The sequence below is a fragment of the Pseudomonas sp. AC193 genome, assembly GCF_979258075.1.
In genome coordinates this window covers 6,023,988-6,081,658 of the sequence record NZ_OZ409832.1, presented here as the reverse complement: position 1 = coordinate 6,081,658, position 57,671 = coordinate 6,023,988, and the positions used below count along the sequence as shown (strand labels likewise).

Here is a 57,671-nt window from a genome sequence, read left to right as displayed (position 1 = left end):
GGCGGCGTACAGCGCGGCACCGGCGTTGAGCACAATCATTTCGGCGGCTTTCTGGCCGTTCTCGGTTTTGCGCTTGCCGAGGGCATCGCGGATCAGCGCCAGCGACGCTTCCGGGCCGTCGACCGACAGACCGTGCAGGCTCTGGCTCTTCATGCCGAGATCTTCCGGCTCGACCCAATATTCGCTGATTTCGTTATTCTTCAGCTCGGCGACAAAAGTCGGCGCGGCGAGGCTGAACTCGTCCAGACCGTCCTTCGAGTGCACCACCAGCACGTGCTTGCTGCCCAGACGCTGCAACACTTCGGCCAATGGCCGGCACAGTGCCTTGTTGAACACGCCCACTACCTGATGCTTAACACCGGCCGGATTCGTAAGCGGGCCGAGCATGTTGAACAACGTACGCAGGCCGAGATCGCGGCGCGGGCCGGCGGCGTACTTCATGGCTTTGTGGTGAGTCTGAGCGAACATGAAACCGATGCCGACGTTGTCGATGCATCGTGCGACTTGTACCGGAGTCAGGTTCAGATAAATGCCGGCGGCTTCGAGCAAGTCGGCGCTGCCGCTTTTACCCGAGACCGCGCGGTTGCCGTGTTTGGCCACAGTGCAACCGGCTGCCGCGACGACGAACGAAGAAGCCGTCGACACGTTAAAGATGTTCGCACCGTCACCGCCGGTGCCGACCACATCGACCACGCCGTCGAGGGTTTTCAGTTCGACCTGATCGGCCAACTCGCGCATCACCGACACGGCGCCGACGATTTCGTCGATGCTCTCGCTCTTCATGCGCATGGCCATCATGAACGCGCCGATCTGCGCGTCGGTGCATTGGCCGGTCATGATTTCGCGCATCACATCGCGCATTTCATCGGTGCTGAGATCGAGGTGCTCGACGATACGGCTCAGGGCTGTCTTGATATTCATGGGAAGTCCTTAGCGCGTGCCGCCGGTTTGTTTGAGGAAGTTGGCAAACAGTTCATGACCCTGCTCGGTCAGGATCGACTCGGGGTGGAACTGTACGCCCTCAATGTTCAGGGTCTTGTGACGCAGGCCCATGATTTCGTCGACCGAACCGTCGTCGTGTTGCGTCCACGCGGTCAGTTCCAGGCAATCGGGCAAAGTATCGTGCTTGACGATCAGCGAGTGGTAGCGGGTAACCGTCAGCGGATGATTCAGGCCTTGGAAAACGCCCTTGTCCTCGTGGAATACCGGGCTAGTCTTACCGTGCATCACTTGGCGGGCGCGGACTACATCGCCGCCAAACGCCTGGCCGATCGATTGGTGGCCAAGGCAGACACCGAGGATCGGCAGTTTGCCGGCGAAGTGCTTGATGGCTTCGATGGAGATGCCGGCTTCGGTCGGGGTGCAAGGGCCTGGGGAGACGACGATGCGCTCGGGTTTCAGCGCTTCGATTTCGGCGACGGTCAATTCGTCATTGCGCACGACTTTGACCTCGGCACCCAGCTCACCGAGGTACTGCACAACGTTGTAAGTAAAGGAGTCGTAGTTGTCGATCATCAGCAACATGGCGATTCGAACCTCTTGAATTCTGACTTGGAGACAGCCTTCAGATGACTTGCCCGCAGGGCGCTGCACGATGTCGGACGCAGGTGGACGCGTCGGCACAGCGGCATTTCAAACAGGCAAGGAAGGCAAAGCGATACAGATCCGGCGGGGCCGGCAGAAAAGATTCAGGCGCGCCAACGCCAGCGGGCGTGTGCCTTGATGACTTGATCCAGAAGTTTGCTGGTGATCAACACGGGGAAGGTCTCGTTCATACGTTCCGGCACAGTAACTTAGCTGGGCGGAGCGTGCAATATGGCCGGGGCTTTGGGGGTTAAATCTATAAGAGGGTTCGCGACCGATGGCAAAAGGCCGGAAGTTTTTGGTACTGTCGTTTCGTTCACCTACAACAATAAATAAACGGACTTGCTCATGATCAAACAGACGTTGTTTGTACCGCTGGCTGGATGCTTGCTCGCACTGGCCTGCGCCCAGGCGAATGCCGCCCCCAATCCTTACTCGAATTTCGTGGTGTTTGGCGACAGCCTCAACGATGCCGGCACCTTCCGCGACACCGGCGGCCCGGCCGGCGCTACCCAGCGCTACACCAACCGAACCGGGCCAATCTATCTGGATGGCAGCGGCGAATCCCGTGATCTGAACTCCACACAATTGCTCGGTGGCCGACTCGGCTTCACCCCGGATCAGACCGCCTCCTCCAGCTCGCAAGTGCGCGTCGAAAACGGCCAGGTCGATGGCAACAACTGGGCGGTCGGCGGTTATCGCACCGACCAGATTCTCGATTCGATCACCTCGCAATCGGCCACCGGTGAACGCACTCGCACTGGTTATCTGCCCTCGAACGGCTTCCGCGCTGACCCGAATGCGCTGTATTACATTTCCGGCGGCGGTAACGACTTCCTCCAGGGCCGCATCCTCAGCCTGCCGCAAGCCAACGCCGGCGCCGATCGACTGGCTGACAGCGTGCAAGCGTTGCAATCGGCCGGTGCCAAATACGTGATGGTCTGGCTGTTGCCTGACGTCGGTCTGACCCCGGCCATCAACGGCACGCCGCTGCAAGCGTTCAGCAGCCAGCTCGCCGCGCAATTCAACAGCCAGTTGGTCAGTCGTCTGCAAGGCATCAACGCGGAAATCATTCCGCTGAACATTCCTGTATTGCTGTCGGAAGTGTTCGCCGATCCGGGCCGTTTTGGTCTGGCCACTGATCAGAACCTCACAGCGACGTGCTTCAGCGGCAGCGGTTGCCCGGAAAACGCCCGTTACGGCATCAACAGTGCGACGCCGGATCCGACCAAGCTGATTTACAACGACGGCGTGCACCCGACCGAAGCCGGGCAAAAACTGATCTCCGACTACGCCTATTCCCTGCTGGCCGCGCCGTGGGAACTGACACTGCTGCCGGAAATGGCCCACGCCACCGTGCGTGCGCATCAGGATGAACTGCGCAGCCAATGGCAGGCGGATTGGGAAAACTGGCAAGCGGTCGGCCAATGGCGCGCGATCGTTTCCGCCGGTGGCCAGCATCTGGATGTCGACAGCCAAAGCAGCGGCGCCAGTGCCGACGGCAGCGGTTACAACCTCAATGTCGGGGGCAGCTATCGTCTGAATGACGCGTGGCGTGTCGGTGTGGCGGGTGGTTTCTACCGGCAGAACCTTGAGGCCGGGCATAACGATTCGGACTACAAACTCAACAGCTACATGGCCACCGCATTTGCCCAGTTCCAGCAGAATCGCTGGTGGGCTGACGCGGCGTTGACCGGCGGCAAACTCGACTACGACAACCTCAAGCGCAAGTTTGATCTGGGCGCCAGCGAAGGTGCGGAGAAAGGTGATACCGACGGCAGCCTCTGGGCGTTCAGTACGCGCATCGGTTATGACATTGCCCAGCCGGGCAGCGAATGGCATCTGTCGCCGTTCGTCAGCGCTGATTACGCCAGTGTTGATGTCGATGGTTATTCAGAGAAGAGCAACCGCGCCACCGCGCTGACTTTCGATGATCAGAGTCGCGATTCGAAACGTCTGGGTGTCGGTATTCAGGGCAAGTACAACTTCACGCCGCAAACGCAGGTGTTTGGTGAGTATGCGCATGAACGCGAGTACGAGGATGACGTGCAGAAGGTCAATATCGCGCTGAATACCTTGCCGGCGAATGACTTCAAACTTGAGGGCTATACGCCGCAGAGTCATTTGAACCGCTTGAGTTTGGGTGTTAGCCATAAGCTGACGGCGGATCTGGCGTTGCGTGGCGGGTATTCGTTCCGCAAGGATGATGACTTTACCCAGCAGGGTGTGAATGTTGGGGTGGTGTTGGATTTTTAAGCGGTAGATCGAAAGATCGCAGCCTGCGGCAGCTCCTACAGGGGGTTGTTGCAGGGCATGAAAAAAGCGGCGCCCTCACAGGCGCCGCTTTTTTTATGACTGAACACAATCACCTGTAGGAGTGAGCCTGCTCACGATTGCGGTGGTTCAGTCAACAAATCTGTTGAATGTTAATCCGCTATCGCGAGCAGGCTCACTCCTACAAGGGTTTTGCGTGGGTCAGCTTTGCGGGGTTTGTTCGGCCAGGGCCACGGCGCGGAACATGGCGCGGCGTTTGTTCAGGGTTTCTTCCCATTCCAGTGCCGGCACCGAGTCGGCGACGATGCCGCCACCGGCCTGCACGTGCAGTTCGCCGTTTTTGATCACTGCGGTGCGGATGGCAATCGCGGTGTCCATGTTGCCGTTCCAGGCGAAGTAACCGACCGCACCGCCATACACACCACGCTTGACCGGCTCCAGTTCGTCGATGATTTCCATCGCACGAATCTTCGGTGCGCCAGACAACGTGCCCGCCGGCAGGATCGCCCGCAGTGCGTCCATCGCCGTCAGGCCTTCTTTCAACTGGCCGGTGACGTTGGACACAATGTGCATCACGTTGGAATAACGCTCGATAACCATCTTCTCGGTGAGTTTCACCGAACCAATCTCGGAAACGCGCCCCGTATCGTTACGACCCAAATCGATGAGCATCAAGTGCTCGGCAATCTCTTTATCGTCCGACAGCAGGTCTTCTTCCAGCGCCAGATCGGCTTCTTCGGTCGCGCCACGTGGGCGGGTGCCGGCAATCGGGCGCACGGTGATCAGGTTGTCTTCAACGCGCACCAGCACTTCCGGCGAACTGCCGACGACGTGGAAGTCGCCAAAGTTGAAGAAGTACATGTACGGCGTCGGGTTGAAGCAACGCAGCGCGCGGTACAAATCAATCGGCGCAGCCTTGAAGTCGATCGACATACGCTGCGACGGCACGACCTGCATGCAGTCACCGGCGAGGATGTATTCCTTGATGGTGTCGACGGCTTTTTCGTAATCGTCCTGAGTGAAACTCGAACGGAACACCGGATCAGCCGATTGCTGCTTGCTGAAATCCAGGCCACGGCGCGGGGTGATTGGCTGACGCAGTTGCTCGAGCAATTCCTGCAAACGTGCCTGACCTTGTTCGAAGGCATCGGCCTGCGCAGGGTCGGCAAGGACGATCGCGTGCATCTTGCCGGCAAGGTTGTCGAACACCACGACGGCGTCGGACACCATCAGCAGAATGTCCGGCACGCCCAGTGGATCCGGGTTCGGGCACTTGCCCAAGCGCTTCTCGACATAACGCACGCAGTCGTAACCGAAGTAACCGACCAGACCACCGTTGAAACGCGGCAGACCGGCAATGGTCGGCACGTTGTAGCGCGCCTTGAAGGTTTCGACGAAGGCCAGCGGGTCTTCAACGTCGTGGCTTTCGGTCTCGACGCCATCAACAGTGATGCTGACGTGATGGTCGTGAACGCGCATGACCGTGCGGCACGGCAGGCCGATGATCGAGTAACGGCCCCACTTCTCACCGCCCTGCACCGACTCGAGCAGGTAGGAGTTGGGCTGGTCGGCCAGTTTCAGGTAGATCGACAGCGGCGTGTCGAAGTCGGCCAAGGTTTCGCAGGCCAACGGAATGCGGTTGTAGCCGTCAGCGGCCAAGCGCAGGAATTCTTCGCGGATCATAAGGTGCCTCGTGGTGTGAGGTGCTATCAGTCAGGTATGCAAACACGCCGGCAGGCCGGCCAGAAAAAAGTCAGGCGCGCCAACGCCAGCGGGCCAGGGCCTTGATGACTTTCATCCAGAGTTTGCGAGTGACCACCACGATGGCGTTTCCAGAATGGGATTGAGAAGCGTCGGGCAACGTTATCTCAGCGGCCGAACCGAGGCAACCGGGAATTAGCTTGCGCAGATCGTCGATCACCAGCGCCGGCGATTCTTCGGCAATCGGTCGGCCATGGTTGTAGCCATAACTCAGCGCCACGCACTTGACCCCCGCCGCTTTCGCCGCCAGCACATCGCTGCGCGAATCGCCGACGAACAACGATTGCGAGGCCGGGATGTTGGCCATTTTCATCACGAAAAACAGCGCTGCTGGGTCAGGCTTCTTCTGCGGCAAGGTATCGCCGCCGATGATCCACTTGAAGTAGCGGCCGATCTTCATCTGATCCAGCAACGGCGCGACAAAGCGCTCGGGCTTGTTGGTGATCAGCGCCATGGCCACGCCTTGCTTGTGCAGCCACTTGAGGGTGTCGCGCACGCCGGGATAGACCACGGTCAGCTCATGGCTGGCGCCGTAAGCCTCCATGAACACTTCCAGCGCATGCTCGGCCTCGACGTCATCCACCGCCGAATGATCGATGCCACCGGCCAAAGCACGGCGCACCAGAACCGGCGCGCCGTTGCCAACCCACTCGCGCACCGCTTCGATGCCGGCAGGCTGGCGGCCGAGGGAGAGCAGCATGGTGTCCACCGCCGCTGCCAGGTCTGGAACCGAGTCGATCAGCGTGCCATCCAGATCGAACATCACCAGCCGTGGCAGTTTCCCCGGGAACAGCTGCTCAAATCCGCTCATGGGCGCGCCAGCGCCAGTTCGGAACGCATCTTGTCGATGACTTCCTGATAGTTCGGCGCGTTGAAGATTGCCGAGCCGGCAACAAAGGTGTCAGCGCCAGCCGCGGCGATTTCGCGGATGTTGTTGACGTTGACGCCGCCGTCGATTTCCAGACGGATGTCACGGCCCGAGGCATCGATGATCGCTCGCGCTTCGCGCAGTTTGTCGAGGGTGCCGGGAATGAATTTCTGCCCGCCGAAGCCGGGGTTGACGCTCATCAGCAAGACCATGTCGACCTTGTCGATCACGTACTTGAGCACGTCCAGCGGGGTTGCCGGATTGAACACCAGACCGGATTTGCAGCCGCCTTCACGGATCAGCTGCAGCGAGCGATCAACGTGCAGCGTGGCTTCCGGGTGGAAGGTGATGTAGGTCGCGCCGGCTTCGATGAAATCGCCAACGATGCGATCCACCGGGCTGACCATCAAGTGCGCGTCGATCGGCGCGGTAACGCCGTACTTGCGCAACGCCGCGCAGACCATCGGGCCGATGGTCAGGTTGGGTACGTAGTGGTTGTCCATGACGTCGAAGTGAACGAAGTCGGCGCCAGCGGCGAGAACATTGTCTACTTCCTCGCCGAGGCGGGCGAAGTCGGCGGAGAGAATCGACGGAGCAATTACGAAGGGCTGCATGACGCACCTTTTCTGAGCTAAATCACGATGGCGCGCATTGTAGCCTCATGCATTGCTGCGCGCACCGTGACCGCGATGATCAGTACGCCGCTCGGTAAATCTTCTCGATATCGACGGCGCTGAGTTTGCGCGGGTTGTTGCGCATCAAGCGCTCGATGCCCGCGGCTTCTGCGGCCATGGCCGGGATCGCGTCTTCCGGGACGCCGAAACTGCGCAGGCCGGCGGGAATTTCCACCGCCGCGCACAAATCGGTCATCGCCTGCACGGCTTTGTCCGCCGCCTCGGCTGCACTCAGATGAGCAGTCTTCACGCCCATGGCTTCGGCAATATCCTGCATGCGTTCGACGCAGGCCATCTTGTTCCAGGTCATGACATACGGCAGCAGCAAGGCATTACTCACGCCGTGGGCGATGTTGAAACGCCCGCCCAGCGGATACGCCAGCGCATGCACCGCGCCGACCCCGGCATTGCCAAACGCCATGCCGGCCATCAGGCTGGCGGTGGCCATGTCTTCGCGGGCTTGCAGATTGGCGCCGTTGGCGTAGGCCTTGGGCAGGGCTTTGGCGATCAGCTTGATCGCGCCGATCGCCAGTGAGTCGGTGATCGGCGAGGCGTTGACCGACAGATAGGATTCGATGGCGTGCACCAATGCGTCGACGCCACTGGCGGCGGTGACGCTACGTGGGCAGGTCAGGGTCATTTGCGGGCTGACCAGCGCGACGTCGGGTAACAGATAGTCGCTGACGATGCCTTTCTTCAGTTGCGCGACTTTGTCCGAAAGGATGGCGACGTTGGTCACTTCGGAACCGGTGCCGGCGGTGGTCGGGATGGCGATCAGCGGCGGGCCTTTGCGCGGCACCTGATCGACGCCGAACAGATCTTCCAGCGCGCCGTGGTAACCGGCGTACGCGGCGACGCTTTTGGCGATGTCGATGGCACTGCCGCCACCGAGGCCGATCAAGCCGTCATGCCCGCCCTCGCGGTACACGCGCATGCAGTCTTCGACGATGGCGATTTCCGGGTCTGGCAGCACGCGGTCGAAAATCTCGTACTCGCGCCCGCCCAATTGGCATAGCGCCAACTCGACGGTGCCGGATTTGACCAGCGCGGCGTCGGTGACGATCAGCGGGTTGTCGATGTCGAGGCGCGTGAGTTCGGCGGCCAGTTGCTCGATGGCGGCGGCGCCGGTGATCAGTTTGTGAGCGATTTTGAACTGGGACAGACTCATCGTGCGCAGCCTCTTATAGATGTGGGAGCTGGGCACAAGATTAGCTGGGGATTTGGGGTTGTCTGCTATTCAGGTGGTGAATGACCAACCCGAGAGCAACACCATCCATTGTGGGAGCGGGCTTGCTCGCGAATGCGGTGTGCCAGTCGGTGAAAATGTTGACTGACACTCCGTATTCGCGAGCAAGCCCGCTCCCACATTTTTGACCGCGTGCGGATTTAGACCTGAGCAGTACGCAGTTTTTCGCTGCGGCCACGTAGCCATTCCAGCGTCAGCAACAGGATGACGGAGAACGCAATCAGCAACGTCGCAGCAGCGGCAATCGTCGGACTGAGGTTTTCGCGAATCCCGCTGAACATCTGCCGAGGCAACGTCGCCTGCTCAGGCCCGGCAAGAAACAACGTCACCACCACCTCATCAAACGAAGTCGCAAAGGCAAACAACGCCCCGGAAATTACCCCCGGCGCAATCAGCGGCAACGTCACCCGACGAAACGCGGTCAGCGGTGATGCACCGAGACTCGCCGCCGCCCGCACCAGATTATGGTTAAAGCCCTGCAACGTCGCCGACACCGTGATGATCACAAACGGCACGCCCAGCACCGCATGCACGACGATCAATGAGAAAAAGCTGTTACCCAACCCCAACGGCGCAAAAAACAGATAACTCGCCACACCAATAATCACCACCGGCACCACCATCGGCGAAATCACCAGCGCCATCACCAGCGCTTTACCGGGGAAGTCACCGCGAGTCAGGCCAATCGCAGCCAGCGTACCGAAGATCATCGCCAGCACCGTCGCCGCCGGAGCAACGATGATGCTGTTCTTCAGCGCGCGCATCCATTCCGCCGAGGCGAAGAAGTCGTGATACCACTGCAGCGAGAACCCCTGCAGCGGATAGACCAGAAAACTGCCCGAGTTGAACGACAGCGGAATGATCACCAGCACCGGCAGAATCAGGAACAACAGAATCAGGCCGCAGAGGATCCGCAGGCTGTAGAACCACACCCGTTCAATGGGCGACATGTAAGGACTCAGCATCTCGAATTCCCCTTAGCTCAGGCGCAGGCGACTGGCGCCGACCAGCCAGCTGTAAATCAGATAAAGCACCACGGTCGCCAGCAGCAACAACCCGCCGAGGGCGGTGGCCATGCCCCAGTTGATGCTGGTGTTGGTGTAGAAGGCGACGAAGTAGCTGACCATTTGATCGTTCGGGCTGCCGAGTAGCGCCGGGGTGATGTAGTAGCCGATGGCGAGGATGAACACCAACAGACAGCCAGCGCCGACACCGGCGTAGGTCTGCGGGAAATACACGCGCCAGAAACTGGCGAACGGGTGGCAGCCGAGGGAAATTGCTGCGCGCATGTAGGTCGGCGAGATGCCTTTCATCACGCTGTAGATCGGCAGGATCATGAACGGCAGCAGGATGTGCACCATCGAGATGTACACACCAGTGCGGTTGAACACCAATTCCAGCGGTTTATCGATGATGCCCATGGCCATCAGGCCGCTGTTGATCAGCCCGCCCGATTGCAGCAGTACGATCCATGCGGCGACGCGCACCAGAATCGACGTCCAGAACGGCAGCAGCACCAGAATCATCAGCAGGTTGCTTTGCCGCGATGGCAGGTTCGCCAGCAGGTAGGCCAGTGGATAGGCGAGCAGCAGGCAGATCACGGTGATCACCAGGCCCATCCAGAACGTGCGGGCGAAGATGTCGAGGTAGATCGCCTGATCCGGGGTGGCCGGGGCGATTTCGCCGAGGTCGTCGATGCGGTGGTCGACGGACGCCAGCAAGTAATACGGAGTGATGCTGCTGGTGTTGCGTTTGACCGCTTGCCAGTAGGCCGGGTCGCCCCAACGTTCGTCGAGACCTTCCAGCGCTTCTTTATAAGAGGCCGGTTCGCTGGCGAACGGCAGCGCCCGAGCGGTTTTGGTCAGCAGGCTGCGATAGCCGGCCAACTCCATGTTCAAGCGCTTGGACAGATCGCCCAGCGTCTGGTTTTTACGTGCTTCGGCGAGGTCTTCGCCGGCGGCTTTGTAGACCGGTTCAGCGGGCAGGCCGCGGCCGTCCCAACTGGCGATGGCCGCCACGGTGCGCGGCATGCCGCCGACCACTTCGGGGTTGCCGACGCTTTTGTAGAGCAGCGCCACGATCGGCACCAGAAACACCAGCAACAGAAACAGCACCAGCGGCGCAATCAGCGCTTGAGCCTTCCAGCGGTTGACCCGCTCGGCGCGCTTGAGCTTCTGCTTCAAGGTGGGGCTGTTGCCCTCGTTCAGGGGAACGGCGATGGCCATGACGTACTCCGCAAATCTTTGGATGGGCGGCATCACACATAGCGATACCGCATTACATCAACACACAAGAAACACATCGCACCTGTAGGAGCTGTCGAGTGCAACGAGGCTGCGATCTCTTGATCTTGAAAGGCAAAGTCAAAAGATCGCAGCCTGCGGCAGCTCCTACCGGGCGAAGGATTACTTCGCAGCCCAGGAGTTGAAGCGCTGCTCCAGTTGCTCGCCGTTGTCAGCCCAGAAGCTGACGTCGATCTGCACCTGGTTGGCGATGTTTTCCGGGGTGGTCGGCATGTCTTTCAGGACGTCCTTGGCCAGCAGCGGCACGGCTTGGGTGTTGGCCGGGCCGTAGGCGATGTTTTCCGAGTAGGTCTTCTGCTGCTGCGGCTGTACGGAGTAGGCAATGAATTTCTTCGCCGCTTCGGCACGCTTGGCGTCCAGACCTTTCGGGATCGCCCAGGCGTCGAAGTCGTAGATACCGCCGTTCCACACCACTTTCAGGTTGGATTCTTTTTGCACGGCAGCGATGCGCCCGTTGTAAGCCGAGCTCATCACCACGTCACCGGAAGCGAGGTATTGCGGCGGTTGCGCGCCGGCTTCCCACCACTGGATGCTCGGTTTCAGCTCATCGAGTTTCTTGAACGCACGATCCTGACCGTCCTTGCTCGCCAGCACTTTGTAGACGTCTTTCGGCGCCACGCCATCGGCCATCAAGGCGAATTCGAGGGTGTACTTGGCACCTTTACGCAGGCCACGTTTGCCCGGGAACTGCTTGGTGTCCCAGAAATCCGCCCAGCTGGTCGGCGCGGTTTTCAGCTTGTCGGCGTTGTAAGCCAGTACTGTCGACCACACAAAGAAACCTACGCCGCACGGCTGAATCGCGCCTTTGACGTAGTCTTCGGATTTGCCGAACAGCGCCGGATCGAGTTGTTCGAACATGTCTTCGTCACAACCACGGGACAGTTCTGGCGATTCAACTTCGACCAGGTCCCACGACACGCTCTTGGTGTCGACCATGGCTTTGACCTTGGCCATTTCGCCGTTGTATTCGCCAGCGACGATCTTGCCGTTGCCCGCCGCTTCCCACGGTGCATAGAAGGCTTTGACTTGCGCCGCCTTGTTCGCCCCGCCAAACGACACCACGGTCAAATCCGGGCCAGCGGCCATTGCGCTGGTCGCACCCATCAGGCCCAGGGTCAGGGCGGTGAACTTCAGGGATCTCAACATTTATTGTTCTCTCCACGTGCAGGGTTGGTGTTGGTATTGCCGGGGCGATCAGTTCGCCTCTAAAAGCGGATCAAGCGCGCGAACGTGCTCGACCTGCCAGCCAAGCGGTACCACGTCACCGACGGCGAGCGCGGGATCGAGCTCGGCAATCGGTTGTTTCACGAAGAAGTCGGTCTTGCCGCAGACTTCCAGGCGCACCCGGACGTGGTCGCCCAGATAGATGAATTCCGCCACCCTCCCTGAGAAGCGGTTAACGCATTGATCGCTCGAACCGTTGAGGCTGACGCGCTCCGGACGGATCGACAGGGTCACCGGTTCGCCGGTCTTGCCGACATTGACCGCCAGTGCCTCGACCTTTTCGCCACGGCCCAACTCGACCACGCAACGTTCGCCGGTCTGGCTAAGCAGACGGCCGTTGAGGCGGTTGTTCTCGCCAATGAAGTTGGCGACGAAGGTGTTTTTCGGTTCTTCGTAGAGGCTGCGCGGCGGAGCAATCTGCTGGATTTCGCCCTGATGAAATACCGCGACGCGGTCAGACATGGTCAGCGCTTCACCCTGATCATGGGTCACGTAGACCACGGTCACGCCGAGGCGCTGGTGCAGGTGTTTGATTTCCATCTGCATGTGTTCGCGCAATTGTTTGTCGAGGGCGCCGAGGGGTTCGTCCATCAACACCAGTTGCGGTTCGAACACCAGCGCGCGGGCCAGCGCCACACGTTGCTGCTGACCACCGGACAATTGCGCCGGGTAGCGTGAGGCGAAAGCATCGAGCTGCACCATGCTCAGGACTTTCTTCACGCGGTCACTGACGTCGCTTTTGTTCAAACCACGCACGGTCAGCGGGAACGCGAGGTTTTCCGCCACGGTCATGTGCGGGAACAGCGCGTAGTTCTGAAACACCATGCCGATGTCGCGCTTGTGCGGCGGCACGTTATTGATCGAGCGTCCGGCCAGCAGAATTTCGCCGGCGGTCGGCGTTTCGAAACCGGCGAGCATCATCAGGCTGGTGGTTTTCCCGGAACCGGACGGCCCGAGCAGGGTAAGAAATTCGCCTTTGCGAATGTCCAGGTTGAGGTCTTTGACGATCAGGTTCTCGCCGTCGTAGCTCTTCTGCACTCCACGAAAGCTGACCAGCACATCACTGGCCCCTGCGTTTGTATCGACCTGGCTCATACCCACACCTTTGTTGTTGATGACTGCTTGTGGATTAAGCCTAGTGGTTGCTGACAGGCACGCAAATCGGGGCGCAGGAGAGAATCGCCTCAGCCGGATGGAAGCTTGGGGGTAGGGATTGCCCTATAAGGATGGCGCTAACGGATACGGCAGTGGCGAGTGACAAGCTGCGAGCCGCAAGCAAGGGCAAAAAGCGTGTGTCGCTAATGGACATGCCCAAGATGCCAGCCTCAAAGCACATCCCTTGTGGGAGCGGGCTTGCTCGCGAATGCGGTGGGTCATTCAACTCATTCGGCGACTGGTACACCGCTTTCGCGAGCAAGCCCGCTCCCACAGTTTTGACCGCGGTGTTTTTAGAGGAGTTTGTGTTCCATCGCGTATTTGACCAGTTCGGCGAGGGAGGTGATGTTGAGCTTCTGCATCAGCCGCGCCTTGTGGGTGCTGATGGTTTTGCTGCTCAGCGCCAGTTGCTGGGCGATGTCGTTGACGTTGGCGCCTTGGGCCAGGCGCTCGAACACTGAAAATTCACGTTCGGACAGCAGCGAATGCAGCGGCCGCGCATCGGTCAGGCCGACTTCAAAAACCATACGATCCGCCAGATCCGGGTCGATATAACGCCCACCCGCCGCGACCTTGCGGATCGCCGTGAGCAACAGCGCCGGGTCGCTGTCCTTGGTCGCATAGCCGGCGGCGCCGACCTTTAGCGCGCGAGCTGCCATTTGCGCTTCGTCATGCATCGACAGCACAAGAATCGCTGGCGGATTGTTCAGTGCACGAATCCGTGGGATCGCCTCCAGGCCATTGACCCCGGGCATGGAGATATCGAGCAGCACCACTTCGCACGGCACATGGCGCAGGGTTTCCAGCAGTTGTTCGCCATTGCTCGCCTCGCCCACCACTTGCAGATCCTTGGCCAGGCCGATCAATTGCTTGATGCCCTCACGGACGATGGTGTGGTCTTCGGCTACCAGTACACGGATCAAATTTTTCTCCTCATTACTTCCGAGCCAAGATCATTCGCGAGCAAGCCCGCTCCCACAGGGGAATGCATTCCAAAGTGGGAGCGGGCTTGCTCGCGAAAGCGTCAGCCCAAACACCACAAATCCTCAGACTTCATTCACCGGCACCCAAACATTCAGGCTAGTACCCTCCCCCGGTTCACTCTCCAGCACCAATCGCCCACCCATGATTAGCACCCGCTCGCGCATGCCGACCAAACCAAACGAAGTCGGCCTACCCGTAGCGGCGACAAATCCTACGCCATCATCGGCAACCGTCAGGCACAACTCATCGCCCTCCAGCGCCAGCGTCAGCTCCACAGTATGCGCCTGAGCATGACGCATCACGTTGGTCAGCGCTTCCTGCAAAATCCGGAACAACCCGATGGCCTTGGCATCACTCAGCGCCGGCAGATTCTCCGGCACCTGCACCAGACAGGGAATCTGCGTCCGCGCTTCAAATCGTCGCGCCTGCCATTCGATCGCCGACGCGATCCCGGCATCCAGAATTGGTGGCCGCAGCGCCGTCGCCACATCGCGCACCAACTGGAATAACTGGGCGATCAGGCGCTTCATGCTGTTGAGCCGTTCGTTCAGGCCCGGGTCGAGTTGCGCGTAGGCCAATTCGCACATCGATGTCTCCAGTTTCAGCACCGTGAGCATCTGCCCCAGCTCATCGTGCACTTCGCGGGCAATGCGCGCCTTCTCTTCTTCGCGCACGCTTTCAAGGTGCGCCGACAGTTCGCGCAGCTGTTCACGAGAATCGGCCAGTTCCAGTTCAATGCGTTTGCTCTCGGTGATGTCCCAGACGATGCCGTCCCAGACGTACGCGCCATCCTCCAGTTGCCGAGTGATCGCCTTGATTTCGGCCCAGCGCTGCTGGCCCTGTCGCGTGACAATTCTGCCCTGCCACGACCAGTCGCTGTCGGTATCCAGCGCTTGATCCTGGGTGCGGTGATAACTGGCCTTGTCGTCCGGGTGCACCAGACTGCGCAGGCCCATGTCGCGATGGGCGATGGCGGCCGGCGCGTAGCCGACCAGACTTTCGCTGCCCTCACTGATGTAGGCAAAGTCGATCTGCCCGGTCACCGGCGCGCGCTCCAGCCGGAATACCAATCCCGGCACGTTGGCGGCGATGCCTTGCAGGCGCGCCTCACTTTCCTGCAACGCGGCCAGTGCGCGACGGCGGTCGGTGACGTCGGTGAGGTAGACCACCAGGTATTCACTGTCGCGAAAACGCAGAAAACTCAGCGACACATCCGCTGGCAAAATACTGCCGTCAGCACGCACGCAACTGGTTTCAAAACTCAACGGCCCTTCCTCGCTGGCCCGCGCACGCTTCCAGAGATTGAGCCAGCGATCCATGTGCAGACCCGGTTCGAAGTCGATCAGCGGCCGCTCGATCAACCCGCCCGAGGGATAACCGAGCATGTTTTCCGCCGCGCGATTGGCGTAGCGCACATGGCTGTCCCAGTTGACCCAGAGGATGCCGACGGTGCTTTGATCGATGGAAAACTGCGTCAGCCGCAGCGCTTCTTCGCTGGCGGCGCGCAAGGCAATGTCTTCCCGGGCGGCGAGCAAACGTTGTTCGAGGCTGTGCTGTTGGCGCCGTTGCCAGAACACAATCGCCACGCAACTGAGCAACATCACTGCGAACAACAGCGCGAGGTTTTGCCAGAAGCCCGGTGATTCCGAGAGTCGCGGGTATTTCGGTTGCAGCCATTGATTGTGCAGACGCTCCAGATCTTTCGCCGGGATCGCGCGCAAGGCGCTTTGGACGATGCTGGCCAGTTCCGGCCAATCCCGTCGCGAAGCAACCCGCAACAATTGCGGTAGACCGATATCGCCAACCACTACCAGTTCGGCAAATTCCGGCTCTACCGACAGTCGCCCCAGTTGCGCTTCATCGACCACCGCGTAGGACGCCTGCTGACTCAACAGCAACTGCAACGCCTGACGCTCGAGCGGCACGCCTTGCAGGTTGAGATGGGGATAGTTGCCGCGCAGATAATCGGCAGTCGCGCTGGGCATGCGCACGGCGACGCGGGTCTGGCTGTCGAGTTTTTCCAGATCGATCGTGGCGCTGGCTTTCTGATCGCTGACCACCAGTTGCGGCACGCGCATGTAGGGGTCGGAAAACTGCCAGAGACGCAGCGCGCTCGGGGTTTGCATCAGGCCGGGGGCGATGTCGATTTCACCTTCGCGCACCGCGGCTTCCAGTTGCGCGAGGTCTTGAAAATTGCGCCAGCTCAGTTCGACACTGAGCACCTTGGCCAACGACTTCATCAACTCGACATTGGCTCCGGACAGCTTCTGCAAACGCCGGTCGTATTGTGCAAACGGCGCCTGCAACACCAGACCGACGCGCAGCTCATGGTGTTGCGCCAGCCATTGCTGCTGGCTCGCCGTCAATTGCGCAGCGTGCGCCGACGGCTCAGGCACCGCCCAGGCAATCAAGGGAAAGCACAACCAGCCGATAAACCAGAGGCAGCAAAATCGCTTCATTGAAGTCTCTTACACTGACAAATTCTGACCAACCCATTAGGCTGCCGGGATACATTTCTGGCCTGGAATAACCGATGCCCTCTGTCTACCGCCTGGCAATGCCAGCATTGTGCCTGTCGCTGATCCTGCCTTGTGCGTTTTCCGTCGAAGCCGCCGATCCGGCGCCTGCCGCCTCGGCGGAAAAACCTGCCGAAGCGAAACCCGTCGAACGCCAGCCACTGCTTGAGCGTAGTCAGGAAGAAGCCGCCGCACTCGGCCGTACGGTTCCGGCGCAAGAGCAGCAACAGTTGCAGGCCGGCAGCGACACCTTCCTCGCCCTGTGGAAAACCGCCAACACCGCCGAACCCAAGGGCGCGGTGATTATCATCCCCGGCGCCGGCGAAACCGCTGACTGGCCGCAAGCAATCGGCCCGTTGCGGCAGAAATTGCCCGACGCCAAGTGGAGCAGCCTGAGTATCACCCTGCCCGATCTGCAAAGCGATGCCATCGCACCGCGCGTCGTCGAGCCCGCCGCCGCGCCGAAAGCGCCGGAAACCGGCAGCAAGGATGCCACCACCGCGCAGCCGATTGAGCAGGCCGCCGGCGGTGAAGCCGAGGTCGCCGATCAAGTTGCGGCCGACACCGTGGAAGAACAGGAAAAGGCTGACGGCGAGCGCATCTTCGCCCGCATCGACGCGGCCATTGCCTACGCCGAACAGCAGAGCGCGCGCAGCATTGTCGTGCTCGGTCATGGCACCGGGGCTTATTGGGCGGCGCGTTATCTCAGCGAGAAGCAGACTGCGCAGGTGGAGAAGTTTGTAATGGTCGATGCGCAGACACCGGCCAAAGCCAAACCGGCATTGGCGGAACTGACACCGACATTGAAATTACCGACCGCAGATATTTTCTACATGGACAAGGCGCTGGATCGCAATGCGGCGCTGGAGCGTATGCAGGCGAGCAAGCGGTTGAAGACTTCGGCGTTTAGCCAGGTGGCTTTGCAGGCGTTGCCGGACAAGAAGGCCGAGCAGGAACAGTTGGTTCGTCGAGTGCGCGGCTGGTTGAATCCGCAGAACACCGACTGATCGATAGACCGAGTTGTCTCATTCGCGAGCAGGCTCGCTCCCACAATGGATTGGGTACCCTGATCCAATGTGGGAGCGAGCCTGCTCGCGAAGGGGCCATCACTGGCCATACACCTCTAACGGCTAACGAAAATCCCGCCGCTCACGAATCAATGTGTAGGCATTGTGCAACTCACGCGTACGCTCGGTTGCCTCACGCACCTGCGCCGTCGTCGCGCCCGTGCCGGCAATCTTGTCCGGGTGATGCCGACTCAACAGCCGTCGGTACGCCCGTTTGATCTGCGCCGGTTCGCTATTGGCCGACACCCCGAGCAAACGCATCGCCTCCTGATAACTCACCGCCGCACTGACGATTGGCCGTTTGCCGGGCTCGTAATCACTGGCCAGTGCCTGCACCTGCTGCACTGTCCAGCCCAGCCACTTGCCCCACTGCGCCAACAATTCACGCTCGCTGACACCGGCGCGACCATCGGCCCAGACCATCCGCCAACAGGCGCGCAAGACACCTTCGGCAGCATGGGGCTGGCCGCTGAGCCGACGCAGATACCCGCGCAGACTGTCGTTACCCGACTTGCCGCGATTGAACGCGGCAATCGCCCGACGCATTGCCGGATCACTCATTTCCAGCGCACGCATTTCATTGCGCGCCTGCTGGATATGCCCGTCAGTGACGCGCCCGTCACTTTTGGCCAGACGCCCGAGCAGCACAAACAACAATTCGTCGTTGCGCAACATCGGTCGACCGCCGAGCTTTTCACGCAAATGCCCCCAGCTCTGCAAGTGCAGACGCCGATCCAGCGCCTGCCCCAACAAAGCACCAAGCATGGCCCCCGGAATGCTGGCAATCGCAAATCCCGCTCCGGCTCCAATCAGAGTCCCTGGCCACAACATGTCAGCGACTCGCTTCTATCAAGGTTTCCGCTTCCGCGAGACGCTCGTGGGTGCCGACATCCACCCAGTGACCTTTGAGACGTTCGCCAGTGACTTCGCCTTCGGCCATGGCTTTACGCAGCAGCGGCGCGAGTTTGAAGGCGCCGTCCGTGCAGCCGTCGAACAGTTGCGGATGCAGTACCGCGATACCGCTGTAGGTCAAAGTCGCAGCATCGGCCTGGCCGTCGATCACCTGCCCATCGACCAGAGAAAAGTCGCCAGTCGGGTGATGCGCCGGGTTGTCCGCCAGCACCAGATGCGCCAGACCGTTGATCGGTTGATGCAGCACGCTGAAGTCGTAATCCGTCCAGATATCACCGTTGACCACCAGAAACGCATCGTCACCGAGCAACGGCAGCGCACGGAAAATCCCGCCGCCGGTTTCCAGCGGCTCACCTTCCGGCGAGTACTGGATGCTCAGACCGAATTGCGAACCGTCACCGAGGTAATCCTCGATCTGCTGACCGAGCCAGGCGTGGTTGATCACGATCTCGTTGAAACCGGCGGCGGCGAGGGCGCGCAGGTGATATTCGATCAAGGGCACGCCACCGGCGCGCACCAGCGGTTTTGGAGTGGTCAGGGTCAGCGGGCGCATGCGCTCGCCTTTGCCTGCCGCCAGAATCATTGCCTTCATGCTGTCGCTCCACCCCGCAGGCTGGTGAACAGCGCTTGCAACTCGGCCAGTTCCGGGCGACGCGCGATCACTGCTTCTATATAGGAGAAGAAGCGCGGCACGTCGGCCAGGTAACGCGGCTTGCCATCGCGATGACAGATGCGCGCGAAGATACCGATGACTTTCAGGTGACGTTGCACGCCCATCAGGTCGCTCGCGCGCAGGAAGTCTTCGAAGTTCGACTGCACCGGGATATTCAATGCCGAGGCTTGCTGCCAGTAATTTTCCAGCCAGCCGCGCACACGTTCTTCAGGCCAGCTGAGGAACGCATCCTTGAACAGGCAGGTGACGTCGTAGGTGACCGGGCCGTAGACCGCGTCCTGGAAATCCAGCACGCCGGGATTCGGCTCGCTGAGCATCAGGTTGCGCGGCATGTAGTCGCGGTGTACCAGCACTTTCGGCTGGGCCAGGGCGCTGTCGATCAACAGATCGCTGATCTGCTGCCACTGCTGTTGCTGGGCCGAATCGAATTCGACGCCGAGTTCACGCTTCACATACCACTCGGGGAACAGTTCCAGCTCACGGCGCAGCAAGGCGACGTCATAACTCGGCAGTGGCGCGACCATCGGCAACTGCTGAAATGCCAGCAGTGCTTGCAGGGCATCGCTGAATAATGCGTCGGCATTTTCGCCATCGATCACGTCGAGATAGGTCTTGTTACCCAGGTCATTGAGCAAAAGAAAACCGCGCTCGAGGTCTTCTGCGTAAATTTTCGGCACATTTATTCCGGATTTCGCCAGCAAAAAAGCGATATCCACGAACGGTTTGCAGTTTTCCTGGGGTGGCGGAGCGTCCATGACGACAAAGCTTTTGCCCTCGCCTTCCCAACGGAAGTAGCGGCGGAAACTCGCGTCGCTGCTGGCCGCAGTCAACGTGGCCGGGGGCACAGCGCCCCAACCCTGATCTGCAAAGAGGATTGCCAGCTGTTCATCGAGCCAAACTTTCAGGTGTTGCAAGCGTACATCTTGGTCAGGCATTGCAAGGGTCTCCGACGGCGCTAGCCGTCAAGCGGGTCATGCTTTATTATCCAGCATCTTTTTCAGACCATCGAGAGGCGTGCGGCCCACACCGCGGGCAGATGGCACGCAGGAAGCCCGGACTAATAAGATGGCATTGAAATCCCCCGCGTTTCGTAAAAAATTTCCGTTGTTGGTAACCGGCAGTCTGCTGGCTATGCAACCTCTGGCCAGTCAATTCGTTGTTGCCGCCGAGCAGTATGACTGCTCCGTCTCGGCAACGGGTGGTTGGGCCTGTGCGCCCAAGGCGACGGCGGCTGCATTGCCTCCGCGCCCAGTGCATGACGGCAGTGCCGTCAGCGCTGCCGGCGACGCTGCGACCGAAAACGGTTCGACCGCCGACACTGGCCCTAAAACCGCACTGGTCACCGAAGCCAAAGGCCGCGGCCTGAAAGCCCGTAGCGAAGACTACAGTCACCTCGACTGGGTTCCGCGCGAGAAGCTGACTGCCGCGCAACTGGCCGAAACCGGCCCGTATTGCTCAGGTGCCTACATCGAGCCGACTCGTCCTGGCATGAATGACAAGACGAACAAAAGCGATGCGCCTACCTTTATCGGCGCAAAAGCCTCGCGCTATAACACCGATGATCAAGTCGGTACGTTGGCCGGTGATGTCGTCTTGCGTCAGGGCAGCATGCAGGTTGAATCCGACGAGGCGAGCCTGTACCAGGCCGAGAGCCGCGCCGAACTTAACGGCGGTGTGCGTATTCGCGACAACGGCGCGCTGATCGTCGGCGACCACGCCGATGTGCAACTCGACACCGGTGAAGCCAAGGTCGACAACGCCGAATACGTGATGCACAAATCGCGTATCCGTGGCAGCGCGCTGTACGCCAAGCGTGCAGAGAACGCGATCATCCGCTTGAAGGACGGCACGTACACCACGTGCGAACCGAACAGCAACGCCTGGCAGCTCAAGGGCAACAACATCACCTTGAACCCGGCCACCGGTTTCGGTACCGCGACCAACGTGACACTGCGGGTCAAGGACATTCCGATCCTGTACACCCCGTACATCTACTTCCCGATCGACGACCGTCGTCAATCAGGCTTCCTGCCGCCGACCATCGGCACGGGCAGCGACACCGGCTTCATGCTGGTCACCCCGTACTACTTCAACCTGGCGCCGAACTACGACGCCACGTTGTATCCGCGTTACATGAGCAAGCGCGGCATGCTCGTCGAAGGCGAATTCCGCTACCTGACCAAGTCGAGCGAAGGTCAGTTCGGCGCGGCGTTCCTCAACGACGAGGATGACGATCGCGACAAGCAGACCGACTCCAAGTCGACCCGTTACATGTACAACTGGCAGCACAAAGGTGGCCTGGATTCGCGCATCCTGACGCAAGTCGACTACACCAAGATCAGCGATCCTTACTACTTTCAGGATCTGGAAACCGATCAGATCGGCGTGAAAAGTGCTGACTACGTAAACCAGCAGGGTTCTGTCACTTATCGTGGAGACAGCTACACGGCGCGTTTGAATGCCCAGGCTTATCAACTGGCCACCGTAGCGAACGTTACCCCGTATGACCGTCTGCCGCAGATCACCTTCAATGGTCAGTTGCCGGTTCATCCTGAAGGCTTGAACTTCGATTACGAAACCGAGTTGGTACGTTTTGATCGGGATCTGCTGACAGGTACCTACACCGATAAAGACGGCAACGATCCGCAACGTCGTCTTGACACCAACATTACAGGTCTGGATCGCTCTAACGGTACTCGTTTGAACTTGAAACCGGGCGTTAGCCTGCCGATGAACTGGACATACGGTTTCATCAAACCTTCTCTCAAGTATCAATACACCCAGTACGACCTGGATCTGGACAGTCAAGGCAAGCAGGATCTGCTGACAAACCGCAACAATGCGTCGGCATTAGGCGAGTCGTTCAGCAGTTCGCAAAACCGTGGCGTACCAATTGCTAGCATCGACAGCGGTTTGTACTTCGATCGTAAAACTTCTTTCTTTGGCAAGAATTACAATCAAACCCTGGAACCACGCCTGTACTACCTCTACGTTCCAGAGAAGGATCAGGAAGACATTCCGGTATTCGACACTAGCGAATACACCTTCAACTATGAGTCGCTGTTCCGTGACAACCGCTTCTCCGGCTCCGACCGTGTCGGCGACGAGAACAAACTGTCGCTGGGCGTGACCAGCCGCTGGATCGAAGACGACGGTTTCGAGCGTCAACGCATCAGTGTCGGCCAAGCTCTGTACTTCAAGGATCGTGAAGTTCAACTTCCAGGCATTGACGCTAAAACCCGCGACGATGCTCATTCCAACGTTTCGCCATACGCACTGGAATATGAATATCGATGGAACCGTGATTGGCGCACCACTGCCGATTACAACTGGGATCCGGACAGCCGTAGCCCGCGTTCTGGCAGTGCGATGTTCCACTACCAGCCTGAAGACAATCCGAACAAGATCGTCAACCTTGGCTATCGCTACCGTAATGACCAGGTTCGTTTCGACCAGAACACCGGTAAATGGACTGTGGGCGGCGGCGATTACGGTACTCCGGGGCAGCCTGGCTACGTGAAGGACTACTACAAGATCCAGCAGCATGATTTCTCGGTCATCTGGCCGATCGTTCCGCAGTGGAGCGCGATCAGCCGCTGGCAGTACGATTACAACCGCAACCGTACGCTGGAAGCCTTCGGTGGTTTCGAATATGACAACTGCTGCTGGAAACTGCGCCTGATCAACCGTTACTGGGTGTCTTATGACGAGTTCAGTCAAGAGGCTCCAGAAAACGAAAAAGGCGACCACGGCGTCTTCCTCCAAATTGTTCTGAAGGGACTGGGCGGCCTGACTGGCGCCAAGGCTGAGAGTTTCCTCGACAAAGGCATCCAAGGTTATCGTCAACGTGAAGACCAAGCTTTCTGATTGTCTGCGCCCGCTGATGCTGGGCGCGCTGTTCCTGAGTACGGCGGGTAACGCCGCCGTTCAGTCCATCGATAAAGTGGTCGCGATCGTCGACAACGACGTGGTCATGCAGAGCCAACTGGATCAGCGTGTCCACGAAGTTCAGCAGACCATCGCCAAGCGTGGAGGCGGCCAGCCGCCTCCGGGCGTACTGGATCAACAGGTGCTTGAGCGCCTGATCGTCGAAAATCTGCAACTGCAGATCGGCGAACGTTCCGGTATCCGCATCACCGATGAAGAGCTGAACCAGGCTGTCGGCACCATTGCACAACGCAACAACATGACCGTGGATCAATTCCGCGCCGCTCTGGCTCACGACGGTCTGTCTTACGACGACGCTCGTGATCAGATCCGCCGTGAAATGGTCATCAGCCGTGTGCGTCAGCGTCGTGTGGCAGAACGCATCCAGGTCTCCGAGCAGGAAGTGAAAAACTTCCTCGCTTCCGATCTGGGCAAAATGCAGCTGTCGGAAGAACTGCACCTGGCCAATATCCTGATCCCGACCCCGGAAAGCGCCAACTCTGAAGCGATTCAGAACGCTGCCCGTCAGGCCATGGATATCTACCAGCAACTCAAGCAAGGCGCCGACTTCGGTCAATTGGCCGTGGCCAAATCCGCCAGCGACAACGCACTGGAAGGCGGCGACATGGGCTGGCGCAAAGCTGCTCAATTGCCACCTCCGTTCGACCGCGAGCTGAGCAGCATGGCCGTAGGCGACATCACTCAACCAGCGCGCACACCGGGTGGTTTCATCATCCTCAAGCTGCTGGCCAAGCGTGGTGGCGAGACCCAGATGCGTGACGAAGTGCATGTCCGCCATATTCTGGTGAAGCCAAGCCCGATTCGCGACGAAGCCAAAACCAAAGCCCTGGTGCAGTCGCTGTATGACCGCATTCTGGCTGGCGAAGACTTCGCTGAACTGGCGAAAAGCTACTCCGAAGACCCGGGTTCTGCCCTCAACGGCGGCGACCTGAACTGGATCGATCCGGGCGCACTGGTGCCGGAATTCCGCGAAGTGATGGCCAAGACCCCACAAGGTCAGCTGTCCAAGCCATTCCAGACCCAATACGGCTGGCACGTTCTGGAAGTCCTTGGCCGTCGCGCCACTGACAGCACCGAACAGGCCCGCGAGCAGCAAGCCATGACCGTACTGCGTAACCGCAAATACGACGAAGAGCTGCAAACCTGGCTGCGTCAGATCCGTGACGAAGCGTACGTAGAGATCAAACTCCCTGGTGCAGACCAGGCAGCGCAGTGAAACCCCAGCGTTTCGCGCTGACACCCGGCGAACCAGCCGGCATCGGCCCGACCTGTGCCTGCTGCTCGCCTCGCAAGCCCAGCCACATCCCCTGATTGCCATCACCAGCCGCGACCTGCTCAATGAGCGGGCCGCGCAGCTGGGGCTGGTCGTCAACTTGCTGGATGTCGGCCCGAATCACTGGCCGGACGCCCCGGCGCCCGCCAACAGCCTGTACGTCTGGGATACACCGCTCAGCGCCCCCGTGGTGGCCGGGCAACTGGACAAGGCCAACGCTGCTTTCGTCCTTGAAACCCTAACCCGTGCCGGCAACGGCTGCGTGAACGGCGATTTCGCCGGGATGATCACCGCACCGGTACACAAAGGCGTGATCAACGAATCGGGCATCGCGTTCTCCGGGCATACGGAATTTCTCGCTGACCTGACCCATACCGCACAGGTTGTGATGATGCTGGCGACACGCGGTTTGCGCGTGGCACTGGTCACCACGCACCTGCCCCTGCGCGAGATTGCCGATGCGATCACGCCGGAGCGGCTGGAACGGGTCACGCGAATTCTGCACAGCGATCTGCAAAACAAATTCGGCATCGCCCAGCCACGCATTCTGGTGTGCGGACTCAACCCGCACGCTGGCGAAGGCGGACACCTGGGCCATGAAGAAATCGACATCATTGAACCGACATTAGAGCGCCTGCGCGGCGAGGGCATGGACCTTCGTGGCCCGCTGCCTGCCGACACTCTGTTTACCCCCAAATATCTGGAGCACTGCGACGCAGTGCTGGCGATGTACCACGACCAGGGCCTGCCTGTGCTTAAGTACAAAGGCTTCGGCGCTGCCGTCAACGTGACCCTGGGCCTGCCGATCATCCGCACATCGGTCGACCATGGCACTGCTCTGGATCTGGCCGGCAGCGGCAAGATCGACACCGGCAGCCTGCAAGTCGCCCTGGAAACCGCCTACCAGATGGCCGAGACCCGTTTATGACCGAGCAATACCAACACAAGGCGCGCAAACGCTTTGGCCAGAACTTCCTGCACGATGCCGGCGTTATCGACCGCATCCTGCGCTCCATCAGCGCCAAGCCTGACGATCGCCTGCTGGAAATCGGCCCGGGCCAAGGCGCACTGACCGCCGGCCTGCTGAATTCCGGCGGGCAGCTCGACGTGGTGGAACTGGACAAGGATCTGATCCCGATCCTCAACCAGCAGTTCGCCGGCAAGAGCAATTTCAACCTGCACCAGGGCGATGCGCTGAAGTTCGACTTCAACACGCTCAACGCCGCGCCGAACAGCCTGCGTGTGGTCGGTAACCTGCCGTACAACATTTCGACGCCGCTGATTTTTCACCTGTTGAACAACGCCGGCATCATTCGCGACATGCACTTCATGCTGCAGAAAGAAGTGGTTGAGCGTCTGGCCGCAGGCCCTGGCGGCGGTGATTGGGGTCGTCTGTCGATCATGGTTCAGTACCACTGCCGCGTCGAACATCTGTTCAACGTTGGCCCGGGCGCGTTCAACCCGCCGCCAAAAGTTGATTCGGCGATCGTTCGTCTGGTGCCGCACGCCGTGCTGCCGCACCCGGCCAAGGATCACAAGTTGCTGGAACGCGTTGTGCGCGAAGCCTTCAACCAGCGTCGCAAAACCCTGCGCAACACCCTCAAACAATTGCTCAGCAATGCCGAGATCGAAGCCGCTGGCGTTGATGGCAGCCTGCGTCCGGAGCAACTGGATCTGGCCGCATTCGTGCGCCTGGCCGATCAGCTCGCAGTACAAGTCCCGGCCTCCCCCGCCGCCGACTGACATACGATGAACGCTATCGGGCAGGACGCCACTCTGGTTTACTGCCCGATACTTGCCTAGACTGATTCCCCATCAGCTACGCCCCGCGTTCCGCTTCGTTAAGGCCCCTTGCATGTCCGATTCCCGTTACCAGGTCGATGTCAGCGTCGTTACCCGCTATCTGGCAGACCAATCGCAACCCGAGCACGACCGTTTCGCCTTCGCCTACACCATCACCGTGCAGAACAATGGCGCGATCCCGGCCAAACTGCTGTCGCGGCACTGGGTGATCACCGATGGTGACGGCCACGTCGAAGAAGTACGCGGCGCCGGCGTGGTGGGTCAGCAACCACTGATCAATGCCGGGCAAAGCCACACCTACAGCAGCGGCACGGTAATGACCACCAAGGTCGGCACCATGCAGGGCACTTATGAAATGGTCGCCGACGACGGCAAACATTTCGATGCGATCATCAAACCTTTCCGCCTGGCGGTGCCCGGGGCCTTGCACTGATGGCAACCTATGCCGTCGGCGACCTGCAAGGCTGCCTCGAACCGCTGAAGTGTCTGCTCAAGCAAGTCGCGTTTGACCCGACGCTCGATCGGCTGTGGTTGGTCGGCGATCTGGTCAACCGAGGCCCGCAGTCGCTGGAGACCCTGCGCTTTCTGTACGGCATGCGCGAGTCGCTGGTCTGCGTGCTGGGCAATCACGATCTGCATCTACTGGCGGCCGCCAAAAATATCGAGCGTTTGAAGAAGTCCGACACCTTGCGCGAGATTCTCGACGCACCGGACTGTGCCGAACTGCTTGAGTGGGTGCGTCAGCAGAAGCTGATGCACTACGACGAAATGCGTGATGTCGCCATGGTTCACGCCGGCATTCCACCGCAATGGTCACTGCGCCGCGCCTTGAAGTGCGCGGATGAAGTCGAAACAGCGCTGCGCGACGACAACCTGTTCCCCGCCTACCTCGACGGCATGTACGGCAACGATCCGGCGAAATGGGACAACGACCTCAAAGGCGTGACTCGCCTGCGCGTGATCACCAACTACTTCACGCGCATGCGTTTCTGCACCGCCGAGGGCAAGCTCGACCTCAAGAGCAAGGAAGGCCTCGACACTGCCCCGCCCGGCTACAAACCGTGGTTTCAGCACAAAGAACGCAAGACCAAAGGCCAGCGCATCATCTTTGGTCACTGGGCGGCCCTTGAAGGCAATATCCATGAGCCAGGCATCTCGGCACTGGACACCGGTTGTGTCTGGGGCGGCAGCCTGACCCTGATGAATGTCGACAGCGGCGAACGCCTGTCATGCAAATGCGATGAGCACGGTGGTCTCGCCCCAACCGTCGCACCACTTATCCCCGAAACTTCGCCAGTCAACGCACCGCGTTAAACTGCGCTTTCAGCCGAGCAACAGGAACCCGCCATGAGCGAATTCAAACGAATCCCCCCGGAACAGGCCCAGGCCCTGCGTGAGCAAGGTGCCGTCGTCGTCGACGTCCGTGATCCGGCGACTTTCGCTGCCCTGCACATCAGCGGCTCGAAGCATCTGGACAATCATTCCCTGCACGCCTTCATTCAAGGCGCTGACCTTGATGCACCGACCGTGGTCGTCTGCTACCACGGCAATTCCAGCCAGGGCGCTGCGGCCTACCTGATCAGCCAAGGCTTTTCCGACGTCTACAGCATGGACGGCGGCTTCGAGCTGTGGCGTACGACTTATCCTGCGGAAACCGCGCAAGGCACCGCCGAATAATTTTTTTGTCACGCGCAGGCCCCGGCTGCCGTGGGCCTGCGCGGGCAGACGAACGGTCTTGCCACAACTAATTACGTATCTCGCCTTTACCTCCTGAATTCCCAACTATCCTTAAGCCCAGGCCATCCAAAACAGGGGAGAGCCGGTACACCGGCGCACGGGTCATCGGGAGTGACTTTCGCGATTGTCGATCGTGGAAGTGTTCTGGGGGGTAAACAAACAGCTGCCAAAACGGTTGTTTGCCAGCATCGACTGAGTGATCCGGCGTCGGCTCCACGTATCGAGCGAGGTGACGTCATGAGTATCTTTAGCCACTTCCAACAACGCTTCGAGTCCACACGCCAGGAAGAACTCTCGCTGCAAGAGTACCTGGAGTTGTGCAAGAAAGACCGAAGCGCCTACGTTTCTGCCGCCGAGCGTCTATTGCTGGCCATCGGCGAACCGGAACTGCTCGACACCTCGACCAATTCGAGGCTGTCACGCATCTTCTCCAACAAGGTGATCCGTCGCTATCCGGCCTTTGAAGACTTCCACGGGATGGAAGAATGCATCGACCAGATCGTTTCGTATTTCCGCCATGCCGCCCAAGGCCTGGAAGAGAAGAAACAAATCCTTTACCTGCTCGGCCCCGTCGGTGGCGGTAAATCGTCCCTGGCCGAGAAGCTGAAACAGCTGATCGAGAAAGTGCCCTTCTACGCGATCAAGGGCTCGCCGGTATTCGAATCTCCTTTGGGTCTGTTCAACGCCACCGAAGATGGCGCGATCCTCGAAGAAGATTTCGGTATTCCACGGCGCTATCTGAACACCATCATGTCGCCCTGGGCGACCAAACGTCTGGCCGAATTCGGCGGCGACATCAGCCAGTTCCGCGTGGTCAAACTGTACCCGTCGATCCTCAATCAGATCGCCGTGGCCAAGACCGAACCGGGCGACGAGAACAACCAGGACATCTCGGCGCTGGTCGGTAAAGTCGACATTCGCAAACTCGAGGAATACCCACAGAACGACGCCGACGCCTACAGCTACTCCGGTGCGCTGTGCCGGGCCAACCAAGGCCTGATGGAATTCGTCGAAATGTTCAAGGCACCGATCAAGGTGCTGCACCCATTGCTGACCGCGACTCAGGAAGGCAACTACAACAGTACCGAAGGCCTCGGCGCGATTCCGTTCACCGGGATCCTGCTCGCCCACTCCAACGAATCGGAGTGGCACACCTTCCGTAACAACAAGAACAACGAAGCGTTCATCGACCGGATCTACATCGTCAAAGTGCCGTATTGCCTGCGCGTCAGCGACGAAGTGAAGATCTACGACAAACTGCTGTTCAACAGTTCTCTGGCCAAAGCGCATTGCGCGCCCGACACCCTGAAAATGCTCGCGCAGTTCACCGTGCTGTCACGCCTCAAGGAGCCGGAAAACTCCAACATTTATTCGAAGATGCGCGTCTACGACGGTGAAAACCTCAAAGACACCGATCCGAAAGCCAAGTCGATTCAGGAATACCGCGACTCGGCAGGCGTTGATGAGGGCATGAACGGTCTATCGACCCGCTTTGCGTTCAAGATCCTCTCCAAGGTCTTCAACTTCGATCCGCATGAAATCGCCGCCAACCCGGTGCACCTGCTCTATGTGCTGGAACAGCAAATCGAACAGGAACAATTCCAGGCCGAAACCCGCGAGCGCTACCTGCGCTACCTGAAAGAGTACCTGGCACCGCGTTATATCGAATTCATCGGCAAGGAAATCCAGACCGCCTACCTCGAGTCTTACAGCGAGTACGGCCAGAACATCTTCGACCGCTACGTGCTGTACGCGGACTTCTGGATTCAGGATCAGGAATACCGCGATCCGGAAACCGGCGAGATCCTCAACCGTGTTGCCCTGAACGAAGAACTGGAGAAAATCGAAAAACCGGCCGGCATCAGCAATCCGAAGGATTTCCGCAACGAAATCGTCAACTTCGTGCTGCGCGCCCGGGCCAACAACAACGGCAAGAACCCGACCTGGCTCAGCTACGAAAAACTGCGCGTGGTCATCGAGAAGAAAATGTTCTCGAACACCGAGGATCTGCTGCCGGTCATCAGCTTCAACGCCAAGGCCAGCAAGGAGGATCAGCAAAAGCACAACGACTTCGTCACTCGAATGGTCGAACGCGGCTACACCGACAAACAGGTACGGCTTCTTTCCGAATGGTACCTGCGGGTACGGAAGTCGCAGTGAAGCAGCTGCAAGCTTCTAGCTACGAGCTGCAAGAACAAAGCGCGTAACCCACTGATGCCCGGGAACCTGCTTTTACTTGCAGCTTGAAGCTCACAACTTGAAGCTGCCCGGAGGGCTTCCTATGAGTTATGTGATCGACCGACGTTTGAATGGCAAGAACAAGAGCACGGTAAACCGCCAGCGTTTCCTGCGGCGTTACCGTGACCACATCAAAAAGGCTGTCGAAGAGGCGGTCAGCCGGCGCTCCATCACCGATATGGAGCATGGCGAACAGATCAGTATTCCCGGTCGTGACATCGACGAACCGGTGCTTCACCACGGGCGCGGCGGCAAGCAGACCGTGGTTCATCCCGGTAACAAGGAATTCACCGCCGGCGAACACATTGCTCGTCCACCGGGCGGTGGCGGCGGACGTGGGCCGGGCAAGGCCGGTAATTCCGGCGAAGGCATGGACGAGTTCGTCTTCCAGATCACACAGGAAGAATTTCTCGAATTCATGTTCGAAGACCTCGAACTGCCCAACCTGGTCAAACGCAATCTGAGCGGTACCGACACCTTCAAAACCGTGCGCGCCGGGATCAGCAACGAAGGCAACCCGTCCCGGATCAACATCATCCGCACTCTGCGTTCGGCCCACGCGCGGCGCATTGCTTTGTCTGGCAGTAGCCGGGCAAAACTGCGCGAAGCCAAAGCAGAACTCGAGCGGCTGAAACGCGAAGAGCCAGATAACTTTGGCGATATTCAGGAACTCGAAGCAGAAATCGAGAAACTCAGCGCGCGCATTCATCGCGTACCGTTCCTCGATACCTTCGACCTGAAATACAACCTGCTGATCAAACAACCGAACCCCAGCTCGAAAGCCGTGATGTTCTGCCTGATGGACGTGTCCGGCTCCATGACCCAGGCGACCAAGGACATCGCCAAACGCTTTTTCATCCTGTTGTACCTGTTCCTCAAGCGGAACTACGACAAGATCGACGTGGTGTTCATCCGCCACCACACCAGTGCGCGCGAAGTCGACGAAGAAGAGTTTTTCTATTCACGGGAAACCGGCGGCACCATCGTTTCCAGTGCATTGAAACTGATGCAAGAGATCATGGCCGAGCGTTATCCGAGCAACGAATGGAACATCTACGCGGCGCAGGCTTCCGACGGTGATAACTGGAACGATGACTCGCCGATCTGCCGCGACATCCTCATCAACCAGATCATGCCGTTTGTGCAGTACTACACTTACGTGGAGATCACCCCGCGCGAACATCAGGCTTTGTGGTACGAGTACGAACGCATCGCCGACGCCTTTTCTGACACTTTTGCCCAGCAGCAACTGGTCTCGGCCGGGGATATCTATCCGGTCTTCCGTGAACTCTTCCAGCGCAGGTTAGTGACATGACCGCCAAAGAGCAGAAGCGCCAACCCATTTCCACCGGCTCAGAATGGACGTTCGAGCTGATCCAGACCTACGACCGCGAAATCGCCCGTATCGCGGCCGGCTATGCGCTGGACACCTACCCCAACCAGATCGAAGTGATCACCGCCGAGCAGATGATGGACGCCTATGCCTCGGTGGGCATGCCGCTGGGTTATCACCACTGGTCCGTACGGCAAACACTTCCTCAGCACCGAAAAATCCTACAGTCGCGGACAGATGGGCCTGGCGTACGAGATCGTGATCAACTCGGATCCGTGCATCGCCTACCTGATGGAAGAAAACACCATTTGCATGCAGGCACTGGTGGTGGCACACGCGTGCTATGGCCACAACAGTTTCTTCAAGGGCAATTACCTGTTCCGCACCTGGACTGACGCCAGTTCGATCATCGATTATCTGGTGTTCGCCAAGCAGTACATCATGCAGTGCGAGGAGCGCCACGGCATCGACGCGGTGGAGGACTTGCTCGACTCCTGCCACGCGCTGATGAATTACGGTGTCGACCGCTACAAACGCCCCTACCCTATTTCCGCCGAAGAAGAACGCCGGCGGCAAAAGGATCGCGAAGAACACATGCAGAAGCAGATCAACGATCTGTGGCGCACCATTCCCAAAGGCGCGGACAAATACAGCGACAAGGACAACGCACGCTTCCCGGCCGAGCCGCAGGAAAACATTCTTTACTTCATCGAGAAACACGCGCCATTGCTCGAGCCTTGGCAGCGCGAGATCGTGCGTATCGTGCGCAAGATCGCCCAGTACTTTTATCCACAGCGCCAAACCCAGGTGATGAACGAAGGCTGGGCAACGTTCTGGCACTACACGCTGATGAATGACCTGTACGACGAGGGCCTAGTCACCGACGGTTTCATGATGGAGTTCCTCACCTCACACACCAGCGTAGTGTTCCAGCCTGGTTTCGACAGCCCTTACTACAGCGGCATCAACCCGTATGCATTGGGTTTCGCCATGTACCGCGACATCCGGCGCATGTGTGAGGAACCTACCGAAGAGGATCGCCACTGGTTCCCGGACATCGCCGGGAGCGACTGGCTGTCGACCATCAAATTCGCCATGAGCAGCTTCAAGGACGAGAGCTTCATCCTGCAATATTTGTCACCGAAGGTGATCCGCGATCTGAAACTGTTCAGCATCATGGATGACGATCAGAAGGACGATTTGCTGGTGCCGGCGATCCATGACGAGCCCGGTTACCGAATCATCCGCGAAACCCTGGCCGCGCAATACAACCTCGGCAACCGTGAACCGAACGTGCAGATTTACAGCATCGATCGGCGCGGCGACCGCTCACTGACCCTGCGGCATCAGCAGCACGACCGCAAACCGTTGGGCGATTCCACTGAAGAGGTGCTCAAACACCTGCACCGTTTGTGGGGCTTCGATATTCATCTGGAAACGCTACAGGGCGACCAGATCATGAAAACCCATCACGTGCCGCCGCGTAGTGAACACAGCGAAGGCGATTACGGCCGGCTCGACCTCGCCGTCATTCATCTTTGAAACGGTTCTGGCCTCCGAAAGTCCGGCGCAAGGGTTATCCTGTCGGGCTAACGGAGGTTTTTTATGCAGATTTTCAAGATTGGCGGCGCGGTTCGTGATCGCTTGCTGGGCAAACCGGTTACCGATATCGATTGGGTCGTGGTCGGTGCTACCACGGAAGAAATGCTTGCCAAAGGCTATCGACCGGTCGGCGCAGATTTTCCGGTATTTCTTCATCCGAAAAGCGGCGAGGAGTACGCCCTCGCCCGCACCGAACGTAAAAGCGGTCGCGGCTATGGCGGCTTCACCTTTCACGCCAGTCCCGAAGTGACGCTTGAAGAAGACCTGATTCGCCGCGACCTGACCATCAACGCCATCGCTGAAGACGATCAGCAAAATCTGACCGATCCATACCACGGTCAGCGCGATCTTGAAGCGCGAATCCTGCGTCACGTATCCCCGGCGTTCGCCGAAGATCCCCTGCGTGTCCTGCGTGTTGCCCGCTTCGCGGCGCGTTATGCAGGGCTCGGTTTTAGCGTTGCGCCGGAGACGCTTGAGTTGATGCGTCAACTCAGTGAGTCCGGTGAACTAGAGGCACTGACCGCTGAGCGCAGTTGGAAAGAGATTTCCCGCGCGCTGATGGAAGATCAGCCACAGGTATTCATTCAGGTGCTTCGCGATTGCGGCGCGCTGAAAGTCTTGATGCCGGAAGTGGATGCGCTGTTCGGCGTGCCGCAACCGGAAGCGCATCACCCGGAAATCGACACCGGCCTGCACACGCTCAGCGTGCTGGAGCAATCAGCGCTGCACAAACAACCGCTGACCGTACGCTGGGCCTGCCTGCTGCACGATCTTGGCAAAGGCCTGACGCCGGAAGAGGAATGGCCACGGCACATCGCCCATGAGCACACCGGGCTGAAGCTGATCAAAGCGGTCAATGAACGCTTTAAAGCGCCGAAGGATTGCCAGGAACTGGCCTTGCTGGTTGGCAAATACCACACCCATGGGCACCGGGCGCTGGAGCTGAAGGCTTCGACGTTGCTGGAGTTGTTGCAGAGTTTTGACGTGTATCGCCGGCCGCAGCGGTTCGAAGAATTTATCGCTGCGTGCGAAATGGATGCCCGGGGCCGCAAGGGGCTGGAGCAGAGAAGTTATCCACAGGCAGATTATTTGCGCGGAGCGGCGAAGGTTGCGCGGGAGGTTGCGGTGCAGCCGTTGCTGGAGAAGGGATTCAAGGGGCCTGAGTTGGGTGAGGCGCTGAAGCGTGAGCGGCTGAAAGCGTTGAAGGCCTACAAAGAGGCGGCGTCAGCCTGAAAAGCTTCGCGAGCAAGCCCGCTCCCACAGGGAAATGCATTCCAAAATGTGGGAGCGGGCTTGCTCGCGAAGGCGCCAGTCAGATCAACGCAAATCCGAAGGCGTGAGCTGCTGCCCGCGCCACTCAAACCCGACCGGCGCCAACACCTGATCAATCTGCGCCTCCGCCCACAATGTCGCGAAGCTTTTTCCCACACCCGGATGCACGCGATCCGGCGCAATCAGCGACAACGGCCACAACACAAAAGCATTTTTCAGAATTTCCGCACGCGGCAACACCAGACCGTCGAAATTGCCCGCCAGATCGCCGTACAACAGCACGTCGATATCCAGCGGCAAGCCCTTGCGATCCGGGGCATATCGACCGTTATCCGCCTCAATAAACTTCAAGCGACGATCCAGTTCAATTAGCGGCAGATCGGTAAACGCCGACACCACAAAATTGAAGAACGGCCCGCTTTTGATCCCGACTGGCTGGCTCTCGAACACCGCCGAACAGCGGATATCCACCAGAAACGTCGCCAACGCGTCGAGACCTGCACGCAAATGGGTTTCGCGCTCGATATTGCTACCGAGCCCGAGGTAGACCTGAGTCAGCGACATCCGCGCTCGATCTCCACACCCACGCCGCCCTTGGCCGCTGGCACCGCGCCAGGCTTGGTCAGCTTCAGCCGAACCCAAGTGATGTTGAATTCACTCATCAGTACTTCGACCAGACGCTCGGCGAACGTCTCGACCAGTTGAAACTGCGCTTGCTCGGCGAAAGCCTGAATCCGTGTGGAAACGCTGGCGTAATCGAGCGCCAGAGTCAGGTCGTCACCGGCGGCGGCCGGGCGATTGTCCCAGGCGAAGCTCAGATCAAGACGCAGGCACTGGCGGATGCCGCGCTCCCAGTCGTAGGCACCGATCACGGTATCGACTTCCAGGCCCTCGATAAACACTCTGTCCAAGCACTTCTCTCCGCTGCACGACAAGGGCGCAATGCGCCGTTAGAATCAGGGCGTCCTCGCCCGGAATAGTTAGCATGTTTTGGTTACTGGCGACTCTCGCCTACCTGCTCGGCTCGCTGTCCTTCGCCATTTTGCTCAGCCGCCTGACCGGAAATCCGGATCCGCGAATGAGTGGCTCGGGTAATGCCGGCGCCACCAACATGCTCCGCCTGGTCGGTCGCAAACTGGCGATCCTGACCCTGCTGGGTGATCTGTGCAAAGGCCTGGTGCCGGTGCTGATTGCCTCGGCTGTCGGCCTTTCGCTGCAGGAGCAGGCGTGGATCGGCGTGTGTGCCGTGATCGGTCACCTGTTCCCGCTGTATTTCCGCTTCCGTGGTGGCAAAGGTGTCGCCACCGCCGCCGGCATGCTGCTGGGCCTGTATCCGCCCGCCGCGCTGTTGGCCGTGTGCACCTGGCTGCTGACGTTCTACCTGACCCGCACCAGCTCGCTGGCGGCACTGATCGCCACGCCGCTGACCCTGCCATTGCTGGCCTGGCAAGAACCGGAGGCGCTGCTGCCGATGAGCGCGCTGACACTGCTGATCGTCTGGCGCCACCGCGGCAATCTACGCGACCTGTTTGCCGGGCGCGAACGGCATTTTTAAATACCGTCCATGAGCGCCGCTCATCACAATGCCGACAGTTGCTCCATTGGCCAGCGCGCCTGCACGCTGATCGCCAGACTTTCCTGCTGACCTGCCTGCAAGCGCTGGCAACCGGCAAACGCGATCATCGCGCCATTGTCGGTGCAGAACTCCGGACGCGCATAAAACACATCACCCTTCATGTCGCCGAGCATTTTCTCCAGCGAAACGCGCAAAGCCTTGTTGGCGCTGACGCCGCCAGCGATCACCAGACGCTTCATGCCCGCCTGTTTCAGGGCGCGCTTGCACTTGATGGTCAAAGTCTCCACCACGGCCTGCTGGAACGCCAGCGCGATGTCGCAACGGGCTTGCTCGTTGTCGTCCCCGGCGCTGACACACTGCTGCCAGGCGTTGAGCGCGGAGGTTTTCAGACCGCTGAAGCTGAATTGCAGGCCCGGGCGATCACACATCGGACGAGGAAAGGTAAAACGTCCTGCAACGCCTTTCTCCGCCAACTTGGCGATTTCCGGCCCGCCAGGATAATTCAGACCCATCATCTTCGCGGTTTTGTCGAAAGCTTCACCGGCGGCGTCGTCGAGCGTCTCGCCGAGCAAGGTGTATTGACCGATACCATCGACCTGAACCAGCTGCGTATGACCGCCCGAGACCAACAAAGCGACGAACGGGAATTCCGGCGGTTTCGGCTCCAGCATCGGTGCGAGCAAATGCCCTTCCATGTGGTGCACGCCGAGCGCCGGAATGCCCCAGGCAAACGCCAGCGCCTGAGCGCAGGAAGCGCCGACCAGCAACGCGCCAACCAGGCCAGGGCCCGCGGTATAGGCGATCGCGTCGATCTCTGTGGGTACACAGTCCGCTTCGGCCAACACCTGACGAATCAAGGGCAGCATGCGTTTGACGTGGTCACGCGAGGCGAGCTCCGGCACCACACCGCCATAGGCGCGGTGCAGGTCGATCTGGCTGAACAGTGCGTCGGCCAGCAGACCGCGCTCACTGTCATATAATGCGACGCCGGTTTCGTCGCAGGAGGTTTCTAATCCCAGTACTAGCATGGGTTTGCGCCTTGTTTAGGCTGACTTCGAAGGCGCGCATAATAGTCGCCACGTGATGCCCCGACCAGCGGTTTTCGATCAGAGGCTTTGCATTCCGAGCGATGAGGGGTTAACATCCGCAACCCTTAAAAACCGACGTCTTCAAGTGCTCTTTTGCCGCGAGGATGTTGACCCCGGTAATGAATGAAGGTAGCTCTGGATGCCAGCCGTCAAAGTTAAAGAGAACGAACCCTTCGACGTAGCTCTGCGTCGTTTCAAGCGCTCCTGCGAAAAAGCCGGTGTACTGGCTGAAGTTCGTAGCCGCGAATTTTACGAGAAGCCAACTTCTGAGCGTAAGCGCAAAGCAGCAGCCGCTGTTAAGCGTCACGCCAAGAAAGTTCAGCGCGAACAGCGCCGCGCCGTTCGTCTGTACTAATACACAGACGTTCGTAGCAAGCTTCTTGCCTAAGCCCGGCTCTGAGCCGGGCTAATGGCATTTGCGTAAAACGCTTGATGCTTCAACGTCGAAGCCGCACACGCGACTAAGACGAATCTGCTTCACACGTCAGACCTGGCTCTTTTGCCAGCGGTGCACGTCTTTTCTGACGAGCCTTTCAAGGCTACTGACGAGCACACCCACTGATTCCTCTCACGACGATCAGCCCAAGGCACCTGCATGCGTGCCCGCTTTATTGAGCTATCCGAGGCCCTCAACCGGCCGTCAGCGGATTCAGCGCAACACTTTCAAATAGTCGAAGACTGATAGGTACTAACGTCAGTGGTTTTTCGGCAGATACACTTCCCGACAGCGATTACGCAGACGACACCGGTCGAGCCGCACTTTTTGCGTGCTTCAAACAACGACCCGCGTCCGGCAGCCTTACGCATCGGACTTATTGCAGCGCAGACGACGAGAATGCCATGGCCGGGCTAATTCCCCAGAGCTTCATTGACGACCTGCTGAACCGCACCGACATCGTCGATGTGGTCAGTTCGCGCGTGCAATTGAAGAAGGCCGGCAAGAACTACACCGCCTGTTGCCCGTTTCACAAAGAGAAAACCCCGTCGTTCAGCGTCAGCCCCGACAAGCAGTTCTATTACTGCTTCGGCTGCGGCGCCGGCGGTAATGCCCTCGGCTTTCTCATGGATCACGACAACCTGGATTTTCCCCAGGCCATCGAAGATCTGGCGAAAGCCGCCGGCATGGAAATCCCCCGCGAAGAAAGCGGCCGCGAGCGCAAGCCACGGCAACCGACTGATTCGCCGCTCTACCCGCTGCTCACCGCCGCTGCCGATTTTTACAAGCAGGCCCTCAAGAGCCACCCCGCGCGCAAAGCGGCCGTGGATTACCTCAAGGGTCGCGGCCTGACCGGCGAGATCGCCCGGGATTTCGGCCTCGGCTTCGCGCCGCCAGGCTGGGATAACCTGTTCAAACATTTGAGCAGCGACACCCTTCAGCAAAAAGCCATGATCGACGCCGGGCTGCTGATCGAGAACGCCGAAACCGGCAAACGCTATGACCGCTTCCGCGATCGCGTGATGTTCCCGATACGCGACACCCGCGGCCGCATCATCGCCTTCGGTGGCCGCGTACTCGGCGACGACAAGCCCAAGTACCTGAACTCCCCGGAAACCCCGGTTTTCCATAAAGGTCAGGAACTCTACGGCCTTTATGAAGCACGCAAGAACAACCGCAACCTCGACGAAATCATCGTCGTCGAAGGTTATATGGACGTCATCGCGCTCGCCCAACAAGGCTTGAAGAATGCAGTCGCGACGCTGGGCACCGCGACCAGCGAAGAACATTTGAAGCGCCTGTTTCGCGTCGTGCCGAACGTGTTGTTCTGTTTCGACGGCGACCAGGCCGGCCGCAACGCCGCGTGGCGCGCACTCGAAGCAACGCTGTCAAGCCTGCAGGACGGGCGTCGCGCACGCTTTTTGTTTCTGCCCGAAGGCGAAGACCCGGATACGCTGGTTCGCGCTGAAGGCACCGATGCCTTCAAGGCGCGCATCAATCAGCACGCTCAGCCGCTGGCCGACTATTTCTTCCAGCAACTGACCGAAGAGTCTGACCCGCGTTCGCTCGAAGGCAAGGCGCACATGGCCACCCTCGCCGCACCGTTGATCGACAAAGTGCCGGGCGCCAACCTGCGCATCCTGATGCGTCAGCGCCTGACCGAAATCACCGGCCTGAGCAGCGAAACCGTCAGTCAGCTGGCGCAAAATGCGCCGCAGGAAGCGCCGCCCGCTTACGACCCGGGCATCAATTACGACGCAATGCCGGACTACAGCGACTACCATCAGCCGCAGGCACAGGACATGTATGTGCCGCAGCAGGAGTGGACGCCGAGGAAACCTGGCGCTGGCGGCAAGAAGTGGGACAAGAAGCCCTGGGATAAAAACGGCAAGCGTGGCGGCGATCGCGATCAGCAACGCCCGCGCACGCCGATTGGCGTCGAATCGCCAACCCTGACCGCCCTGCGCACACTGCTCCATCACCCGCAACTGGCCGAGCGCGTCGAAGATGCCGGGCACATTGCGGACGAGAATCAGACCAACGCCCAGCTGCTTGTGGCGCTGCTCGAAGCCGTACAGAAGAATCCCAAGCTAAACTCATTTCAGTTGATCGCGCGATGGCACGGCACTGAACAGGGTCGATTGCTCAAGGCATTGGCAGAAAAGGAGTGGTTGATTGACGGAGATAACCTTGAACAACAGTTTTTCGACACCATTACTAGCTTGTCAGCCCGCCAACGCGAGCGAAATCTTGAACAGTTACTCAGGAAAGCCCGTCAAAGCGAACTGAGTATTGAAGAGAAAAATCAACTGCGCGACCTTCTAAGTCGCAATGTTTCCGCATCAAACCCGACCTCAACTGGCGCGTGAGGTCATAGCTCAGGTATAATCCTCGGCTTGTTTTTTGCCCGCCAAGACCTTCAGTGGATAGGGTGTTATGTCCGGAAAAGCGCAACAGCAGTCTCGTATTATTGAGTTGATCAAACTGGGTCGTGAGCAGAAGTATCTGACTTACGCCGAGGTCAACGACCACCTGCCCGAGGATATTTCAGATCCAGAGCAGGTGGAAGACATCATCCGCATGATTAACGACATGGGGATCCCCGTACACGAGAGTGCTCCGGATGCGGACGCCCTTATGTTGGCCGACGCCGATACCGACGAGGCCGCTGCGGAAGAAGCAGCCGCCGCGTTGGCAGCGGTGGAGACCGATATCGGTCGCACCACTGACCCGGTGCGCATGTACATGCGTGAAATGGGTACGGTCGAGCTTCTGACTCGTGAAGGCGAAATTGAAATCGCCAAACGAATCGAAGAAGGCATCCGTGAAGTGATGAGCGCAATCGCGCACTTCCCTGGCACGGTTGACCATATTCTCTCCGAGTACACTCGTGTGACCACCGAAGGTGGCCGCCTGTCCGACGTCCTGAGCGGTTATATCGACCCGGACGACGGCATTGCGCCGCCTGCCGAGGTACCGCCGCCTGTCGAAGCGAAAGTCGCGAAAGCCGACGACGAAACCGACGACGAAGAAGCCGAATCTTCCGATGACGAAGAAGAAGCCGAAAGCTGGTCCGGATCCTGTTATCGCCGCCCAGCGTTTTGGCGCGGTCGCCGACCAGATGGAAATCACCCGCAAGGCCCTGAAAAAGCACGGTCGCAGCAACAAGGCAACGATTGCCGAATTGCTGGCGCTGGCTGAGCTGTTCATGCCGATCAAACTGGTACCGAAGCAATTCGAAGGTTTGGTTGAACGTGTTCGCGGTGCCCTTGATCGTCTGCGTCAGCAAGAGCGCGCGATCATGCAACTGTGTGTACGTGATGCACGTATGCCACGCGCTGATTTCCTGCGTCAGTTCCCGGGTAACGAAGTCGACGAAAGCCTGCTCGACGCCCTGGCTAAAGGCAAGAGCAAGTACGCCGAAGCCATTGGTCGCGTACAGCCGGACATCATCCGTTGCCAGCAGAAACTGATCGCGCTGGAAACCGAAACCGGTCTGACCATCGCTGAAATCAAGGACATCAACCGTCGCATGTCGATCGGTGAGGCCAAGGCCCGCCGCGCGAAGAAAGAGATGGTTGAAGCGAACTTGCGTCTGGTGATCTCGATCGCCAAGAAGTACACCAACCGTGGTCTGCAATTCCTCGATCTGATCCAGGAAGGCAACATCGGCTTGATGAAAGCGGTAGACAAGTTCGAATACCGTCGTGGTTACAAGTTCTCGACTTATGCCACCTGGTGGATCCGTCAGGCGATCACTCGCTCGATCGCCGACCAGGCCCGCACCATCCGTATTCCGGTGCACATGATCGAGACGATCAACAAGCTCAACCGTATTTCCCGGCAGATGTTGCAGGAAATGGGTCGCGAACCGACCCCGGAAGAGCTGGGCGAACGCATGGAAATGCCTGAGGACAAGATCCGCAAGGTATTGAAGATCGCTAAAGAGCCGATCTCCATGGAAACGCCGATCGGTGATGACGAAGACTCCCATCTGGGTGACTTCATCGAAGACTCGACCATGCAGTCGCCAATCGATGTCGCCACTGTTGAGAGCCTGAAAGAAGCGACTCGCGAAGTGCTGTCCGGCCTCACTGCCCGTGAAGCCAAAGTACTGCGCATGCGTTTCGGTATCGACATGAACACCGACCACACACTCGAAGAAGTGGGCAAACAGTTTGACGTAACGCGTGAGCGGATCCGTCAGATCGAAGCCAAGGCGCTGCGCAAGCTGCGCCACCCGACGCGAAGCGAGCATCTGCGCTCCTTCCTCGACGAGTGATACCAGAACCCCCGGCCCAGGCCGGGGGTTTTGTTTTTAGGCAGATTAAATTCCTCGCACCACCCTCCCCGCTGCAGTCCGCGTCTACACTCGAAACAATCACCCCCGAGCCATAACGAGAGCGTTATGCCCAGACTGGCGCCCGTGCTTTTCTTGCTGTCACTGATGATTTGGACCCGCAACGGCTAACGCGCTGACTCTGACCGATGAAGAACGTAGCTGGCTGGCGGCTCACCCGGACTTGCGCCTGGGTGTCGATGCATCGTGGCCACCGTTTGAGTTTCGTGACGACCAGAGCCGTTATCAGGGCCTGGCGGCTGACTACATCGACGTGATTCGCCAACGTCTGGCGATCAAACTCACGCCGATTGAGCCCATCAGCTGGACAGAGGTGCTGGAGCAGGTCAAAACCGGCAAGATCGATCTGCTGCCGGGGATCATGTCCACTCCGGAACGGCAGAACTATCTGTCATTCACCCGGCCCTACCTCGACTTCCCGATTGTCATCCTCGCCCACGTCGGCGGCGCGCAACCGCGCAAACTCGATGATCTGTACGGATTAAAAATCGCCGTGGTGGAAAACTATGCGCCGCACGAACTTCTGCGCACCCACCACCCGGATCTGAATCTGGTGGCCATGCCCAACGTCAGCTCGGCGTTGCAGGCATTGGCGACCGACGAAGTCGACGCCGTGGTCGGCGACCTCGCCTCCAGCGTCTGGAGCCTGCGTCAGCTCAAGCTCGATGGCCTCTATGTCAGCGGCGAAACCCCGTATCGCTATCAACTGGCGATGGGCGTGCCGCGCGAAAACAAAGTGCTGGTGGGAATTCTCGACAAAGTCCTCGCCGACATGAGCCCCGCCGAAATCAGCGCCATTCAGGAACACTGGGTGGGCAACGTCCTCGATCACCGGACGTTCTGGTCAGACCTGCTGGTTTACGGCTTGCCCGGCCTGTTATTGCTGATGATCGTGCTGGCCGTGGTGATCCGCATCAACCGCCGTCTCAGCTCGGAAATCGCCCGGCGCATCGACCTCGAACAGGAGCTGCGCAGCAGCGAATATCACTACCGTGGACTGGTCGAGAGCTTGTCGGCGATCGCTTGGGAAGCGCGGATGAGCGACTTCACCTACAGCTATGTGTCACCGCACGCCGAAGACTTGCTCGGTTATCCACTGTCGCATTGGTTGATTCCGGGGTTCTGGCGCAACATCATTCACCCGGCCGACCTCACTCGCGCCCAGAGTTTTTGTGATCACGAGGTGCTGGCAGGACGCGATCACAGCCTCGATTACCGAGTGATTACCGCCGACGGCCGCTGCCTGTGGGTGCGCGACATCGTCAGCCTTATCGAACATGGCCACGAACCGGTGATGCGCGGTTTGATGATCGACATCAGCGAAACCAAGCGCACTGAAGAAGCGCTGCGTCTTTCCGAGCAGAAATTCGCCTCGGTCTTCCAGCAATGCCCGGACATTCTGGTGATTGCGCGGCTGTCCGACGGCTGTTTGCTGGAGGTCAACGAAGCCTTCGAGGAACAGATTGGACTCAAGGCCGAAGAAGTCATCGGCCAGACCGCCACGGATCTGAATATCTGGGGCATTCCCGGCGTCGGCCCCGGTTTGCTCCAGCGCTTGCAGGCCGGCAGCATCCGCAATCTGGAAATGCCCTTCCGCCGCAATAACGGCCAAGTATTCACCGGCCTGATTTCCGCCGAGCCGTTCGACCTCGACACCACGCCGGCGCTGGTGGTCGTGGTGCGCGACATTACCCAACTCAAAGAAACCCAGCAGCAATTGCAAACCTCCGAAGAGAAATTCGCCAAGGCTTTCCACGCCTCGCCGGACGGATTGTTGTTGTCGCGGCAGAGCGATGGCCTGCTGCTGGAGGTCAACGAAGGGTTCAGCCGCATCACCGGATTCAACAGCGCGATGTCGGTGGATCGCTCGGCGCTGGATCTGGGAATCTGGGTCAACCTCAACGAGCGCAAACAGATGCTCGACCTGCTGCACCGCGACGGCTTCGTGCGTGATTTCACCTGCCATATCCGTCGTAGCGATGGTCAGATTCGTCTGTGCGAAGTGTCCAGCCGACCACTGCCGATCGGTGACGAAGATTGCATGCTGACCATCGCCCGCGACATTACTGAACGTCATCTGATGCAGGAAAAACTGCAACAGGCTGCGACCGTGTTCGAGAGCACCGCCGAAGGCGTATTGATCACCGATACCCAGCAGCACATCAGCGCAGTCAACCGCGCCTTCACGGAAATCACCGGTTACAGCGAAAGCGAAGCCCTTGGCCACACCCCGCGCCTGCTCGCCTCCGGTCTGCACGACAGCGCGTTTTATGCGGCGATGTGGCACCAGTTGACCGACGAAGGTCACTGGCAAGGCGAGATCTCCAACCGGCGTAAAAACGGCGAGCTGTACCCGAGCTGGCTGACCATCAGCGCCGTGCGCAACCGCGACAAATTCATCACGCACTTTGTCGCTGTGTTTGCCGACATCTCCAGTCTCAAACACGCGCAGGCGAAACTCGATTATCAGGCGCACCACGACCCGCTCACCGGCCTGCCAAACCGCACGCTGTTCGAAAGTCGTCTGCTCTCGGCGCTGACCACACAACAGGAAAACGGTGGTCAGGGCGCCGTACTGTTCCTCGACCTCGACCGTTTCAAACACATCAACGACAGCCTCGGCCACCCGGTCGGCGACCTGCTGCTCAAGGGCATCGCCGTGCGCCTCAAAGAGCAACTGCGCGACATCGACACCGTGGCACGGTTGGGCGGTGATGAATTCATCATCCTGCTGCCCGGCCTGCAACAGGCCAGCGACGCGGACAACATCGCCACCAAACTCCTCAACTGCTTCGGCGCGCCGTTTCAGGCTGGCGAACACGAGTTTTTCATCAGCGCCAGCATCGGCACCAGCCTCTATCCGCGCGACGGCTGCGACGTCGCCACGCTGGTAAAAAACGCCGACGCGGCGATGTACCGCTCCAAAGCCAAGGGCCGCAACCGCGTCGAAAGCTACACCCGCGACCTCACCGCGCAGGCCAGCGAGCGTATCGCGCTGGAACACGAACTGCGCCGGGCCATCGAGCGCAATGAATTGCACCTCTACTACCAGCCGAAAATCAGCCTCGACGACCATCGTCTGGTCGGTGCCGAAGCGTTGATTCGCTGGCGCCACCCAACCTTTGGCGATGTGCCGCCGGAGCACTTCATTCCACTGGCCGAAGAGAACGGCATGATTCTGCAGATCGGCGATTGGGTGCTGGAGACCGCGTGCCGGCAGATGTTCGAGTGGAATCAGGTCTACGACAGCCTCGGCCCGTTGTCGGTGAACCTCGCCGGCGCACAACTGCGCCAGCCGAACCTGCTCGGGCGCATTGAGCAACTGCTCAACGAAAACGGCCTGATGCCGGATTTACTGCAACTGGAAATTACCGAGAATTTCATCATGAGTCAGGCCGAAGAGGCGCTGGCCGTGCTGCACCAACTCAAACACCTCGGCGTGCAACTGGCAATTGACGACTTCGGCACCGGATATTCCTCGCTCAGCTACCTCAAACGCCTGCCACTGGACATCCTCAAAATCGACCAGTCCTTTGTCCGCGGACTGCCCGACGACCCCCACGATGCGGCGATTGTGCGCGCCATCATCGCACTGGGCCGCAGCATGCAATTCACCGTCATCGCCGAGGGCGTGGAAACCCAGGCACAGCAGCAATTCCTCGCCGCCGAGGGCTGCGAACAGATCCAGGGCTACATCGTCAGCCTGCCGCTGCCGCCGGAAGAATTCGCCGCAACGTTTCTGCGTGTAACCGTATCGGATTTTTCGGATAGCACAGCCGAGAAACCGTCGCTATAATCCGCGGCCTACTGAGGGCCTATAGCTCAGTTGGTTAGAGCAGAGGACTCATAATCCTTTGGTCCACGGTTCAAGTCCGTGTGGGCCCACCAAATTGAAAGCCGCGCTAAATGCGCGGCTTTTTCTTGGGCGATGGATTAGGGTTCGACGTTTGGCGAGCGCAATGTACGGAAGAGCATTGTTAGGAATACAACCGCAAGATCTGTAGGAATGTTCCCAAACTAAGTTTTCTCCCCTCTCCGCGCGTTGTTGACCGTTTCTCCAGACGAGTAATCTCCGGACGCCTCCGCCCGTCCAGGATCGATTTCATGCTCGTGAATGCTGCGCCACTGATAAAGGAAGCAGCCGACCGGCAAACCTGGATCGACCTCGCCTTACCCGATCTCAGAACCTTATCGAGAGAACTTCGGTCAGCCGCAATAGAAGAGGTAAAAAGGGCCGAGGACGCAGAAGGCGCGCTCAAAATCCTCTCGGATCACTTTGGGTTTGTCGACGAGTCATTGTTGGCCGTTACCATCCTCACGCCCATCGGTAACGTCGCGGTCCTGAGAGACAAACTCGCCCACATCGTCGAGAAACGTCCAGACTCCCGAGAACGTTATGTTCGACATGCCATAGATACGCTGACGGGACCTTTTGAAATATGGAAAGTCCTCTACGATAACGGCGGATACCGAATGGCATTCATTAACGCCTACGAGGCAAAAAACGACATGCTTGTCGTGGTCGATGTGCGAAACGGGCATGTCCTCTGGAACTTCATGCACGCTCCCGCCAGAGCGATGAACAAACACCGCCAAGGCGAGCTTTTGTACAAGCGGTACATTCTTGAAGACAAAGAAAAGGGCAGCCATTTGGCTGCCCTTAATATTTGAATCCTGATATTTGCATCCTCAGGAAATGGGATGAAGAGGTCTCACCTTACACCGATGTTGCAGCATCGCTGAGGTACCTACGTCCACTAATGCCCTGCAAGGCAGCGGATTTCGCGCTCTTGCTGGCATTCTTGATAAATAGGCCAATCAAGTCAAATCAAATATCCGATGTATTGTTTCAGCGCAACGATGGCATCGATTCTTGGGTGAACAGTTCAAACATCGCCTGCAAGCGTGTTGCTGACAGTGTCTGTAACATGCGTACTCACCGCCCCCACACCCACGGAGCCACCCCTTGCCCGACACCCGCCCGCCCGCGCTCGATGAAATCGACCGTCAGCTAATCGCCGCCCTGCAAATCAACGCCCGCGAAAGCGTTGCCATGCTTGCCCGGCAGTTGGGCATTGCGCGCACCACCGTGACTTCGCGACTGGCGCGGCTGGAAAAGGCCAAAGTGATCACCGGTTACGGCGTGCGCCTGGGTCAGCGGGTGGTCGATGGCGGCTTGCAGGCTTACGTCGGGATCAAAGTGCAACCGCGTTCCGGCAAGGAGGTGGTGCGTCGGTTGAGTGCGATGGCGCAGGTGCAGCAGCTGTGTGCGGTGAGTGGCGAGTTTGATTATGTGGCGTGGTTGCGCACTGATTCGCCGGAGCAGCTCGATCAGTTGCTGGATCAGATTGGCGGGGTGGATGGGGTGGAGAAGACGACGACTTCGATTATTTTGAGTAGCAAGGTTGATCGGGGGCAGCCGGTTTGAGAGTTAGCCATATCATTTCGGTTGGCTGATAAGGCCTCTTCGTGAGCAAGCCCACTCACACATTTAACCCAGGTTGCGCCCAATATCTGCACCAAGCACAAATCTACTGTGGGAGCGGGCTTGCTCGCGAAGGCGATTAGTCAGAAACAACGATGTCGACTGAATCGACGCTTTCGTGAGCAAGCCCACTCCCACATTTAACCCGGGTTGCTCACAAAATCTGCGCCAAGCACAAATCCACTGTGGGAGCGGGCTTGCTCGCGAAGGCGGTTTGTCAGCAACAACGATGTCGACTGTTTCGACGCTTTCGTGAGCAAGCCCACTCCCACATTTAACCCGGGTTGCGCACAAAATCTGCGCCAAGCACAAATCCACTGTGGGAGCGGGCTTGCTCGCGAAGGCGATTAGTCAGCAACAACGATGTCGACTGAATCGACGCTTTCGTGAGCAAGCCCACTCCCACATTTAACCCGGGTTGCGCCCAATATCTGCGCCAAGCACAAATCCACTGTGGGAGCGAGCTTGCTCGCGAAGGCGATTTGTCAGCAACAATGATGTCGACTGTTTCGACGCTTTCGTGAGCAACTCCACTCCCACTTTTTGGTCGGTGTGCAGGCCTCTATCGTCAGATTGATCAGGTAATTAGCAAAACGACGACACTTTGCGTCTTATTAACGTGTTCCACGCTCCCTAGAATGGCTGGCATCTTTTCCTATACTCAGACGCGCATTCCGCGTCGGGTCGCCAGCAAGGTCAGCCATGAACAAGAACAATCGCCATCCTGCAGACGGTAAGAAACCAGTCACCATTTTCGGCCCGGACTTCCCGTTCGCGTTTGACGACTGGATCGAACACCCGGCCGGTCTCGGCACTATTCCCGAGCACAATCACGGCGCAGAAGTGGCGATTGTCGGCGCGGGCATCGCTGGTCTGGTGGCGGCTTACGAGTTGATGAAACTCGGCCTGAAGCCTGTGGTTTACGAAGCGTCGAAGCTGGGCGGTCGTTTACGCTCGCAAGCCTTCAACGGCACTGACGGCATCGTCGCTGAACTCGGGGGCATGCGTTTTCCGGTGTCGTCCACCGCGTTCTATCACTACGTCGACAAGCTCGGCCTCGAAACCAAACCTTTCCCGAACCCGTTGACGCCTGCCTCCGGCAGCACCGTGATCGATCTCGAAGGCAAAACCCATTACGCACAGAAACTGGCGGATCTTCCTGCACTGTTTCAGGAAGTGGCTGACGCCTGGGCGGATGCGCTGGAGGCCGGCTCGCAGTTCGCCGATATCCAGCAAGCCATCCGCGACCGCGATGTGCCACGCCTGAAAGAGCTGTGGAATACCTTGGTGCCGCTGTGGGACGACCGCACGTTCTATGACTTCGTCGCCACCTCGGAAGCCTTCGCCAAACTGTCGTTCCATCACCGCGAAGTGTTCGGTCAGGTTGGTTTCGGTACCGGCGGCTGGGACTCGGACTTCCCCAACTCGATGCTGGAAATCTTCCGAGTGGTGATGACCAATTGCGACGATCACCAACACTTGGTGGTCGGCGGCGTCGAGCAAGTGCCGCAAGGCATCTGGCGTCATGTGCCGGAGCGCTGCGTGCATTGGCCAGAAGGCACCAGCCTGAAATCCCTGCACCGTGGCGCGCCGCGTTCCGGCGTGAAGAAAATCGCTCATGCGCCGGATGGCCGTTTCGCGGTCACCGACAACAACGGCGATACCCGCGAATACGCCGCCGTGCTGACCACGTGCCAGAGCTGGCTGCTGACCACGCAGATCGAATGCGACGAAACCCTGTTCTCGCAAAAGATGTGGATGGCCCTCGACCGCACCCGCTACATGCAGTCGTCGAAGACTTTTGTGATGGTCGACCGGCCATTCTGGAAAGACAAGGATCCGGAAACCGGCCGCGACTTGATGAGCATGACCCTCACCGATCGCCTGACCCGTGGCACTTATCTGTTCGACAACGGCGACGACAAACCGGGCGTGATCTGCCTGTCGTACTCGTGGATGAGCGATGCACTGAAGATGCTCCCGCACCCGGTGGAGAAACGCGTAGAACTGGCGCTGAACGCGCTGAAAAAGATCTACCCGAAAGTCGATATCGCCGCGCGAATCATTGGCGATCCGATCACCGTGTCGTGGGAAGCCGACCCGTACTTCCTCGGTGCCTTCAAAGGCGCCCTGCCCGGCCACTATCGCTATAACCAGCGCATGTACGCGCACTTCATGCAGGACGAGATCCCGGCCGAGCAACGCGGAATTTTCATTGCCGGCGACGACGTTTCCTGGACGCCGGCATGGGTTGAAGGCGCGGTGCAGACCTCGCTCAACGCGGTATGGGGGATCATGAAACATTTCGGCGGGTCGACACATAAAGCGAACCCGGGCCCCGGTGATGTGTTCAAAGACATCGGCCCTGTCGCCCTGCCCGAGTAAGAGGAATCCCTGATGCGTGTAGCCCTTTACCAATGTCCACCGCTGCCACTGGAACCCGCCGCCAACCTGCAACGCCTGCATCAAGTGGCGATGGAGGCCAAGGGCGCCGACCTGCTGGTGCTGCCGGAGATGTTCATGACCGGCTACAACATTGGCGCCGAAGCGGTCAGCACCTTGGCCGAGGTCTACAACGGTGAATGGGCGCAGCAGATCGGCCGGATCGCCAAGGCTGCAGGTCTGGCGATTGTTTATGGCTATCCGGAACGCACCGCCGACGGACAGATTTACAACGCCGTGCAACTGATCGACTCGCACGGCGAGCGCTTGTGCAATTACCGCAAAACGCATCTGTTCGGCGATCTGGATCGCTCGATGTTCAGCCCAGGCGATGATGATTTCCCCATCGTCGAACTGAACGGCTGGAAGCTCGGTTTCCTGATCTGCTACGACCTGGAGTTTCCGGAGAACACTCGGCGTCTGGCACTCGCCGGCGCCGAGCTGATTCTGGTGCCGACGGCGAACATGATTCCGTTCGATTTCGTCGCCGACGTCACCGTGCGATCGCGCGCCTTCGAAAACCAGTGTTACGTGGCCTACGCCAACTATTGCGGCAGCGAAGGCGAGATCCACTATTGCGGGCAAAGCAGCCTCGCTGCACCGGATGGCAGCCGCATCGCCCAAGCCGGACTCGACGAAGCGCTGATCATCGGCGAACTCGATCGACAGTTGATGCTCGACTCCCGCGCCGCCAATCGCTACCTCAGCGACCGCCGCCCCGAGCTTTACGGCGCGCTCAACCGGCGCTAATCCGCTAGCATTGGCACTTCACTGTTCTGGAAGTGCCCATGCCTGCGCCGACTCACCCCCGCCCCCACACTGAAATCCTGGCCAACGGCTTGCGCGTGACCCTGCGTCATATGCCTGACCTGAAGCGCTGCGCGGCTGCTTTGCGCGTGGCCGCTGGTAGCCATGACGGGCCATTGGCGTGGCCAGGGCTGGCGCATTTTCTTGAGCATTTGCTGTTCCTCGGCACCGAGCGGTTTCCCACGGGCGAAGGGCTGATGGCCTACGTGCAAGGTCACGGTGGCCAGGTCAATGCCAGCACGCGCGAACGCACCACTGACTTTTTCTTTGAGTTGCCGACGCGCTCGTTCGGCGCAGGGCTGGAGCGTCTGTCAGACATGCTCGCCAAACCGTGTATGAATCTGGACGATCAGTTGCGGGAACGGGAAGTGTTGCAGGCGGAATTTGTCGCCTGGTCGCAGGATCCTGCAGCGCAGCAGCAGTTTTCCTTGTTTGAAGGGTTACCGGCTGAACATCCATTGCGCGGGTTTCATGCGGGGAATCGCGACAGCCTGCAAGTCGAGCAGGCTGCGTTTCAACAAGCGCTCAAAGATTTCCATCAGCAGTTTTATCAGACGGGGCAAATGACCTTGAGTCTGGTTGGGCCGCAGAGTCTCGAAGAATTGAAAGCGCTGGCTGAGCAGTTTTCACAAGCCTTACCGGCTGGGGATAACGTTACGCAGGCGGCAACCGTGCCGCTGGCGGTAAAAAGTTATCAACAGGTCAGTGAGCGACGCGGCAATTTGCTGTTTGCGTTTGATGCCTTGCCTGAGTCATCCGTCGAGGCTTTGGTGTTTCTCTGCCATTGGCTGAACAGCGCCAAACCCGGCGGGCTGCTCGCGCATTTGCAGGCGCAAAAACTGGCAGATGGCTTGAAAGCTGCGCCGGTTTATCACTTCAACGGGCAAGCGTTGTTGCAGCTGGAATTCACCGCTCCAGCGGAATCGTTAAACGCCATTCGCGAGCAGATGCTGGATTGGCTGAGTTTCTTCGCTCAGCAGGATTGGTCGCCACTGCGCAAAGAATACGCGGCCCTGCTTGAACGTCAGCAGCAAGTCAGCGGCGCGCTGCAACGGGCGCGGCTCGACAGTGAACAATTGGAAATCGGCCTGTCCGATAAAGGCGTTGAAGCCCTCACACAGATCCTCGGCGAAATCGGCACTGTGGATAACTTCAGCGAGCACTGGCGTCTGCCCGCAGCCAATCCGTTCCTGCGCGCCAATGAACCGTTGGCCAATGCCGGGCTGATTCGCGGCCAGACCAGCGCCCACCGTGGCCTGCGCACGTTTGCTCAGGATCGATCGCGCGGCCGCCGTGAACGCTCACCGATGCAGTTCAGTCAGGCTTTGCCGGACAACAGCGAGGAAGGCGCGATTTATCTGCGCTGGCAGGTTGAGGCCGCCGTAAGCGCTGATCTGCACTCGCGCTTGCAGCGCAGTCTTCAGCAACCTCAGCAGGACGCGCGCGAGGCCGGCGTCGAGCTGTCTTTCAGCGCCACGGGCAATCAATGGCTGCTGAAGCTCACCGGATTGCAGGAGCCGATGCCCAATGTCCTCGAGCACGCGCTGAAATCTCTGACAGAGGTTGATGCCAATTCCCCACGCAGCGCGCCAGAAACGCCGTTGATGCCCATCCGCCAACTGATAAATGCCTTACCGAAGTTTTGTCTGGAGCCTGTACCAACGGCTGACGATGCAAAACACCTGTGGACAACTTCTCGGTGGGACGGCCTCGCTTTGGGCCTCAATCAACAAACCCAATCAGCCATGGGCCTCGCTCTGAGCCGCATTCCCGGTACGCCGGACAACCAATTGCCTGCTCCGTCAGCGCTCGACAGCCGACGGTTATGGCGCCAGATCGACAGCGCATCCAGCGAACACGCCGTGCTGTTGTGCTGCCCGACTGCCAGTCGCAGCATTACCGACGACGCGGCATGGCGACTGCTCGCGCTGATTGTCCAGACCCCGTTCTACCAGCGCCTGCGCGTTGAGTTAAAACTGGGTTACGCGGTATTCAGCGCCTTGCGCCAGATACACGGCCAGACTGCAATCGTATTCGGCGTGCAATCGCCCACCGCCTCAGCGCTGGAAATACTTGGCCACGTTCAAGCATTCAGCGAAGACCTCCCCGCGTTGATCGAATCCCACGATGACGCCAGTCTCAGCCAGCACCGGCAAAACCTCAGTGATCAATTCAACGACGCCAACCTGTCCAGCAAGGACGCCGCCGAATTGCTGTGGCAGGCGAAACTCGCTGGCCACTCGTCGGATTATCTTGAGCAACTGAGCGCTGCCATCGGCCAACTCGATCGCCAGACTTTGCTCACGGCTGCACAGCATTTGATCAACGCCGAGGGCGGTTACCGCTGTCTCGCCACCGATTCCGCGCCCGGCGCGCCATGGCAAGCAGCAAATTGATCATTACCGAGGCTGCAAGGAGCTTTCTCAAAGATTCACGGGCAAACCCGGTGACATTTTGAGTAACATAGCAGCCTAACTATTTGGAACATCTCTGCGCTGCCGTGGACTATAACTATGGACAGCGCTATCCCACCCACCCTGAGGAGACACACCATGTCCTGGACAAAACCTGCTTACACCGACCTGCGTATCGGCTTCGAAGTCACCATGTACTTCGCCAGCCGCTGAGTTCTGCTTACATAGAACTGCAGTGCAACGCCTCGGCTCGCCGGGGCGTTTTATTTTCCGCGTTGAAATGATGGAGTGTTCATGTTCGTCCAGATTCTGGGTTCGGCCGCTGGCGGCGGTTTTCCGCAGTGGAACTGCAACTGCGTCAACTGCGCAGGTTTTCGCGACGGCAGCCTGAATGCCAAGGCCCGCACCCAATCGTCCATCGCGATTTCCGATGACGGCGTGAACTGGGTGCTGTGCAACGCCTCGCCAGACATCCGCGCGCAGCTGCAAAGCTTCGCCCCGATGCAACCGGGCCGCGCCCTGCGTGACACCGGCATCAGCGCGATCATCCTGATGGACAGCCAGATCGACCACACCACCGGCCTGCTCAGCCTGCGCGAAGGCTGCCCGCATCAGGTCTGGTGCACGGACATGGTTCACGAAGACCTGAGCACCGGTTTCCCGCTGTTCAAGATGCTCACCCATTGGAACGGCGGGTTGGACTGGAACCGCATCGAACTCGACCAGAGCTTCACCGTGGCCGCCTGCCCGAACCTGCGTTTCACCCCGCTGCCGTTGCGCAGCGCCGCGCCGCCGTACTCGCCGCACCGCTTTGATCCGCACCCGGGCGACAACATCGGTTTGATCGTGGAAGACCTGAAGACTGGCGGCAAGCTGTTCTATGCCCCGGGTCTGGGCAAGGTCGATGCGCCGTTGCTGGAGATCATGGCAAGCAGCGATTGCCTGTTGGTCGACGGCACGATGTGGGATGACGATGAAATGCAGCGCCGTGGCGTCGGCACGCGTACCGGTCGTGAGATGGGCCATCTGGCGCAGAACGGGCCTGGCGGCATGCTCGAAGTGCTGGAGCAGTTGCCGGAGCAGCGCAAGGTACTTATCCACATCAACAACACCAACCCGATTCTCGACGAAGATTCGCCGGAGCGTGCTGAACTGGCGCGGCGTAATGTTGAAGTGGCGTTCGATGGCATGAGTATTGTGTTGTAAGCCGTAGATACCGATGCGCGGCCCTTCGCGAGCAGGCTCGCTCCCACATTGGAATGCGATCAACCTGTGGGAGCGAGCCTGCTCGCGAAGAGGCCAGTGCAAACAGAAAAGATTTCTAGGGTTGTTCCCCGGAGAACCGCAATGACTGACACCCCGCTGTCCCCCACAGAATTCGAAGCAGCCCTGCGCGCCAAAGGCGCCTACTACCACATCTACCACCCCTACCACGTGGCGATGTATGAAGGCCGCGCCACCCGCGAGCAGATTCAGGGCTGGGTCGCCAACCGCTTCTACTATCAGGTGAACATTCCCCTGAAAGACGCGGCGATCCTCGCTAATTGCCCGGATCGGGAAATCCGCCGCGAATGGATCCAGCGCCTGCTCGACCACGACGGCGCCCCCGGTGAAGACGGCGGCATCGAAGCCTGGCTGCGGCTCGGTCAAGCGGTCGGTCTCGACCCGGATCAACTGCGCTCCCAGGAATTGGTATTGCCCGGCGTGCGTTTTGCCGTCGACGCCTACGTCAACTTCGCCCGCCGCGCCAGTTGGCAAGAAGCCGCCAGCAGCTCGCTGACTGAACTGTTCGCGCCGCAGATCCACCAGTCGCGCCTCGACAGTTGGCCGCAGCATTACCCGTGGATCGACCCGGCCGGTTATGAATATTTCCGCACCCGCCTCGGTCAGGCACGGCGTGATGTTGAGCATGGTCTGGCGATCACGCTCGAGCACTACAAGACGCGCGAAGGCCAGGAGCGCATGCTGGAAATTCTCCAGTTCAAACTGGACATTCTTTGGAGCATGCTCGATGCCATGAGCATGGCCTACGAACTGAATCGCCCGCCGTATCACAGCGTGACCGAACAACGCGTCTGGCATAAAGGAATCACCTTATGAGTTTCGACCGCAGCAAAGTCCCGACCTGGCGTCCCGGCTACCGCTTCCAGTACGAACCGGCGCAAAAAGGTCACGTGCTGCTTTACCCCGAAGGCATGATCAAGCTCAACGACAGCGCCGCGCTGATCGGCGGTTTGATCGACGGCGAACGCGACGTTGCGGCGATCATTGCCCAACTCGATGAGCAGTTCCCCGGCGTGCCTGAGCTCGGTGATGACATCGAGCAATTCATGGAGGTTGCCCGTGCACAGCACTGGATCGAACTTGCCTGATCTGCCGCCCAAGCCTGAAATCGGCCTGCCGCTGTGGCTGCTCGCCGAGCTGACCTACCGCTGCCCGCTGCAATGCCCGTACTGCTCCAATCCGCTGGATTTCGCCGAGCAGGGCAAAGAGCTGAGCACAGAACAATGGATCAAGGTGTTTCGCGAGGCGCGGGAGATGGGCGCTGCGCAACTGGGCTTTTCCGGTGGCGAGCCGCTGGTGCGTCAGGATCTCGCCGAGCTGATTCATGAAGCGCGGCAGTTGGGTTTCTACACCAACCTGATCACCTCCGGCATCGGCCTGACCGAGCAGAAAATCAGCGACTTCAAGAAGGCCGGCCTCGATCACATCCAGATCAGTTTCCAGGCCAGCGACGAGCAAGTGAACAACCTGCTCGCCGGTTCGAAAAAAGCCTTCGCGCAGAAACTGGAAATGGCCCGCGCGGTGAAGGCCCACGGCTATCCGATGGTGCTGAACTTCGTCACCCATCGGCACAACATCGACAAGATCGACCGCATCATCGAGCTGTGCATCGCGCTGGAAGCCGACTTCGTCGAGCTCGCCACTTGCCAGTTCTATGGTTGGGCGCAGCTCAATCGTGTCGGCCTGTTACCGACCAAGGAACAACTGGTGCGTGCCGAGCGCATCACCAACGAGTATCGGGCGAAGCTGGAAGCCGAAGGGCATCCGTGCAAGCTGATTTTCGTCACCCCGGATTACTACGAAGAACGCCCGAAAGCCTGCATGAACGGTTGGGGCAGTATCTTTCTGACGGTCACGCCGGACGGCACCGCCCTGCCCTGCCACGGCGCCCGGCAGATGCCGGTGCAATTTCCCAATGTGCGCGATCACAGCATGCAACACATCTGGTACGACTCGTTCGGCTTCAACCGCTTTCGCGGTTACGACTGGATGCCCGAGCCGTGCCGCTCCTGCGACGAGAAAGAAAAAGACTTCGGCGGCTGCCGCTGCCAGGCATTCATGCTCACCGGTGATGCGAGCAATGCCGACCCGGTGTGCAGCAAATCCGAACACCACGGCGTGATTCTCAAGGCCCGCGAAGAAGCCGAGACCGCCACTCAAACCATCGAACAACTGGCCTTCCGCAATGAACGAAACTCACGCCTCATCGCCAAGGGCTGAGCCATTCAGCGCCTCGCAAGCCGTCGCTGCCGGCATGGACTTCGCCGAGTTGCAACTCGGCGCCAATGGTCTGTTCTGGAATGAATATCGCCCGGAAGATGCCGCGTGCCGGATCTGGCATTGGCGCGATGGTGTGGCGAAACGTCTGACGCCGGATGGCTTCAGCGTACGCAGTCGCGTGTACGAATATGGCGGTGGTGCGTTTTGTCTGACGCCGGACGGGGTGGTTTTCGTCGCTGAGGCGGATCAGCAGTTGTATCGGCAGACGCTGGATGGAGCGCCTGAGGCGCTGGCCTCGGGTGATTGTCGTTACGGCGATCTGCATTTTGCCAATGGCCAGGTGCTGGCGGTGGAAGAACTGCGCGATCAGCATCGGTTGGTGGCAATTGATCTGGCTGACGGCGCGCGGCATTTATTGGTTGAAGGCGCGGATTTTTATGCTGCGCCCACTATCAGCCTGGATGGCCAGCGTTTAGCGTGGGTCGAGTGGAGCCGGCCGCATCAGCCGTGGACGTCGACGCGGTTGATGGTGGCTGAACGCCTGGCGGATGGTGCATTCAGTTCGCCGCGCTGCGTGGCTGGCGCCGAGATTGAGGAGTCCATTCAACAGCCGCGATTTGATGCTGAAGGTCGGCTGTATTGCCTGACTGATCGCGGTGGCTTCTGGCAGCCATGGGCTGAGGCTTCTGATGGTTTGAAGCCATTGCCCGCTGCTCAGGCCGATCATGCACCGGCGCCTTGGCAACTCGGCGGCTGCACCTGGTTGCCTGTTGAAGATTCGGTTTTAGCCAGTTGGAGTGAAGGTGGGTTTGGCCGTCTGACATTGGGCGATGAAGATTTCACCGGTGACTACAGCCGCTTCCGTCATCTGGCTCTGGATGCGCAATTTATCTACTGCATCGCGGCCTCGCCGATCAGTCCTTCGGCGGTCATCACCATTGATCGTGCAACGCGTGAAGTGCAAGTGCTGGCCGGTGGCGTGGCGCCCCTGCCCGCCCAGCGCATCAGTCGTCCGCAAACGTTGCGTTATCCAAGCGGATCCGGCGAAGCGCATGGGTTTTTCTATCCGGCTATGAGCGGCGAGACTAAGCCGCCGTTGGTGGTGTTCATCC

The 57,671-nt window shown here is 59.3% G+C and carries 43 protein-coding genes, 1 tRNA gene and 4 pseudogenes (2 of these 48 cut by a window edge); 30 read left to right on the top strand and 18 right to left on the bottom strand.

Going from position 1 to position 57,671, the window contains the following annotated elements:
* On the bottom strand, positions 1-921 hold the 5' portion of the coding sequence (gene trpD / locus ACZZ0D_RS27280) for an anthranilate phosphoribosyltransferase (RefSeq protein WP_150693827.1). 129 nt of this gene lie to the left of the window's left edge; the window shows 921 of its 1,050 coding nt (coding positions 1-921); the start codon lies at positions 919-921; its stop codon lies beyond the left edge, outside the window.
* A gap of 9 nt (positions 922-930) precedes the next feature.
* Complete coding sequence (locus tag ACZZ0D_RS27275) at positions 931-1,524, bottom strand: aminodeoxychorismate/anthranilate synthase component II (RefSeq protein WP_034155101.1); 594 nt, start codon at positions 1,522-1,524, stop codon at positions 931-933.
* Positions 1,525-1,932: 408 nt separating this feature from the next.
* Here ACZZ0D_RS27275 and estP point away from each other — a divergent pair, with 408 nt between their 5' ends.
* On the top strand, positions 1,933-3,840 hold the full coding sequence (gene estP, locus ACZZ0D_RS27270; RefSeq protein ID WP_463554720.1) for an esterase EstP: 1,908 nt from the start codon (positions 1,933-1,935) through the stop codon (positions 3,838-3,840).
* Positions 3,841-4,059: 219 nt separating this feature from the next.
* Here the strand turns inward: estP and trpE are convergent, their stop codons facing one another.
* The 10 genes from trpE to ACZZ0D_RS27220 all read right to left on the bottom strand — a co-directional run bounded on the left by trpE (position 4,060) and on the right by ACZZ0D_RS27220 (position 16,532).
* Positions 4,060-5,541, bottom strand: a complete 1,482-nt coding sequence (trpE, locus tag ACZZ0D_RS27265) for an anthranilate synthase component I (protein WP_463554718.1) — start codon at positions 5,539-5,541, stop codon at positions 4,060-4,062.
* Between the two features lie 70 nt (positions 5,542-5,611).
* On the bottom strand, positions 5,612-6,430 hold the full coding sequence (locus tag ACZZ0D_RS27260; RefSeq protein WP_053124372.1) for a phosphoglycolate phosphatase: 819 nt from the start codon (positions 6,428-6,430) through the stop codon (positions 5,612-5,614).
* Positions 6,427-7,101 (bottom strand): ribulose-phosphate 3-epimerase, encoded by a 675-nt coding sequence (rpe, locus tag ACZZ0D_RS27255; protein WP_007918813.1) that lies wholly within the window; start codon positions 7,099-7,101, stop codon positions 6,427-6,429. Before rpe ends, ACZZ0D_RS27260 begins: the two co-directional genes overlap by 4 nt.
* Before the next feature lie 79 nt (positions 7,102-7,180).
* The gene (locus ACZZ0D_RS27250) at positions 7,181-8,329 is read right to left on the bottom strand and encodes an iron-containing alcohol dehydrogenase (protein ID WP_212544982.1); all 1,149 of its coding nucleotides are present in this window, start codon (positions 8,327-8,329) and stop codon (positions 7,181-7,183) included.
* A 218-nt stretch (positions 8,330-8,547) separates the two neighbouring features.
* Positions 8,548-9,372: an ABC transporter permease gene (locus ACZZ0D_RS27245; protein WP_008084123.1), complete on the bottom strand. Its 825-nt coding sequence runs from the start codon at positions 9,370-9,372 to the stop codon at positions 8,548-8,550.
* 12 nt (positions 9,373-9,384) lie between these two features.
* Complete coding sequence (locus ACZZ0D_RS27240) at positions 9,385-10,632, bottom strand: ABC transporter permease (RefSeq protein WP_034155096.1); 1,248 nt, start codon at positions 10,630-10,632, stop codon at positions 9,385-9,387.
* 180 nt (positions 10,633-10,812) lie between these two features.
* Positions 10,813-11,856, bottom strand: a complete 1,044-nt coding sequence (locus ACZZ0D_RS27235; RefSeq protein WP_400650591.1) for an ABC transporter substrate-binding protein — start codon at positions 11,854-11,856, stop codon at positions 10,813-10,815.
* A gap of 48 nt (positions 11,857-11,904) precedes the next feature.
* Positions 11,905-13,029, bottom strand: coding sequence for an ABC transporter ATP-binding protein (locus ACZZ0D_RS27230; protein ID WP_463554717.1), 1,125 nt, complete (start codon positions 13,027-13,029; stop codon positions 11,905-11,907).
* A gap of 353 nt (positions 13,030-13,382) precedes the next feature.
* Positions 13,383-14,012, bottom strand: coding sequence for a response regulator (locus ACZZ0D_RS27225; protein ID WP_008085218.1), 630 nt, complete (start codon positions 14,010-14,012; stop codon positions 13,383-13,385).
* A 123-nt stretch (positions 14,013-14,135) separates the two neighbouring features.
* Complete coding sequence (locus ACZZ0D_RS27220; protein WP_463554716.1) at positions 14,136-16,532, bottom strand: PAS domain-containing sensor histidine kinase; 2,397 nt, start codon at positions 16,530-16,532, stop codon at positions 14,136-14,138.
* A gap of 74 nt (positions 16,533-16,606) precedes the next feature.
* On the opposite strand from ACZZ0D_RS27220, the gene ACZZ0D_RS27215 reads away from it, so the two are divergent.
* Positions 16,607-17,596, top strand: coding sequence for an alpha/beta hydrolase family protein (locus tag ACZZ0D_RS27215; protein ID WP_463554715.1), 990 nt, complete (start codon positions 16,607-16,609; stop codon positions 17,594-17,596).
* Positions 17,597-17,719: 123 nt separating this feature from the next.
* Here ACZZ0D_RS27215 and ACZZ0D_RS27210 read toward each other — a convergent pair whose 3' ends face one another.
* Genes ACZZ0D_RS27210 through ACZZ0D_RS27200 form a run of 3 tightly spaced genes read right to left on the bottom strand, consistent with a single transcriptional unit; the run spans position 17,720 to position 20,176 of the window.
* Entirely contained in the window at positions 17,720-18,487 is a 768-nt protein-coding gene (locus ACZZ0D_RS27210) for a TerB family tellurite resistance protein (RefSeq protein WP_053124388.1), read from the bottom strand.
* Position 18,488: 1 nt separating this feature from the next.
* Positions 18,489-19,160 carry an N-acetylmuramate alpha-1-phosphate uridylyltransferase MurU gene (gene murU, locus ACZZ0D_RS27205; RefSeq protein ID WP_212550064.1) on the bottom strand — a complete coding sequence of 224 codons (672 nt, stop codon included), beginning with the start codon at positions 19,158-19,160 and terminating at the stop codon, positions 18,489-18,491.
* Complete coding sequence (locus ACZZ0D_RS27200) at positions 19,157-20,176, bottom strand: aminoglycoside phosphotransferase family protein (RefSeq protein ID WP_053124391.1); 1,020 nt, start codon at positions 20,174-20,176, stop codon at positions 19,157-19,159. The genes murU and ACZZ0D_RS27200 overlap by 4 nt, the downstream gene beginning before the upstream one ends.
* Positions 20,177-20,306: 130 nt before the next feature.
* Here ACZZ0D_RS27200 and ACZZ0D_RS27195 point away from each other — a divergent pair, with 130 nt between their 5' ends.
* The 11 genes and pseudogenes from ACZZ0D_RS27195 to ACZZ0D_RS27145 all read left to right on the top strand — a co-directional run bounded on the left by ACZZ0D_RS27195 (position 20,307) and on the right by ACZZ0D_RS27145 (position 34,408).
* Positions 20,307-23,108 (top strand): LPS-assembly protein LptD, encoded by a 2,802-nt coding sequence (locus tag ACZZ0D_RS27195; protein WP_463554714.1) that lies wholly within the window; start codon positions 20,307-20,309, stop codon positions 23,106-23,108.
* Positions 23,089-24,405 carry a peptidylprolyl isomerase SurA gene (surA, locus tag ACZZ0D_RS27190; protein ID WP_463554713.1) on the top strand — a complete coding sequence of 439 codons (1,317 nt, stop codon included), beginning with the start codon at positions 23,089-23,091 and terminating at the stop codon, positions 24,403-24,405. The genes ACZZ0D_RS27195 and surA overlap by 20 nt, the downstream gene beginning before the upstream one ends.
* Positions 24,402-25,390: pseudogene (gene pdxA, locus ACZZ0D_RS27185) on the top strand (4-hydroxythreonine-4-phosphate dehydrogenase PdxA). Before surA ends, pdxA begins: the two are co-directional and overlap by 4 nt.
* Positions 25,387-26,205: a 16S rRNA (adenine(1518)-N(6)/adenine(1519)-N(6))-dimethyltransferase RsmA gene (gene rsmA, locus ACZZ0D_RS27180; protein WP_053124397.1), complete on the top strand. Its 819-nt coding sequence runs from the start codon at positions 25,387-25,389 to the stop codon at positions 26,203-26,205. The pseudogene pdxA and the gene rsmA overlap by 4 nt, the downstream one beginning before the upstream one ends.
* A gap of 112 nt (positions 26,206-26,317) precedes the next feature.
* A complete protein-coding gene (apaG, locus tag ACZZ0D_RS27175) occupies positions 26,318-26,698 on the top strand; it encodes a Co2+/Mg2+ efflux protein ApaG (RefSeq protein ID WP_016983136.1) in 381 nt (126 codons plus the stop codon).
* Positions 26,698-27,579 carry a symmetrical bis(5'-nucleosyl)-tetraphosphatase gene (locus ACZZ0D_RS27170; RefSeq protein ID WP_463554712.1) on the top strand — a complete coding sequence of 294 codons (882 nt, stop codon included), beginning with the start codon at positions 26,698-26,700 and terminating at the stop codon, positions 27,577-27,579. Before apaG ends, ACZZ0D_RS27170 begins: the two co-directional genes overlap by 1 nt.
* Before the next feature lie 33 nt (positions 27,580-27,612).
* A complete protein-coding gene (glpE, locus tag ACZZ0D_RS27165; protein WP_016983139.1) occupies positions 27,613-27,942 on the top strand; it encodes a thiosulfate sulfurtransferase GlpE in 330 nt (109 codons plus the stop codon).
* A 297-nt stretch (positions 27,943-28,239) separates the two neighbouring features.
* Positions 28,240-30,162: a PrkA family serine protein kinase gene (locus ACZZ0D_RS27160; RefSeq protein WP_007910115.1), complete on the top strand. Its 1,923-nt coding sequence runs from the start codon at positions 28,240-28,242 to the stop codon at positions 30,160-30,162.
* Between the two features lie 121 nt (positions 30,163-30,283).
* Positions 30,284-31,555 (top strand): YeaH/YhbH family protein, encoded by a 1,272-nt coding sequence (locus ACZZ0D_RS27155; RefSeq protein ID WP_053124403.1) that lies wholly within the window; start codon positions 30,284-30,286, stop codon positions 31,553-31,555.
* Positions 31,552-33,115, top strand: a pseudogene (locus ACZZ0D_RS27150) (SpoVR family protein). The gene ACZZ0D_RS27155 and the pseudogene ACZZ0D_RS27150 overlap by 4 nt, the downstream one beginning before the upstream one ends.
* 63 nt (positions 33,116-33,178) lie before the next feature.
* On the top strand, positions 33,179-34,408 hold the full coding sequence (locus ACZZ0D_RS27145; protein ID WP_463554711.1) for a multifunctional CCA addition/repair protein: 1,230 nt from the start codon (positions 33,179-33,181) through the stop codon (positions 34,406-34,408).
* Between the two features lie 84 nt (positions 34,409-34,492).
* Here ACZZ0D_RS27145 and folK read toward each other — a convergent pair whose 3' ends face one another.
* Together folK and folB are read right to left on the bottom strand one after the other, a co-directional pair.
* A complete protein-coding gene (folK, locus tag ACZZ0D_RS27140) occupies positions 34,493-35,011 on the bottom strand; it encodes a 2-amino-4-hydroxy-6-hydroxymethyldihydropteridine diphosphokinase (RefSeq protein ID WP_212550071.1) in 519 nt (172 codons plus the stop codon).
* Positions 35,002-35,358, bottom strand: a complete 357-nt coding sequence (folB, locus tag ACZZ0D_RS27135) for a dihydroneopterin aldolase (protein WP_158953239.1) — start codon at positions 35,356-35,358, stop codon at positions 35,002-35,004. The genes folK and folB overlap by 10 nt, the downstream gene beginning before the upstream one ends.
* A gap of 74 nt (positions 35,359-35,432) precedes the next feature.
* Between folB and plsY the strand changes: the two genes are divergently transcribed.
* Positions 35,433-36,002, top strand: coding sequence for a glycerol-3-phosphate 1-O-acyltransferase PlsY (gene plsY / locus ACZZ0D_RS27130; protein ID WP_463554710.1), 570 nt, complete (start codon positions 35,433-35,435; stop codon positions 36,000-36,002).
* A 23-nt stretch (positions 36,003-36,025) separates the two neighbouring features.
* On the opposite strand, the gene tsaD is transcribed toward plsY, so the two are convergent.
* Positions 36,026-37,051 (bottom strand): tRNA (adenosine(37)-N6)-threonylcarbamoyltransferase complex transferase subunit TsaD, encoded by a 1,026-nt coding sequence (gene tsaD / locus ACZZ0D_RS27125; RefSeq protein WP_008085183.1) that lies wholly within the window; start codon positions 37,049-37,051, stop codon positions 36,026-36,028.
* A 199-nt stretch (positions 37,052-37,250) separates the two neighbouring features.
* On the opposite strand from tsaD, the gene rpsU reads away from it, so the two are divergent.
* The 16 genes and pseudogenes from rpsU to ACZZ0D_RS27045 form a co-directional block, all read left to right on the top strand.
* A complete protein-coding gene (gene rpsU, locus ACZZ0D_RS27120) occupies positions 37,251-37,466 on the top strand; it encodes a 30S ribosomal protein S21 (RefSeq protein WP_002551877.1) in 216 nt (71 codons plus the stop codon).
* 485 nt (positions 37,467-37,951) lie between these two features.
* The gene (gene dnaG, locus ACZZ0D_RS27115) at positions 37,952-39,916 is read left to right on the top strand and encodes a DNA primase (RefSeq protein ID WP_463554709.1); all 1,965 of its coding nucleotides are present in this window, start codon (positions 37,952-37,954) and stop codon (positions 39,914-39,916) included.
* A gap of 67 nt (positions 39,917-39,983) precedes the next feature.
* Positions 39,984-41,829, top strand: a pseudogene (rpoD, locus tag ACZZ0D_RS27110) (RNA polymerase sigma factor RpoD).
* A 126-nt stretch (positions 41,830-41,955) separates the two neighbouring features.
* A pseudogene (locus ACZZ0D_RS27105) lies at positions 41,956-45,703 on the top strand (bifunctional diguanylate cyclase/phosphodiesterase).
* Between the two features lie 15 nt (positions 45,704-45,718).
* Positions 45,719-45,795: transfer RNA gene (locus ACZZ0D_RS27100), tRNA-Ile, on the top strand.
* A 216-nt stretch (positions 45,796-46,011) separates the two neighbouring features.
* Positions 46,012-46,578, top strand: coding sequence for a PBECR2 nuclease fold domain-containing protein (locus ACZZ0D_RS27095; RefSeq protein ID WP_463554708.1), 567 nt, complete (start codon positions 46,012-46,014; stop codon positions 46,576-46,578).
* A gap of 295 nt (positions 46,579-46,873) precedes the next feature.
* On the top strand, positions 46,874-47,335 hold the full coding sequence (locus ACZZ0D_RS27090) for an Lrp/AsnC family transcriptional regulator (RefSeq protein WP_053124425.1): 462 nt from the start codon (positions 46,874-46,876) through the stop codon (positions 47,333-47,335).
* Positions 47,336-48,094: 759 nt separating this feature from the next.
* Positions 48,095-49,777 (top strand): flavin monoamine oxidase family protein, encoded by a 1,683-nt coding sequence (locus tag ACZZ0D_RS27085; protein ID WP_463554707.1) that lies wholly within the window; start codon positions 48,095-48,097, stop codon positions 49,775-49,777.
* A gap of 12 nt (positions 49,778-49,789) precedes the next feature.
* Positions 49,790-50,584: a carbon-nitrogen hydrolase family protein gene (locus ACZZ0D_RS27080; RefSeq protein WP_282356616.1), complete on the top strand. Its 795-nt coding sequence runs from the start codon at positions 49,790-49,792 to the stop codon at positions 50,582-50,584.
* A gap of 38 nt (positions 50,585-50,622) precedes the next feature.
* Positions 50,623-53,037 carry a pyrroloquinoline quinone biosynthesis protein PqqF gene (pqqF, locus tag ACZZ0D_RS27075; RefSeq protein ID WP_463554706.1) on the top strand — a complete coding sequence of 805 codons (2,415 nt, stop codon included), beginning with the start codon at positions 50,623-50,625 and terminating at the stop codon, positions 53,035-53,037.
* Positions 53,038-53,193: 156 nt separating this feature from the next.
* Positions 53,194-53,268 carry a pyrroloquinoline quinone precursor peptide PqqA gene (gene pqqA, locus ACZZ0D_RS27070; RefSeq protein WP_003422658.1) on the top strand — a complete coding sequence of 25 codons (75 nt, stop codon included), beginning with the start codon at positions 53,194-53,196 and terminating at the stop codon, positions 53,266-53,268.
* Positions 53,269-53,349: 81 nt separating this feature from the next.
* A complete protein-coding gene (gene pqqB, locus ACZZ0D_RS27065; protein ID WP_053124431.1) occupies positions 53,350-54,261 on the top strand; it encodes a pyrroloquinoline quinone biosynthesis protein PqqB in 912 nt (303 codons plus the stop codon).
* Between the two features lie 141 nt (positions 54,262-54,402).
* Positions 54,403-55,155, top strand: coding sequence for a pyrroloquinoline-quinone synthase PqqC (gene pqqC / locus ACZZ0D_RS27060; protein WP_003228879.1), 753 nt, complete (start codon positions 54,403-54,405; stop codon positions 55,153-55,155).
* The gene (gene pqqD, locus ACZZ0D_RS27055) at positions 55,152-55,427 is read left to right on the top strand and encodes a pyrroloquinoline quinone biosynthesis peptide chaperone PqqD (RefSeq protein WP_400648767.1); all 276 of its coding nucleotides are present in this window, start codon (positions 55,152-55,154) and stop codon (positions 55,425-55,427) included. The genes pqqC and pqqD overlap by 4 nt, the downstream gene beginning before the upstream one ends.
* A complete protein-coding gene (gene pqqE / locus ACZZ0D_RS27050; RefSeq protein WP_159815430.1) occupies positions 55,399-56,559 on the top strand; it encodes a pyrroloquinoline quinone biosynthesis protein PqqE in 1,161 nt (386 codons plus the stop codon). The genes pqqD and pqqE overlap by 29 nt, the downstream gene beginning before the upstream one ends.
* Positions 56,525-57,671: the 5' portion of a S9 family peptidase gene (locus ACZZ0D_RS27045; RefSeq protein WP_463554705.1), read on the top strand. Its footprint extends 665 nt past the window's final position; the window shows 1,147 of its 1,812 coding nt (coding positions 1-1,147); the start codon lies at positions 56,525-56,527; its stop codon lies off the right edge, out of view. The genes pqqE and ACZZ0D_RS27045 overlap by 35 nt, the downstream gene beginning before the upstream one ends.

What these genes read in the sequence shown, in the direction of transcription:
- ACZZ0D_RS27195 (WP_463554714.1), top strand. Translation starts at nt 20,307, where the DNA reads ATGGCATTGAAATCCCCCGCGTTTCGTAAAAAATTTCCGTTGTTGGTA.
- ACZZ0D_RS27235 (WP_400650591.1), bottom strand. Translation starts at nt 11,856, where the DNA reads ATGTTGAGATCCCTGAAGTTCACCGCCCTGACCCTGGGCCTGATGGGT.
- pqqC (WP_003228879.1), top strand. Translation starts at nt 54,403, where the DNA reads ATGACTGACACCCCGCTGTCCCCCACAGAATTCGAAGCAGCCCTGCGC.
- ACZZ0D_RS27245 (WP_008084123.1), bottom strand. Translation starts at nt 9,372, where the DNA reads ATGCTGAGTCCTTACATGTCGCCCATTGAACGGGTGTGGTTCTACAGC.
- ACZZ0D_RS27170 (WP_463554712.1), top strand. Translation starts at nt 26,698, where the DNA reads ATGGCAACCTATGCCGTCGGCGACCTGCAAGGCTGCCTCGAACCGCTG.
- ACZZ0D_RS27080 (WP_282356616.1), top strand. Translation starts at nt 49,790, where the DNA reads ATGCGTGTAGCCCTTTACCAATGTCCACCGCTGCCACTGGAACCCGCC.
- ACZZ0D_RS27095 (WP_463554708.1), top strand. Translation starts at nt 46,012, where the DNA reads ATGCTCGTGAATGCTGCGCCACTGATAAAGGAAGCAGCCGACCGGCAA.
- estP (WP_463554720.1), top strand. Translation starts at nt 1,933, where the DNA reads ATGATCAAACAGACGTTGTTTGTACCGCTGGCTGGATGCTTGCTCGCA.
- tsaD (WP_008085183.1), bottom strand. Translation starts at nt 37,051, where the DNA reads ATGCTAGTACTGGGATTAGAAACCTCCTGCGACGAAACCGGCGTCGCA.
- ACZZ0D_RS27210 (WP_053124388.1), bottom strand. Translation starts at nt 18,487, where the DNA reads ATGTTGTGGCCAGGGACTCTGATTGGAGCCGGAGCGGGATTTGCGATT.
- ACZZ0D_RS27250 (WP_212544982.1), bottom strand. Translation starts at nt 8,329, where the DNA reads ATGAGTCTGTCCCAGTTCAAAATCGCTCACAAACTGATCACCGGCGCC.
- plsY (WP_463554710.1), top strand. Translation starts at nt 35,433, where the DNA reads ATGTTTTGGTTACTGGCGACTCTCGCCTACCTGCTCGGCTCGCTGTCC.
- rpe (WP_007918813.1), bottom strand. Translation starts at nt 7,101, where the DNA reads ATGCAGCCCTTCGTAATTGCTCCGTCGATTCTCTCCGCCGACTTCGCC.
- ACZZ0D_RS27160 (WP_007910115.1), top strand. Translation starts at nt 28,240, where the DNA reads ATGAGTATCTTTAGCCACTTCCAACAACGCTTCGAGTCCACACGCCAG.
- ACZZ0D_RS27200 (WP_053124391.1), bottom strand. Translation starts at nt 20,176, where the DNA reads ATGCCTGACCAAGATGTACGCTTGCAACACCTGAAAGTTTGGCTCGAT.
- rsmA (WP_053124397.1), top strand. Translation starts at nt 25,387, where the DNA reads ATGACCGAGCAATACCAACACAAGGCGCGCAAACGCTTTGGCCAGAAC.
- pqqD (WP_400648767.1), top strand. Translation starts at nt 55,152, where the DNA reads ATGAGTTTCGACCGCAGCAAAGTCCCGACCTGGCGTCCCGGCTACCGC.
- ACZZ0D_RS27275 (WP_034155101.1), bottom strand. Translation starts at nt 1,524, where the DNA reads ATGTTGCTGATGATCGACAACTACGACTCCTTTACTTACAACGTTGTG.
- glpE (WP_016983139.1), top strand. Translation starts at nt 27,613, where the DNA reads ATGAGCGAATTCAAACGAATCCCCCCGGAACAGGCCCAGGCCCTGCGT.
- ACZZ0D_RS27085 (WP_463554707.1), top strand. Translation starts at nt 48,095, where the DNA reads ATGAACAAGAACAATCGCCATCCTGCAGACGGTAAGAAACCAGTCACC.
- folK (WP_212550071.1), bottom strand. Translation starts at nt 35,011, where the DNA reads ATGTCGCTGACTCAGGTCTACCTCGGGCTCGGTAGCAATATCGAGCGC.
- pqqB (WP_053124431.1), top strand. Translation starts at nt 53,350, where the DNA reads ATGTTCGTCCAGATTCTGGGTTCGGCCGCTGGCGGCGGTTTTCCGCAG.
- trpE (WP_463554718.1), bottom strand. Translation starts at nt 5,541, where the DNA reads ATGATCCGCGAAGAATTCCTGCGCTTGGCCGCTGACGGCTACAACCGC.
- pqqF (WP_463554706.1), top strand. Translation starts at nt 50,623, where the DNA reads ATGCCTGCGCCGACTCACCCCCGCCCCCACACTGAAATCCTGGCCAAC.
- ACZZ0D_RS27155 (WP_053124403.1), top strand. Translation starts at nt 30,284, where the DNA reads ATGAGTTATGTGATCGACCGACGTTTGAATGGCAAGAACAAGAGCACG.
- ACZZ0D_RS27240 (WP_034155096.1), bottom strand. Translation starts at nt 10,632, where the DNA reads ATGGCCATCGCCGTTCCCCTGAACGAGGGCAACAGCCCCACCTTGAAG.
- murU (WP_212550064.1), bottom strand. Translation starts at nt 19,160, where the DNA reads ATGAAGGCAATGATTCTGGCGGCAGGCAAAGGCGAGCGCATGCGCCCG.
- ACZZ0D_RS27230 (WP_463554717.1), bottom strand. Translation starts at nt 13,029, where the DNA reads ATGAGCCAGGTCGATACAAACGCAGGGGCCAGTGATGTGCTGGTCAGC.
- ACZZ0D_RS27215 (WP_463554715.1), top strand. Translation starts at nt 16,607, where the DNA reads ATGCCCTCTGTCTACCGCCTGGCAATGCCAGCATTGTGCCTGTCGCTG.
- apaG (WP_016983136.1), top strand. Translation starts at nt 26,318, where the DNA reads ATGTCCGATTCCCGTTACCAGGTCGATGTCAGCGTCGTTACCCGCTAT.
- ACZZ0D_RS27260 (WP_053124372.1), bottom strand. Translation starts at nt 6,430, where the DNA reads ATGAGCGGATTTGAGCAGCTGTTCCCGGGGAAACTGCCACGGCTGGTG.
- ACZZ0D_RS27145 (WP_463554711.1), top strand. Translation starts at nt 33,179, where the DNA reads ATGCAGATTTTCAAGATTGGCGGCGCGGTTCGTGATCGCTTGCTGGGC.
- ACZZ0D_RS27220 (WP_463554716.1), bottom strand. Translation starts at nt 16,532, where the DNA reads ATGAAGCGATTTTGCTGCCTCTGGTTTATCGGCTGGTTGTGCTTTCCC.
- dnaG (WP_463554709.1), top strand. Translation starts at nt 37,952, where the DNA reads ATGGCCGGGCTAATTCCCCAGAGCTTCATTGACGACCTGCTGAACCGC.
- rpsU (WP_002551877.1), top strand. Translation starts at nt 37,251, where the DNA reads ATGCCAGCCGTCAAAGTTAAAGAGAACGAACCCTTCGACGTAGCTCTG.